Annotated in this window: 46 protein-coding genes (1 of these 46 cut by a window edge); 24 read left to right on the top strand and 22 right to left on the bottom strand. The window is 68.5% G+C overall.

Annotated elements, in window-relative coordinates; genetic code table 11:
• Positions 1-41: 41 nt before the first annotated feature.
• From ACWGE0_RS06290 to ACWGE0_RS06280, 3 genes are all read right to left on the bottom strand, one after another.
• On the bottom strand, positions 42-1247 hold the full coding sequence (locus ACWGE0_RS06290; protein ID WP_452259848.1) for a glycoside hydrolase family 88 protein: 1206 nt from the start codon (positions 1245-1247) through the stop codon (positions 42-44).
• 213 nt (positions 1248-1460) lie between these two features.
• The gene (locus tag ACWGE0_RS06285) at positions 1461-2447 is read right to left on the bottom strand and encodes a GNAT family N-acetyltransferase (protein ID WP_452259847.1); all 987 of its coding nucleotides are present in this window, start codon (positions 2445-2447) and stop codon (positions 1461-1463) included.
• A gap of 4 nt (positions 2448-2451) precedes the next feature.
• Positions 2452-3447 (bottom strand): hypothetical protein, encoded by a 996-nt coding sequence (locus tag ACWGE0_RS06280; protein WP_452259846.1) that lies wholly within the window; start codon positions 3445-3447, stop codon positions 2452-2454.
• Positions 3448-3567: 120 nt separating this feature from the next.
• Here ACWGE0_RS06280 and ACWGE0_RS06275 point away from each other — a divergent pair, with 120 nt between their 5' ends.
• Positions 3568-4449 carry a Ppx/GppA phosphatase family protein gene (locus tag ACWGE0_RS06275; RefSeq protein WP_452259845.1) on the top strand — a complete coding sequence of 294 codons (882 nt, stop codon included), beginning with the start codon at positions 3568-3570 and terminating at the stop codon, positions 4447-4449.
• 21 nt (positions 4450-4470) lie between these two features.
• Here ACWGE0_RS06275 and ACWGE0_RS06270 read toward each other — a convergent pair whose 3' ends face one another.
• Both ACWGE0_RS06270 and ACWGE0_RS06265 read right to left on the bottom strand, forming a co-directional pair.
• Positions 4471-4821 carry an STAS domain-containing protein gene (locus ACWGE0_RS06270; protein ID WP_452259844.1) on the bottom strand — a complete coding sequence of 117 codons (351 nt, stop codon included), beginning with the start codon at positions 4819-4821 and terminating at the stop codon, positions 4471-4473.
• A 70-nt stretch (positions 4822-4891) separates the two neighbouring features.
• Complete coding sequence (locus tag ACWGE0_RS06265) at positions 4892-5287, bottom strand: ATP-binding protein (protein ID WP_452259843.1); 396 nt, start codon at positions 5285-5287, stop codon at positions 4892-4894.
• Between the two features lie 95 nt (positions 5288-5382).
• Here ACWGE0_RS06265 and ACWGE0_RS06260 point away from each other — a divergent pair, with 95 nt between their 5' ends.
• The gene (locus ACWGE0_RS06260; protein WP_452259842.1) at positions 5383-5751 is read left to right on the top strand and encodes an STAS domain-containing protein; all 369 of its coding nucleotides are present in this window, start codon (positions 5383-5385) and stop codon (positions 5749-5751) included.
• On the opposite strand, the gene ACWGE0_RS06255 is transcribed toward ACWGE0_RS06260, so the two are convergent.
• Complete coding sequence (locus ACWGE0_RS06255) at positions 5724-9872, bottom strand: HAMP domain-containing protein (protein WP_452259841.1); 4149 nt, start codon at positions 9870-9872, stop codon at positions 5724-5726. The genes ACWGE0_RS06260 and ACWGE0_RS06255 overlap by 28 nt on opposite strands.
• A 137-nt stretch (positions 9873-10009) precedes the next feature.
• Between ACWGE0_RS06255 and ACWGE0_RS06250 the strand changes: the two genes are divergently transcribed.
• The 4 genes from ACWGE0_RS06250 (at position 10010) to fxsT (ending at position 16210) form a co-directional block, all read left to right on the top strand.
• Positions 10010-11395 carry a PP2C family protein-serine/threonine phosphatase gene (locus tag ACWGE0_RS06250; RefSeq protein ID WP_452259840.1) on the top strand — a complete coding sequence of 462 codons (1386 nt, stop codon included), beginning with the start codon at positions 10010-10012 and terminating at the stop codon, positions 11393-11395.
• An 84-nt stretch (positions 11396-11479) separates the two neighbouring features.
• Positions 11480-13123 carry a PHP domain-containing protein gene (locus ACWGE0_RS06245; protein ID WP_452259839.1) on the top strand — a complete coding sequence of 548 codons (1644 nt, stop codon included), beginning with the start codon at positions 11480-11482 and terminating at the stop codon, positions 13121-13123.
• Positions 13124-13149: 26 nt separating this feature from the next.
• On the top strand, positions 13150-13590 hold the full coding sequence (locus ACWGE0_RS06240; RefSeq protein WP_452259838.1) for a TMEM175 family protein: 441 nt from the start codon (positions 13150-13152) through the stop codon (positions 13588-13590).
• A gap of 55 nt (positions 13591-13645) precedes the next feature.
• Positions 13646-16210: an FxSxx-COOH system tetratricopeptide repeat protein gene (gene fxsT / locus ACWGE0_RS06235; protein ID WP_452259837.1), complete on the top strand. Its 2565-nt coding sequence runs from the start codon at positions 13646-13648 to the stop codon at positions 16208-16210.
• On the opposite strand, the gene ACWGE0_RS06230 is transcribed toward fxsT, so the two are convergent.
• Positions 16203-16811 (bottom strand): alpha-ketoglutarate-dependent dioxygenase AlkB, encoded by a 609-nt coding sequence (locus ACWGE0_RS06230; protein WP_452259836.1) that lies wholly within the window; start codon positions 16809-16811, stop codon positions 16203-16205. The genes fxsT and ACWGE0_RS06230 overlap by 8 nt on opposite strands.
• A 68-nt stretch (positions 16812-16879) precedes the next feature.
• On the opposite strand from ACWGE0_RS06230, the gene ACWGE0_RS06225 reads away from it, so the two are divergent.
• Complete coding sequence (locus tag ACWGE0_RS06225; protein WP_452259835.1) at positions 16880-17050, top strand: hypothetical protein; 171 nt, start codon at positions 16880-16882, stop codon at positions 17048-17050.
• On the opposite strand, the gene ACWGE0_RS06220 is transcribed toward ACWGE0_RS06225, so the two are convergent.
• Positions 17047-17586 (bottom strand): TetR/AcrR family transcriptional regulator, encoded by a 540-nt coding sequence (locus tag ACWGE0_RS06220; RefSeq protein WP_452259834.1) that lies wholly within the window; start codon positions 17584-17586, stop codon positions 17047-17049. The genes ACWGE0_RS06225 and ACWGE0_RS06220 overlap by 4 nt on opposite strands.
• A 49-nt stretch (positions 17587-17635) precedes the next feature.
• On the opposite strand from ACWGE0_RS06220, the gene ACWGE0_RS06215 reads away from it, so the two are divergent.
• Positions 17636-19234: an AMP-dependent synthetase/ligase gene (locus tag ACWGE0_RS06215; RefSeq protein ID WP_452259833.1), complete on the top strand. Its 1599-nt coding sequence runs from the start codon at positions 17636-17638 to the stop codon at positions 19232-19234.
• 66 nt (positions 19235-19300) lie between these two features.
• On the opposite strand, the gene ACWGE0_RS06210 is transcribed toward ACWGE0_RS06215, so the two are convergent.
• Both ACWGE0_RS06210 and ACWGE0_RS06205 read right to left on the bottom strand, forming a co-directional pair.
• On the bottom strand, positions 19301-20056 hold the full coding sequence (locus ACWGE0_RS06210; protein ID WP_452259832.1) for a DUF2382 domain-containing protein: 756 nt from the start codon (positions 20054-20056) through the stop codon (positions 19301-19303).
• A 131-nt stretch (positions 20057-20187) separates the two neighbouring features.
• Positions 20188-20901, bottom strand: coding sequence for an SDR family oxidoreductase (locus tag ACWGE0_RS06205; protein WP_452259831.1), 714 nt, complete (start codon positions 20899-20901; stop codon positions 20188-20190).
• An 82-nt stretch (positions 20902-20983) separates the two neighbouring features.
• Here ACWGE0_RS06205 and ACWGE0_RS06200 point away from each other — a divergent pair, with 82 nt between their 5' ends.
• Positions 20984-21865, top strand: coding sequence for a LysR family transcriptional regulator (locus tag ACWGE0_RS06200; RefSeq protein WP_452259830.1), 882 nt, complete (start codon positions 20984-20986; stop codon positions 21863-21865).
• On the opposite strand, the gene ilvD is transcribed toward ACWGE0_RS06200, so the two are convergent.
• From ilvD to ACWGE0_RS06180, 4 genes are all read right to left on the bottom strand, one after another.
• Positions 21842-23530, bottom strand: coding sequence for a dihydroxy-acid dehydratase (ilvD, locus tag ACWGE0_RS06195; protein ID WP_452259829.1), 1689 nt, complete (start codon positions 23528-23530; stop codon positions 21842-21844). The two genes, ACWGE0_RS06200 and ilvD, sit on opposite strands and share 24 nt — an antisense overlap.
• A 19-nt stretch (positions 23531-23549) precedes the next feature.
• A complete protein-coding gene (locus tag ACWGE0_RS06190; protein WP_452259828.1) occupies positions 23550-24722 on the bottom strand; it encodes an alginate lyase family protein in 1173 nt (390 codons plus the stop codon).
• Positions 24723-24905: 183 nt separating this feature from the next.
• Positions 24906-26378 (bottom strand): DUF1996 domain-containing protein, encoded by a 1473-nt coding sequence (locus ACWGE0_RS06185; RefSeq protein WP_452259827.1) that lies wholly within the window; start codon positions 26376-26378, stop codon positions 24906-24908.
• Positions 26379-26465: 87 nt separating this feature from the next.
• Positions 26466-27371, bottom strand: a complete 906-nt coding sequence (locus ACWGE0_RS06180) for a DUF4142 domain-containing protein (RefSeq protein ID WP_452259826.1) — start codon at positions 27369-27371, stop codon at positions 26466-26468.
• A 142-nt stretch (positions 27372-27513) separates the two neighbouring features.
• Here ACWGE0_RS06180 and ACWGE0_RS06175 point away from each other — a divergent pair, with 142 nt between their 5' ends.
• From ACWGE0_RS06175 to ACWGE0_RS06145, 7 genes are all read left to right on the top strand, one after another.
• Complete coding sequence (locus tag ACWGE0_RS06175; protein ID WP_452259825.1) at positions 27514-28272, top strand: SGNH/GDSL hydrolase family protein; 759 nt, start codon at positions 27514-27516, stop codon at positions 28270-28272.
• A 175-nt stretch (positions 28273-28447) separates the two neighbouring features.
• A complete protein-coding gene (locus ACWGE0_RS06170) occupies positions 28448-29848 on the top strand; it encodes an ABC transporter substrate-binding protein (RefSeq protein WP_452259824.1) in 1401 nt (466 codons plus the stop codon).
• Positions 29849-29897: 49 nt separating this feature from the next.
• The gene (locus ACWGE0_RS06165) at positions 29898-31715 is read left to right on the top strand and encodes a branched-chain amino acid ABC transporter permease (protein ID WP_452259823.1); all 1818 of its coding nucleotides are present in this window, start codon (positions 29898-29900) and stop codon (positions 31713-31715) included.
• Positions 31712-32404, top strand: a complete 693-nt coding sequence (locus ACWGE0_RS06160; protein WP_452259822.1) for an ABC transporter ATP-binding protein — start codon at positions 31712-31714, stop codon at positions 32402-32404. The genes ACWGE0_RS06165 and ACWGE0_RS06160 overlap by 4 nt, the downstream gene beginning before the upstream one ends.
• Positions 32401-33054 carry an ABC transporter ATP-binding protein gene (locus tag ACWGE0_RS06155; RefSeq protein WP_452259821.1) on the top strand — a complete coding sequence of 218 codons (654 nt, stop codon included), beginning with the start codon at positions 32401-32403 and terminating at the stop codon, positions 33052-33054. Before ACWGE0_RS06160 ends, ACWGE0_RS06155 begins: the two co-directional genes overlap by 4 nt.
• Positions 33051-34307: a choice-of-anchor P family protein gene (locus ACWGE0_RS06150; protein ID WP_452259820.1), complete on the top strand. Its 1257-nt coding sequence runs from the start codon at positions 33051-33053 to the stop codon at positions 34305-34307. The genes ACWGE0_RS06155 and ACWGE0_RS06150 overlap by 4 nt, the downstream gene beginning before the upstream one ends.
• A gap of 4 nt (positions 34308-34311) precedes the next feature.
• Entirely contained in the window at positions 34312-34611 is a 300-nt protein-coding gene (locus ACWGE0_RS06145) for a hypothetical protein (RefSeq protein ID WP_452259819.1), read from the top strand.
• A gap of 259 nt (positions 34612-34870) precedes the next feature.
• On the opposite strand, the gene ACWGE0_RS06140 is transcribed toward ACWGE0_RS06145, so the two are convergent.
• The gene (locus ACWGE0_RS06140; protein WP_452259818.1) at positions 34871-35638 is read right to left on the bottom strand and encodes a methyltransferase domain-containing protein; all 768 of its coding nucleotides are present in this window, start codon (positions 35636-35638) and stop codon (positions 34871-34873) included.
• A 186-nt stretch (positions 35639-35824) separates the two neighbouring features.
• Here ACWGE0_RS06140 and ACWGE0_RS06135 point away from each other — a divergent pair, with 186 nt between their 5' ends.
• Entirely contained in the window at positions 35825-37159 is a 1335-nt protein-coding gene (locus ACWGE0_RS06135; protein WP_452259817.1) for a cellulose binding domain-containing protein, read from the top strand.
• A 110-nt stretch (positions 37160-37269) separates the two neighbouring features.
• Positions 37270-38349 carry an MFS transporter gene (locus ACWGE0_RS06130; protein ID WP_452259858.1) on the top strand — a complete coding sequence of 360 codons (1080 nt, stop codon included), beginning with the start codon at positions 37270-37272 and terminating at the stop codon, positions 38347-38349.
• On the opposite strand, the gene ACWGE0_RS06125 is transcribed toward ACWGE0_RS06130, so the two are convergent.
• Genes ACWGE0_RS06125 through ACWGE0_RS06115 form a run of 3 tightly spaced genes read right to left on the bottom strand, consistent with a single transcriptional unit; the run spans position 38268 to position 40898 of the window.
• Positions 38268-38969: an LLM class flavin-dependent oxidoreductase gene (locus tag ACWGE0_RS06125; protein ID WP_452259816.1), complete on the bottom strand. Its 702-nt coding sequence runs from the start codon at positions 38967-38969 to the stop codon at positions 38268-38270. The two genes, ACWGE0_RS06130 and ACWGE0_RS06125, sit on opposite strands and share 82 nt — an antisense overlap.
• 4 nt (positions 38970-38973) lie before the next feature.
• Positions 38974-40086, bottom strand: a complete 1113-nt coding sequence (locus tag ACWGE0_RS06120; RefSeq protein ID WP_452259815.1) for an MFS transporter — start codon at positions 40084-40086, stop codon at positions 38974-38976.
• A gap of 14 nt (positions 40087-40100) precedes the next feature.
• Positions 40101-40898, bottom strand: a complete 798-nt coding sequence (locus tag ACWGE0_RS06115; RefSeq protein WP_452259814.1) for an NmrA family NAD(P)-binding protein — start codon at positions 40896-40898, stop codon at positions 40101-40103.
• 145 nt (positions 40899-41043) lie between these two features.
• On the opposite strand from ACWGE0_RS06115, the gene ACWGE0_RS06110 reads away from it, so the two are divergent.
• Both ACWGE0_RS06110 and ACWGE0_RS06105 read left to right on the top strand, forming a co-directional pair.
• Positions 41044-41913, top strand: coding sequence for a bile acid:sodium symporter family protein (locus ACWGE0_RS06110; protein ID WP_452259813.1), 870 nt, complete (start codon positions 41044-41046; stop codon positions 41911-41913).
• Between the two features lie 33 nt (positions 41914-41946).
• Complete coding sequence (locus ACWGE0_RS06105) at positions 41947-43356, top strand: carboxylesterase/lipase family protein (RefSeq protein WP_452259812.1); 1410 nt, start codon at positions 41947-41949, stop codon at positions 43354-43356.
• A 6-nt stretch (positions 43357-43362) separates the two neighbouring features.
• Here the strand turns inward: ACWGE0_RS06105 and ACWGE0_RS06100 are convergent, their stop codons facing one another.
• Positions 43363-44877: a M28 family peptidase gene (locus ACWGE0_RS06100; RefSeq protein ID WP_452259811.1), complete on the bottom strand. Its 1515-nt coding sequence runs from the start codon at positions 44875-44877 to the stop codon at positions 43363-43365.
• Between the two features lie 105 nt (positions 44878-44982).
• On the opposite strand from ACWGE0_RS06100, the gene ACWGE0_RS06095 reads away from it, so the two are divergent.
• Positions 44983-46299: an RNA-guided endonuclease InsQ/TnpB family protein gene (locus ACWGE0_RS06095; protein WP_452259810.1), complete on the top strand. Its 1317-nt coding sequence runs from the start codon at positions 44983-44985 to the stop codon at positions 46297-46299.
• 30 nt (positions 46300-46329) lie between these two features.
• Positions 46330-47100 (top strand): lipopolysaccharide kinase InaA family protein, encoded by a 771-nt coding sequence (locus tag ACWGE0_RS06090; RefSeq protein ID WP_452259809.1) that lies wholly within the window; start codon positions 46330-46332, stop codon positions 47098-47100.
• Here ACWGE0_RS06090 and ACWGE0_RS06085 read toward each other — a convergent pair.
• Both ACWGE0_RS06085 and ACWGE0_RS06080 read right to left on the bottom strand, forming a co-directional pair.
• Positions 47017-47805: an ABC transporter permease gene (locus tag ACWGE0_RS06085; protein ID WP_452259808.1), complete on the bottom strand. Its 789-nt coding sequence runs from the start codon at positions 47803-47805 to the stop codon at positions 47017-47019. The genes ACWGE0_RS06090 and ACWGE0_RS06085 overlap by 84 nt on opposite strands.
• On the bottom strand, positions 47802-48761 hold the full coding sequence (locus ACWGE0_RS06080; protein ID WP_452259807.1) for an ATP-binding cassette domain-containing protein: 960 nt from the start codon (positions 48759-48761) through the stop codon (positions 47802-47804). Before ACWGE0_RS06080 ends, ACWGE0_RS06085 begins: the two co-directional genes overlap by 4 nt.
• Before the next feature lie 98 nt (positions 48762-48859).
• Here ACWGE0_RS06080 and ACWGE0_RS06075 point away from each other — a divergent pair, with 98 nt between their 5' ends.
• Together ACWGE0_RS06075 and ACWGE0_RS06070 are read left to right on the top strand one after the other, a co-directional pair.
• Positions 48860-49609, top strand: coding sequence for a TetR/AcrR family transcriptional regulator (locus tag ACWGE0_RS06075; protein ID WP_452259806.1), 750 nt, complete (start codon positions 48860-48862; stop codon positions 49607-49609).
• A 205-nt stretch (positions 49610-49814) separates the two neighbouring features.
• Positions 49815-50576 (top strand): anti-sigma factor family protein, encoded by a 762-nt coding sequence (locus ACWGE0_RS06070; RefSeq protein WP_452259805.1) that lies wholly within the window; start codon positions 49815-49817, stop codon positions 50574-50576.
• A gap of 91 nt (positions 50577-50667) precedes the next feature.
• Here the strand turns inward: ACWGE0_RS06070 and ACWGE0_RS06065 are convergent, their stop codons facing one another.
• Positions 50668-50716 carry the final stretch of a nickel/cobalt transporter gene (locus ACWGE0_RS06065; RefSeq protein ID WP_452259804.1) on the bottom strand. 1355 nt of this gene lie beyond the right edge of the window, so 49 of the gene's 1404 nt are visible here — the last part of the coding sequence; its start codon lies off the right edge, out of view — the gene reads right to left on this strand; the stop codon is at positions 50668-50670.

Below are 50716 nucleotides of genomic sequence, written 5' to 3'. Positions count from 1 at the left end.
ACCAACAGGGGTGTTGGTGGTACTTGCAGACGCCAGAAGAGCTACAGGCCGATGGCCTTGGCGATCTGCGCGGGCTTGAGCACCCGCAGGATCGCCTCGTAGAGGTAGTAGTCGCCGTACGGCAGCGAGACCTCGACGCCGTCCTCGGAAGGCCGGTTGCGGGTGCCGCGCGCCATGATCGCCTCGGCCCGCGTCGACTTCGTGGTGAGACACGTGCCGACCAGGCCGTCGAGGATCTTCAGCGCCCGGTCCCGGTAGCGGTCGCTGCCGGTGGCCTTGGCCAGGTCGAGCAGGCCGCACGCCATGATCGCGCCCGCCGACGAGTCCTTGATGTCGTTGACGCCCAACGGCGAGCGGTAGTCCCACACCGGCACGCCGTCCGGGGTGAGCACCGACAGCGCGTAGTCGGACATCTTGCGCGCGGTGTCGCGGAACTCCCGCAGGCCTGTGCGGCGGTACATCGTCGTGAAGCCGTAGATGCCCCACGCCTGGCCGCGCGCCCAGCACGAGGTCGGGCTGTAGCCCTGGACGGTGTTCGGGCCGATCGCCGCGCCGGTGTCCGGGTTGAAGTCGAACACGTGCGGGGTCGAGCCGTCCGCGCGCAGGAAGTGCGTCTGAGTGGTTCTGGCGTGGGCGATCGCGATGTCGATGAACTTGCGGTCGCCGGTCTGCTCGGTGGCGAACGCGAGCAGGTCCAGGTTCATCATCGTGTCGATGATGACGCGGCCCGCGTTGCCCGGGGTGCCGAGGGCGCCCCATGCGCGGATGTACTTGCCGACCGGGTTCCAGCGCTGGATCAGCGTGTTCGCCGCGTCGATGGCGCCGTCACGCCACTTGGCGTTGCCGGTGAGCCGGTACGCGGTGACCCAGGACGGGTAGAAGAGGAACCCCAGGTCGTGGTCGCGGGGCTGGAGCCGGCGGGGTGCCAGCCGGTCGTTCGCGGCCTCGGCCAGCGCGCGGAACTGGGCGTCGCCGCTGTCGAGGTGCGCGAGCCACAGCGTGCCCGGCCAGAAACCGCCGATCCAGCCGCCGTCGGCGACGTAGGTCCACTTCTCGGCACGGGTGATCTCCGGGAACGACGTGATGCCCGGTGCGACCGCTTTCAGCTTGGTGTTGCCGTAGTCGAGCGCCGCGCGGAGCTTGGCAGGGGAGGCAGCCGCTTCCCCCGCACCGAGCGCGACTCCGGCCCCGGTGAGCAGAGGAGTGGCCGCGGCAGATGCCAGAAGGGTGCGTCGAGACAGATTCACGAGACCGTCCAGTCCCTTTCATGTCCTTGCGCCCGGCGTCACCCTGCCAGATCCGATCAAGGTGTGTAAAGAGAAGTCGAAAATTGATTCTTTCGGCTTGTCACAGGCCGCTGACCGGCCTAAAGGCCTGATGCCACGCGAGTCAGATACATGAACTCGCAGGATTCCGACGTTGTAAAAGGAATTGTTCACAAGGGTGAACGAATTCGGTGCTCAGACCTGGAACAGAACGGCGTCGAGGGGGTGCGGGCGCAGGCCGTGCCGCTTCTTGAACACAGCGTTGCCCCTGCCGCCCTCGAGGGTGGTCCTGCCGAGGCTGATCGCGTGCTTGACCGACTCCGCGAACAGCACGCCGTACGGGCTGTAGCTGCCGTCGACGGCGTAGTCGACGCCGCACGTCCAGGTGTGGAAGCGGGTGGCGTCGGTGAGGCAGATGCCGGCCGCGACGAGCTTTCCGCGCTGCCGCACCTCGATCACGTGCGCGAGGTCGCCCAGTGCCTCGACGAACCTCGTGAAGGTGGTGCCGGGGTAGTACCCGTTGTTCTCGAAACGGCTCGCGGTCTTCACGCACAGCAGCGTGATCTCGTCGAGCGCGGCGTGGTCGACGGGGAGAACCTCCGTCGTGACGCCCGCTTCGGTCGATCTTCGCTCGTTGCGCCGCAGGTTCGCTCTCGCGCGCAGGCCCAGTCCCGAGAGGTAGTGCTCGTAGGTGGTGAGGTCGGTGACCCACCTGTCGGTGAGATGGCGCGCGGGCAGACCGGCCGCCCGCAGCTCCTGCGACAGGGCGTTGCCGCGCTGGACGTTCACGAACCCGCACCACCGCGCCCCGATGGCGGACGCGACCTGGGTCATGGCGTCCAGCAGCGTCGGCAGGACCTCGGTCTTGCCCGGCACCTGTGCGTCGTAGCAGTGCCAGGTGTGGCTGAGCAGCGCGGGCTGGCCGAGCGCCTCCGGGTACACCTCGTGCAGGCGGCGCAACGGATTCGCCGCCGACTGGAGGTAGGCCGGGGTCACCGCGATCGGCCTGTCGCCGTCGCGCAGCACGAGGTACACGAACCCATCCGCGTTCGTCAGCGGCGCCTGTTCGTACGCACTGATGTACGCGTGCTGGTAAAAGACCGGCGCACCGCTGTCGGTGACGACGGAATCCCAATCGGCAGCATCGATTTCGCTTATGGAGCTTAGGATCTCGATGCGCACATGTTTACTGTACGGCCTGCCAGACCGCGTAGGGCACGTCGATTTCGTCGCGGCTCATGCCGCCGTGCTCGAACTTCGCGGACGGATCGGGGATCGGGAATCTCGGCGACGCCGCGACCGCGACGACAGGACCGGCCTCCGGCTGCGGCAGACCGAGGTCGGCGGCGTGGTGCACGGTGGCCGTGGAGCCCAGAGTCGTTGCCACGCGGTCGAAAACGGCTTCCAGGCGATCCGCCTTCGGGTACAGCCACCTGGTTCGGCCGGCGCCGCCCGACGGGATCACGCACTCCTCGCGCACGATCGCGTCCCAGGCCTCGACGAGCTCCGGATCGGGATCGACGGCGACCTGACCGTGGTCCGAGTGCGCGACGACGGTCCAACCCTGTGCGGCCCAACGGGAAGCATGCGCGTCGAGGCGCAGCATGGCTTCGTGCACCGATTCGTCGTACCCGTGGCGGTGCACGTGGTCGTCGATGTTGACGTAGGTCCAGAGGAACCTGGCGTCCGGCTGGGTCTTGTCCTGGGCCTTGTCCAGGTCGGCCACGACGTTCGCGACGAGCAGCGGCGGATCCTCCGCCTGGGCGGTGAGTTTGTGCTTCGGGGGCGCGGGTACCCGGTTGCACCCTCGCAGGAGGGCGTGCGCCCACGTGCCTTCGAGCAGGTCCAGCTCCCGGCCGAGGACGGTGGCTCCGTGCCGTTCGAGCACCGTCGGCAGAGCCGGGATCGTGGGCATGCCGTTGATCGCGTGGACGAGGCCGGAACCGTTGCGGTACACCGTTCCCGGCACGCGGTGGACGTCGGCCGGAACGCCGGTCAGCGCGGTCAGCAGGGCCGTGGCGGTCGTCGTCGGCATGGTCGAGGAGAGGGTGGTGATGGAGGCGGAGAGCCACGACTGTTTGGCCACATCCGAGGAGAGGCCGTCCACTGCCAGCACGATCACGCCTCGGTGTGCCTCGCCGAGGGCGTTGTCGAGCAGGGAAGGGATCTCCGCCAGTGACATCGGGCGACTGTAACGCATCTCATCAGGCCCGGATTGCCTGTTCGGAGGCTAAGTTCCGCAGAATGGGTGCCGATGAGGTAAAGAACACTTGGTAAAAAGTCAGGTGAAGGAAGGTGGCGGATGTCGGTCGGGGTTCTGGACGTCGGGTGCTTCAGCGCACACCTGGTGGTCGTGGAACGAGACCTGATGCGTCCGCTGATGTCCCACAAGGTTCGGCTGAGACTGGACCGGGAACTGGATTCCGAGGGGGCCATCAGCCGCGACGGCATCGAGTCGTTGTGCGCCGCCGTGCTCGCCGCGCGCAAGAAGGCCGGCGACGTTCCCTTCCTGCCCTTCGCCACCTCGTCCGTGCGTGACTCCACGAACGTCGACGAGGTCATGCGCAAGGTTCACAGACGCACCGGCGTTGAGCTGAAAGTGTTGTCGGGCAAGGAAGAAGCACGTTATTCGTACACCGCGGCGCGGCACTGGTTCGGCTGGGGCGCCGGTCCGATGGTCGTGCTGGACGTCGGCGGTGGCACCGTGGAACTGGCGGCCGGATCCGGGGCCGAGCCCGAGTTCGCGGTGTCGTTGCCTTTGGGGGCAAGGACTTTGACCCGCGCCGGGCTGACGGTGCAGGACATGAGAACCGAGGTCCAGGACCGGATCTCCAAAGCCTTCCCGCGCGATGAGAGCGCTCGCGCGGTCGGATGCTCCAAGGTGTTCGAGCAACTGGCCCGGCTGGCCGGAGCGCGCACTGACCCGTACGCGCCGCGGCAGTTGAGGCTGAAGGACCTGGAGAAGTGGATTCCGCGGCTGGCGAAGCTGTCGGTTCGCGAACGTGCCGCTCTGCCGGGGATCTCGCGGCACCGGGCCCGGCAGTCACTGGCGGGCGCGGTGGTCGCGGAGGGGTTGATGAGGGTCGCTGGACACGAGGTGGTGGACATCTCGCCCTGGTCCACCAAAGAAGGCCTGCTGCTGGATCTCGTGGAACGGTCGCGCGGTCGTCGTTCGGCCGCCTAGCCCGCTCAGAAGCTGCCCCGCTCAGAAGCTGCGCAGCGCCGTCACGGCGTCGTTCACGTCGCTGAACAACAGCAGCAGCTGGTCGACGGCCGTCATCTCCAGGGGACGCAACACGACTCTGCTGTCGCTGACGACGCCGAACTTGACGCCGAGCTCGTCGGCCTGGTGCTGGGTCTCCACCAGCGTGCGGATGCCCTCGGATCCGAAGAAGCGCACTTCCCGCAGGTCTATGACCAACGCGGGCGGTTTGCGGTCGAGCAGCTCGGCGAGCCTGCTGGTGACCGGCGCGGAGGACATCATGTCGATCTCGCCCGTGAGAGCGACGATCGGGATGGACTGGACGTAGGTAGTTCTCTGTCGAAGCTGGTTCATAAGGACTCCTGTCCGGACCGACCGTACGCGCCTGTGCGTGACGACCACAAGCCGAAGCGATTCAGCCGGGTCATGCCTCCAGCTCGGCCCACACGACTTTCCCGCGCCCGTCCGGAGTGGTGCCCCAGCGCGCGCTCAGCGCCTGAACCAGCTGCATACCGCGCCCTCGGGGGCTGTTGGGGTCCACGGGTCTGAGCTGTGGCTGCTTCGCCGACTCGTCGTGCACCTCGACGAGCATCCCGGAGGGTTTCCTGCTCACGGAGAGTGTGATCGGTCCCTCACCGTGATCGATCCCGTTCGACACGAGTTCGGTCACCACGAGCTGCGCGTCGTCGGTGAGGTCCTCCGAGAGGCCCCACGAGGCGGCCGCGTCGCGAACCACCTGACGTGCACGAGCGCACGACCCGCCCTCGGCGGTCAGGATCACCCGCACCTCTGCCAGTGGGTCGTTCAACACAAAGCGCATCGTCGCACATCCGGCGCGTCGTTCGGATCTTTCAGCCCCCCGGTGGTCGCATGGTCGGACGTCGTGCTGCACGATTTGGGTCGCACGAGTCGGGCGTGGCGGAAGGAACGGCGACGATGGAGCTCAACGTCGGCAGCGAGGTCCAGCGGGGATGGCGAGTGCTCGTCGTCGCCGGTGAGCTGGACATCGACACCGTCCCCGTGCTGGCCGCACGGCTCGATTCGGACGTCACCGGGACGCACGCCGTCCTGGATCTGGCCGGGTTGCAGTTCATGGACTCGACCGGGCTGGCTCTGGTGCTCGAATGGCATCGCAAGCTGGCCGACGGCGGTGGTCAGCTGCGGATCGCCTCGGTGCAGGGGCCGGTCCGCCGGTTGTTCGAACTGGCGGACGTGGCCGGGGTGCTGAGCCTGCACGAGACGGTGGATCAAGCTGTTCAGGCCTCCGCGGAGACGCCCAGGTAGTAGGCGATCAGCCGGATCAGGTGCTCGGTGTCGACCGGCTTGGTCACGTAGTCGGTCGCGCCGGAGGCCAGGGACTTCTCCCGGTCGCCCTTCATCGCCTTGGCTGTGACGGCGATCACGGGTAGGTCGGCGTAGCGCTCCATGGCGCGGATGGCCGAGATCGTGGCGTTGCCGTCCAGCTCCGGCATCATGATGTCCATCAGGACGATGGCCACGTCGTCGTACTGCTCCAGCGCGCGCACGCCCGTGATGCCGTTGTCGGCGAAAATCGCCTCCAGGCCGTGCAGCTCCAGCACGCTCGTCAGGGCGAAGACGTTGCGCAGGTCGTCGTCGACCACCAGCACCTTTTCGCCGTGGAAGCGCATCGAGCCGGTCGAGGCCAGCACCGGCGGCGCCGCCACGATCGGGGTGGGTTCCGGCAGCACGACGGCGTCGGAGACCAGCTTGCCCAGCGGCAGGCACAGCGTGAACGTGGAGCCGATTCCGGGCTCTGAGCGGACCCGCAGGGCGCCGTTGAGCAGCTGGGCCAGTTCACGGCTGATGGACAGGCCCAGGCCCGTGCCGCCGTACTTGCGCGACGTGGTGCCGTCGGCCTGCTGGAACGCCTCGAAGATGACCGCGAGCTTCTCGGCCGGGATGCCGATGCCCGTGTCGTGCACGTCGAACGCCACAGTGGACGGATCGTCCATGCGCACGTGCAGGCGGATACCACCGTCATGGGTGAACTTGACGGCGTTGGACAGCAGGTTGCGCAGGATCTGCTGGAGGCGGTGCTCGTCGGTGCGCAGCGTCTCCGGCACGTTCGGGTCCACCCGGACGGAGAACTCGAGGTTCTTCTCCGCGGTCAGCGGCAGGCAGAGGGTCTCGACGTAGCGGACCAGCTCGTCCAGCTGGACCGGGTCCTCGTGCAGCGTCATGTGGCCTGCCTCGACCTTGGTGAGGTCGAGGATGTCGTTGATGAGCTGCAGCAGGTCGGAGCCGGACGAGTGGATCGTGCGGGCGAACTCGACCTGCTTGGGGTTGAGGTTGCCGTCGAGGTTGTCGGCCAGCAGCTTCGCCAGGATCAGCAGCGAGTTCAGCGGCGTGCGGAGTTCGTGGGACATGTTCGCCATGAACTCGGACTTGTACTTCGACGCGGTCTGCAGCTGGCGGGCGCGGTCCTCGAGCTCCTCGGAACCGGCGCGCAGCTCGGTGGTCAGGCGCTGGGACTCGACCAGCAGCGCGTCGGTGCGGGAGTTGGCGAGCATCGTGTTCACGTTGACGCCGATGGCCTCTTTGAGCTGGTCCAGCAGGTCCAGGTGGACGTCGGTGAACGTGTTGAGCGAGGCCAGCTCGATCGCGCCCAGGGTCTCGCCCTGGAACAGGATCGGCAGGATCACCAGGTTGACCGGCGCGGACTCGCCCAGCGCGGAGGACACCGTCAGGTAGCCGGGGGGCACCTGGGTGACCAGGATCGTCTTCTTCTCCAGCGCGGCCTGGCCGACGAGCGACTCGCCCATCGTGACGCGGGTGGCGCGGGCGCCGTCCAGCCGGAACCCGTACGAGGCGGTCAGCTCCAGGGTCTGCTTGCTGTCGTCGTCCTCCTGGACCTGGAAGAACGCGCCGTGGTGGGCGCTGACCAGCGGCGTCAGCTCGCTCATGATCAACGACGCCAGCGCGCGCAGGTCGCGGTGGCCCTGCATCAGGCCGGACAGGCGGGCCAGGTTGGTCTTGAGCCAGTACTGCTCGCGGTTCGCGCGGGTGGTCTCTTTCAGGTTCGCGATCATCTGGTTGACGTTGTCCTTGAGCTCGGCGAGCTCGCCGGACGCGTCGACGGTGATCTGCCTGGTCAGGTCGCCCGCGGTCACCGCGGTGGCGACGGCCGCGATCGCGCGGACCTGGGTGGTCAGGTTGGACGCCAGCTGGTTCACGTTGTCGGTCAGCTTCGACCAGGTGCCGGCCACGCCGTCGACCTCGGCCTGGCCGCCGAGCTTGCCCTCGGTGCCGACCTCGCGGGCGACGCGGGTGACCTCGTCGGCGAAGCTCGACAGCTGGTCGACCATGGTGTTGATGGTGGTCTTGAGCTCGAGGATCTCGCCGCGGGCCGAGACGTCGATCTTCTTCGTCAGGTCGCCCTGCGCGACGGCGGTGGTGACCTGGGCGATGTTGCGGACCTGGTTGGTCAGGTTGTCCGCCATGAAGTTCACCGAGTCGGTGAGGTCCTTCCAGGTGCCCGCTACGCCGGACACGCGCGCCTGGCCGCCCAGGATGCCCTCGGTGCCGACCTCGCGGGCGACACGGGTGACCTCGTCGCCGAACGCGCGCAGCGTGTCGACCATGCCGTTGAGGGTCTCGGCGAGGGTCGCGACCTCGCCCTTGGCCTCGACGGTGATCTTCTTGGACAGGTCGCCGTTCGCGACGGCGGTGGCCACGGTGGCGATGTTGCGGACCTGGTCGGTGAGGTTGTCCGCCATCAGGTTGACGTTGTCGGTCAGGTCCTTCCAGGTGCCGGCGACGCCCTGCACCCGCGCCTGACCGCCCAGCCGGCCGTCCGTGCCGACCTCACGCGCGACGCGGGTCACTTCCTCCGCGAACGAGCTGAGCTGGTCGACCATCACGTTCAGCGTGGACTTGAGCTCCAGGATCTCGCCGCGCGCGTCGACGGTGATCTTCTGCGACAGGTCGCCGTTGGCCACCGCGGTCGCGACGTGCGCGATGTTGCGGACCTGGTTGGTCAGGTTGTTCGCCATGAAGTTGACGTTGTCGGTCAGGTCTCGCCAGGTGCCGGCGACGCCGGGGACCTGGGCCTGACCGCCGAGGCGGCCGTCGGTGCCGACCTCGCGGGCGACGCGGGTGACCTCCTCGGCGAACGACGAGAGCTGGTCGACCATCGTGTTGATCGTGGTCTTCAGTTCGAGGATCTCGCCGCGGGCGTCGATGCCGATCTTCTGGGTCAGGTCACCACGTGCGATGGCGGTGGTGACCTGGGCGATGTTGCGGACCTGGGTGGTCAGGCTGTTCGCCATGACGTTCACCGACTCGGTCAGGTCGCGCCACGTACCGGCGACGCCCGGCACCTGGGCCTGACCGCCCAGCCGGCCGTCCGAGCCGACCTCGCGGGCGACGCGGGTGACCTCGTCGGCGAACGACGAGAGCTGGTCGACCATCGTGTTGATCGTCGACTTGAGCTCGAGGATCTCGCCGCGGGCGTCGACGGTGACCTTCTGGGTCAGGTCGCCCAGCGCGACGGCGGTGGTGACCTGGGCGATGTTGCGGACCTGGGTGGTCAGGTTCTCCGCCATGTAGTTCACGTTGTCGGTCAGATCGCGCCAGGTGCCGGCGACGCCCGGCACCTTCGCCTGACCGCCGAGCTTGCCGTCCGTGCCGACCTCGCGGGCGACGCGGGTGACCTCGTCCGCGAACGACGACAGCTGGTCGACCATCGTGTTCAGCGTGTTCTTGAGCTCCAGCATCTCGCCGGAGACGTCCACGGTGATCTTCTGGGTCAGGTCGCCGTTCGCCACCGCGGTCGCGACCTGGGCGATGTTGCGGACCTGGTTGGTCAGGTTGTTCGCCATCGAGTTGACGTTGTCGGTGAGGTCGCGCCAGGTGCCGGCCACGCCGGGGACCTTCGCCTGACCACCCAGTCGACCGTCCGTGCCGACCTCGCGGGCGACGCGCGTGACCTCGTCGGCGAAGCTCGACAGCTGGTCCACCAGGCCGTTCACCGTCGAACCGAGCGTGGCGAACTCACCGCGCAGCGTCTGGTCCGACATGCGCTTGGTCAGGTCGCCCTCGGCGACGGCGGCGAGCACGCGGCTCAGCTCGGTCGTCGGCCGCATCAGGTCCTCGACCAGGCCGTTCACCGAGTCCGCGATCAGCGACCAGCCACCGGCGGCGCCGGCGGGTGCCACCCGTTCGGTGAGCTTGCCCTCCTGACCGACCGCCTGCCGGACCCGGCCCAGCTCACCGGCGAGCCACTGGTTGCGCTCCGCGATCTCGTTGAACACGTCCGCGAGGGCCGAGACGGGCCCGTTTCCCGGCACCACGAGCCTGCGGCGGAAGTTGCCGTCACGCAGATCTCTCATGGCGGAGAGAACCCGTTCGAGGGTCGCGTCCGTCTCTTCGTTGGCCGTGGTCACTCCAAGCCTCCGTGCCTCGGTGGTCGCAGCCAAGCCTGCCACGTTAGGTTGGGAGCGAGGTAACTTGATGCCGCGATGCACGCCAACTACCCGCAGGAGGCCGTGATGATTCGGCCGAGCGCGCTGGACAACACCGGATGAGCAGCGTCGTGGGGATCGACCTCGACGGCTGGCAGCGCCTGGTGGACGGGCTGCGCGAAGCCGTCATCGTCGTCGACCCCGCCGGGGTGGTGCGCGTGCGCAACGCCGCGGCCGCCGAGCGGTTCCCCCGCCTGGGTCTCGGCGGGCACTTCGACGTGCACGTGGCGGGCCGTCAGCACGACCTCGGTGAGGGCTGGAGTGCCTGGTACTTCACGGACTCCGCGCTCGATCACGCCCATCTGCGGCTCGCCGGCGGCACGTCGCGCGAGACGACGCTGAAGACCATCGTGCGGCTCGCGGCGGAGTTGCTGGGGGAGCACTGCGTCGCCGTGGTGCCCGCGACCCGCGACCGCCTGGAGTGGTGGCGGTGCGGCGGCGGCGAACCGACGGTCTCGCGGTCGCCGCGCAGGGCGTCCACGATCTCCGACGTGCTGACGGGCACGTCGACGCTGACCAGGATCACCTCTTTGGGTGAAGGCAGCTGGGGAGTACCTGAAGATTTCGGCTGCGCGCTGGCCGTGCCGCTGGGCGTCGGCGGCGCGCTGGTCGTGCTGCGCCAGGGTGACTTCGCGCCGAACGACGTCGAGCGCATCCGGTTGTTCGGCAAGCACGCGGCGGTCGCGCTGGAGTCCGCGTCGAAGCTGACCGAGCAGCAGCGGACGATCGACGTGCTGCGTTCGGCGTTGCTGCCGTTGCCGTTGCCCGAGGTGCGTGGCGTGTCGATGGCCTCGGTGTTCATCCCGGCGCACCAACGAGCGTTGGTCGGCGGCGACTTCTACGACGTGCACCCGCGCACGGACGGCTCGGCGACGTTCGCGCTGGGCGACGTCTGCGGCCACGGCCTGGAAGCCGCGGTCCACAGTGGACGGGTGCGGCAGTCGTTGCAGGCGCTGTCGCTGGTCGAGACGAACCCGGTGCGGCTGCTGCACCTGCTGAACACGTCGCTGCGCGCCACCGGCTCGAAGCTCTTCACCACGATCGTCGTCGGCGAGATGGTGCCGCTGGCGACCGGCGGGATGCGGCTCTCGCTCGCGTCCGGCGGGCATCCCGTGCCGTTGATCCTGCGTGCGGACGGCACCGTGCAGGACGTGAGCGCGCCCGGTGCGATCGTCGGCATCCTGAGCGATGTCCGTTTCTCCGGCGAGCAGATCACGCTGGCGCCGGGGGACACGCTGGTGCTGTATTCCGACGGCTTCACCGAGGCCCGCGCGCACACCGACCGCACCGAGCTGTTCGGTGAGCAGCGGCTGCGGACGGTGCTGAAGGAGTGCAAGGGGCTGTCCGCGGAGGAGATCGCCCGGCACTGCGAGGAGGTCGTGCTCAAGTGGCTCGACCGCGATGACCACGACGACCTTGCGTTGCTGGCCGTACAGGCCCAATGAGCAGGCGCTGTGAATGAAATTCCCGGTACAAGCGTTCATGCGCCGTTCGTTTGCCACGACAGATTGACCGGTTGAGATCTGCGCATGTCCCACTCTCACGATCACTCGCACGGTGATCACACGCACCACCACCACGAGGTAGAGCCGGTTGAGGGCAGCTGGCTCGACCCCGAGGACGACCGACCGGCGTCGGTCGAGCGCCGCAGGTTCCTCGCCGGCCTGGGCATCGCGGCCGGTGCCGTCGGTGCGGTCGGCGCCGGTGTCGCGGCCGGCACCGGCAAGGCGGAGGCCCACGTCCCCGTCAACCCCTGGGGCGGCGGTGAGCGCTGGTACTCGGGCGACCACCACATCCACACCCAGTACTCCGACGACGGCCAGTACACGATCGCGCAGCAGGTCAGGAAGGCCCACGAGTTCGGCCTCGACTGGGTCGTCATCACCGACCACGGCGGCGTCGCGCACCAGAAGTTCTCGATCGACCAGATCACGCCGGACATCGAGCGCGTCCGCCGGTCGCAGCGCGACGTGCTGGTCTACCAGGGCCTCGAGTGGAACATCCCGGGCGCGGAGCACGCCACCGTGTTCATGCCGCCGGGCAAGCACACCGTCGACATCCTGAAGGCGTTCGAGCTGTCCTACGACGGCCGCATCGCCGGTAACGGTGAACCTCTCGCCCTGGCCGCGCTGCGGTACCTGGAGGCGCAGGTCCTCTCCGGACGGACCGAGATCGCCCTGATGTTCGCGAACCACCCGTCCCGGCGCGGCGTGGACAGCCCGCACGAGATCCGCGGCTGGCGCGACGCCGCTCCCGGTGTCGCGGTCGGCATGGAAGGCGCGCCCGGTCACCAGGCAGCCGGCATGCCGAAGTCCGCGGGCGGCCCCGGCCGTGCGCGCGGCTACTACGACACGCCCGCCCCGGGACCGGAGTCGTTCCCCGGCTACCCGTTGGAGTCGTACCGAACACACGGCGGCTTCGACTGGATGACCGCCAAGGTCGGCGGCCTGTGGGACTCCCTGCTCGCCGAGGGACGCCCGTGGTGGATCACCGCGAACTCGGACGTGCACCAGGTCTTCAACGACACCCTGACGCCGGGCAAACAGGACTACGCCACGACCGGCTCGAAGGGCGCGCCGATCGACTCGGGCGTGAAACAGACCAACTACGGCGACTTCTTCCCGGGCCAGTACGGCGCGAACGTCGTCGGCGCGCGGTCGAGGTCCTATGTGGACATCATGCGCGGCCTGCAGTCCGGCAAGGTGCTGACCGTGCACGGCCGTCTGATCGACGGTCTGGAACTGCGCGTGCGCTCCCGCGACGACCTGCGCGGCGTGACGCTGGGCGGGCGGACGTTCGTGCGCCGCGGCGGCGACGTCGAGGTCACCATCGAGATCGACCGCGCCTCCGGCCCGAACTTCGCGGGCGCCAGGCCCGTGCTGGCCAAGGTCGACCTGATCTCGGGCCCGGTGACCGGTCCGTCCGCGGACCGCGACCTGTTCCTGGCGCCGGAGACCGCGGTCGCGAAGACGTTCGAGGTGCCGCGCACCGGCAAGATCCGGTTCACGCACACCTTCAAAGGCGTCGAGCGGTCGTTCTACCTGCGGCTGCGGGGAAGCGACGGCAAGCGGCTCACCTCGTCCGGTGACCCGATGGTCGACGAGATCGCCAACTCGGACCCGTGGGCCGACCTCTGGTTCTACGCCAACCCGGTGTTCGTGGACGTGATCTGAGTTCGCTGGTCCATTGAGGACCAGCGGTGTGGCCCGGCAACGGGCCGGGCCGCACCACTAGGTTGGCCGGGGTCATCGCGCACCTGTGGTTCACCCACCACCGGCTGTTCGAGAACGTGAAGCAGTACAGCTCGCTGCTGGTGTTCCTGAACATGGCCTGGCTGCTGACGATCGTGATCCTGCCGTTCCCGACCGAGCTCGTCGGCAGGCCGGGTCAGGACCACTTCACGCAGTTCTTCTACATCGGCACGATCGCGGTCAGCAGCGTGCTGCTGACCGCGATCACACTGCTCGTGCACGGCAGCCCGGAGCTGGCCGTGGAAGCACGCGGACTCTCGCGGCCGGTGGTGCTGCGAGCCCTCGTCCCGACCGCGGTGCTGCTGCTCGCCCTCGTGCTGTCGCCGTTGATCAGCTACTGGGGCCTGCTGCTGTTGCTGGTGAGCCCGGTGGTCCAGCGGATCCGATGATGCCTTGACGCGTGGAATTGCAACGTTCCCAGGGGTTCAAACGATCTGAGAGGGCATGGCGGACGGCATTCCCCGGCGGGTCTTCATCAGTCACACCTCGGAGCTGCGCAAGTATCCGGCGGGCAAGTCGTTCGTGGCGGCTGTCGAGTCGGCGGTGGCGCGCGCGGGCGACGCCGTTGTGGACATGGCGTACTTCGCCGCGCGCGACCAAGCCCCGGCGGAGGTGTGCCGTGAGGCGGTGGCGGGTGCGGACGCGTACGTGCTCATCGCCGGGTTTCGCTACGGGTCGCCGGTGCGGGACCGGCCCGAGTTGTCCTACACCGAGCTGGAGTTCGAGGCGGCCGGCGAGCTCGGGCTGCCGCGGTTGGTGTTCGTGCTCGGCGATGACACGGACGGGCCTGCCGGGTTGTTCCGCGACCCTGAGCACGGGTCTCTGCAGGAAGGCTTCCGGCGGCGGCTGCAGGACAGCGGCGTGACCACGGCCTTCGTGTCCACACCGGACGGTCTCGAGACAGCGGTGCTGCACGCGTTGACCACGCTGCACCGCCCGCAGGTCGTGGTGGCAGGCAGAGTCGCGACGCGAGTGTGGAACGTGCCCAGCCGCCCGGCCACCTTCACCGGCAGACAGGGCTTGCTGGCCGAGTTGCGGGAGACACTGGCCGGTGACGGTCCCGCGGTGGTCAGGGCACTGCACGCGATGGGTGGAGTCGGCAAGACCACCACCGCCATCGAGTACGCGCACCGGTTCGCCGGCGAGTACGACGTCGGGTGGTGGATCTCCGCGGAGCGTCCCGAGCTGATCCCCGAGCAACTGACCGATCTGGCACAGGCGTTGCGGCTGGCGGTGCCGGGAGAACCGGTCGAGGTGGTTCTCGCGCGACTGCTGGGCCACCTGAAGAACCACTCGCGGTCGCTGCTGGTGTTCGACAACGCCGAGTCTCCCGGCGACCTGGCACGGTTCCTGCCGGGTGGTGCGGCTCGGGTGCTCATCACGTCACGCTGCCCGGACTGGCAGAACCTGGCCACCCAGGTCGAGGTCACGGTGTTCTCGCCGGACGAATCCGCCGCGCTGCTGAGGAAACGGGTCGCGGGCCTCGGTGACGCGGACGCACGGCGGCTCGCAGAGGCGCTCGGCCACCTGCCGCTCGCGCTGGATCAGGCTGCCGCCCTGCTCTCGGACGGCGGGTTGACCCCCGACAGCTACCTGACGCTCCTGGAGACCCGGGCTGTCGAGCTCCTGCGTCACGACTTCGCCGGCAAGAACATCGCAGGTAGCCGGCTGTCGGTGGCGGCGTCGTGGTCGGTCGCCTTCGAGGCGCTCGCCGCCAGCGACCCGGCTGGGCTGCAACTGCTGAACCTGATGGCGTGGCTGGCGCCGGAACCCGTTCCGCTGACGTTGATCACCGATCACCCGGACCTGTTGCCCGAGCCGCTGGCCACCGTCGCCGCCGACCCCCTTGCCGTTGCCTCGACCCTGCACGGCCTCAAGCGCCGGGCGCTGGCTCGGGTCGAACCCGGCAGTGTTCTCCTGCACCGCATTCCCGCCACCCTGCTGCGAGACGCGGTGCGCGACAGTTGGTCCGTGCCCGCGCCAGATGCCGGATGGTCTGCTGTCGCGGTACGCCTTTTGAACAAGGTTGTTCCTCGCGAAGTGTGGAACAACCCGCCTGTGTGGCCCGTCTGGCATCGGCTGCTACCTCATGCTCTGACCGCCGCCGCACCAGACCGCGTCACCCACCTCGCATTGGAGGTTGCGTGGCTTCTCGGTCGCACGTCTGCATATCTGCAAGCTCGCGGTCAGCATCGTCAGGCTCTGGATCTCGCCCAACGGGCGTATGACCTCAGTGGTCCCCACGGCGAGAACGACGATCGCGAACTCCTCTACTACGTCGACAACCTAGCTGTTTTCCTTCGAGATGTCGGGGAGTACCTGAAAGCACGGGCGTTGGATGAGGGACTCGTTCGACGTTATCGTCGCGACTTTGGCGACGACCACCCTTCCACTCTCAGGGCCGTCAACAGCCTTGCTATGGATCTCCGCGGTTTGGGAGAGCACCAGAAGGCGCGGAAGTTGCACACGGACAACCTTCAGCGACGGCGCCAGGTGCTCGGTGATGATCACCGTGACACCCTCCTGTCGGCGGGCCACCTCGCAGGGGTCATGTCGGACATGGGTGAGTATGCGAAGGCGCGGGAGTTGGGCGAGGACACTCTTCGTCGTTGCCGCCGGGTGCTGGGTCATGACCACCCCGACACCCTCCTGTCGGCGAGCAACCTTGCAAGGGTCATGTCGGACATGGGTGAGTATGCGAAGGCGCGGGAGTTGGGCGAGGACACTCTTCGTCGCCGCCGCCGGGTGCTGGGTCATGACCACCCCGACACCCTTGGCTCAGCTATCAACTTTGCCTGCAGTCTCCGAGATCTGGGTGAGTATGCGAGAGCGCGGGAGTTGGACGAGGACGCTCTTCGTCGTTGCCGCCAGGTGTTGGGTGACAACCACCCCGTCACCCTCGTATCCGCCCACAACTTTGCAATCGACTTGCGTCAACTGGGGGAGCACCAGGCGGCGACGGCCCTCAAGCAGTGGATCAAAGACCGCGAGAGCGGTTCTGCTACCTGACGCCGTGTGGGCGGAACTGGACGCTGATCCTCGGCCCGACCACCTTGGCGGTTTTGGGGATCGCGTGCTCCCAGGTGCGTTGGCACGAGCCGCCCATCACGAGCAGGTCGCCGTGGCCCAGCGCGTACTTGTGGGTCTCGCCGCCGGCGCGCGGGCGTAGCAGCAGGGCGCGCGGCGTGCCGACGGACAGGATGGCGACCATCGTGTCCTCGGTCTGGCCGCGGCCGATGGTGTCGCCGTGCCACGCCACGCTGTCGCGGCCGTCGCGGTAGTAGCAGAGGCCTGCGGTGGTGAAGGGCTCGTGCAGCTCGGGCAGGTAGTGGGCCGAGAGCGCGGCGCGGGCGGTGGTCAGGACGTCGAACGGCAGAGCGCCGCTGTAGAAGCAGAGCAGGCGCGGCACGTCCACCACGTTGTCGTACATCTGGCGGCGTTCTGCCCGCCACGGCACCTCGGCGACCAGCTGGTCGAACAGCACGTCGGCGCCGGACAGCCAGCCTGGCTGGACGTCGATCCACGCGCCGTCGCCCAGGAGAGTGCGGCGCGGAGCGAGCGGGGCCAGCTCCGGCTCCGCCTCCAGGTCGAAGAGGGATCCCTGGCGCATGGACCGCAGCATAATCGAACGTGTGTTCTAGTGCTAACGAAAGTGTGGCGGTGCTGGATGATCAGGGCATGACTGGGGAAGAGGAAGACGTGCAGGAGATCGTCCAGGTGCACGAGAACGGCACGAACGTCGTCCGCGGCGAGGTGCACGGGACCGTGATCCAGTTCGATCGCATCGACGCGGACGGTGTCCTGGGCGAAGGCATTGTCATCAGAGCGCGGAAGCCGAAAGAGGACTAGGGCTTCAGGACGGCCCAGACGGCGTCCGCGACGATCTCGCGTGCCTCTGCCAGGTCGAACACCCCGAGCAGGAACCGGCGCACCGACTCGTGCGCCGGACCCATCGCCACGGTTTCCAAAGCCCACGGCGGGATCGCGCGCAGTTCGCCGGACGCCATCCGGTCGAGGAACCAGGCCAGCACCGGTGCGAACTCCGCCATCTTGGCCGCCGGGTCGGCGTGGTCCGGTGCGGCGTAGAGGAAACGGGCCCTGCTGGGGTTCGCCATGACCCAATCGAGGTAGCTCAGGGTCAGGATGCGCACGCCCGCGGCGGCCGTTGGTGCGTCGAGGGCGGGGAGCATCGCGGCGACGCAGCGGGCGTAGCTGTCGGCGTAGAGCTGGGCGAAGACGCCTCCGCGGCTGCCGAAGTGGTGGTAGATGCTGCCGTTCGACATGCCGGACCGCTCGGTCAGCGCCGCGATCGTGACGGCGTCCAGGCCGCCTTCTTCGACGAGCTCGAGCGCCGCGTCGAGGAGAGACTGTCTTCGGTCAGCCATGAGGGTTAGAGTACCGCTCTGGAGCAACGCTCCAGAGAAGGGGAGAGCAATGGCGCTGTCGATTCCCGACCTGCTGCGCGAGCGGGTCACCCGCACGCCCGACGCGGAGGCGATGCGGTACCGCGGCGGGAGCGGCTGGGTCTCGCTCACCTGGGCCGAGCTGCAGGAGCGGGTCGCCGCGGAGGCGTTCGGACTGCGGGACGCGGGTCTGGGCAAGGGTGACCGGGTCGCGTTGATGGGCGGCACCAGCATCGAGTGGATCATCACCGATCTCGCCGTGCTCGCGGCCGGCGGCGCCACAACCACGATCTACCCGAACAGCACGAAGAGCGAGGTCGCGCACATCGTCAGCGACTCCGGCAGCCGCATGGTCGTCGTCGAGACCGACGAGCACGCTGACCTCATGCCCGCGGACGTCGAGGTGCTGCGGTTCGGCGCGATCGCGCGGGGCGACGGCGACTACGACGCGTTGATCGGTGAGATCGCACCTGGCGACCTGGCGACGTTGATCTACACGTCGGGCACCACCGGCACGCCCAAAGGTGTCGAGCTCACTCACGACAACTGGCTGACCACGTCGGAAGCCATTGCGTCCCTTGGCATTCTGCAGCCCACCGACCTGCACTTCCTGTGGCTGCCGCTGTCGCACGCGTTCGGCAAGGTGCTGACGATGGCGATGATCGCCGCCGGTGTGCCGACCGCGATCGACGGCAAGGTCGAGCGGATCGTCGACAACCTCGGCGAGCTCAGGCCGACGATCGTGGCCGCCGCGCCGCGCATCTTCGAGAAGATCCACGGGCGGATCGTCGCGGGTGCGCGGGCGAAGGGCGGGCTGACCGAGAAGATCTTCCGGTGGGCCGACCGCGATCACGGCCCCGCGACGCACTGGCTCGCGGATCGGTTGGTGTACCGCAAGTTGCGCGACCGCGTCGGCGGGCGGATCCGGTACTTCGTGTCGGGTTCGGCACCGCTCGCGGGGGAGATCGCGGAGTTCTTCGAACGGTCCGGGATCACGATCCTCGAGGGCTACGGGCTCACCGAGTCGTCCGCCGGGTCGTTCTTCAACCGGCCGGGCATGATCAAGATCGGCACGGTCGGGCCGCCGATCCCCGGCATGGAGGTCAAGATCGCGGACGACGGCGAGGTCCTGCTCAAGGGGCCTGGCGTCATGCGCGGCTACCACAACCGGCCGGATGCCACCGCCGAGTCGATCGTCGACGGCTGGCTGCACACCGGCGACATCGGCGAGCTGGACGACGCGGGACGGCTGAAGATCACCGACCGCAAGAAGGAACTGATCAAGACCTCGGGCGGCAAGTACGTGGCGCCCACCCGGATCGAGAGCATGATCAACGCGGCGTCGCCGTACATCAGCAACGTGATCGTGCACGGTGACCGCCGCAAGTACTGCGTCGCGCTCGTGACGCTCGACCCCGACACCGCGAAGGGCCTCACCAACGCGGACGACGAGGTCGAGAGCGCCATCAAGTCCGTGAACGCACAGCTCGCGCGGCACGAGACGATCAAGCGGTTCGCCGTGCTGGAGCACGACTTCAGCGTCGAGGACGGGTTGCTGACCGCGTCGCTGAAGCCGCGCCGCCGCGAGATCGAGAAGCGCTACGCGGACGTTCTGGACGGCTTGTACTAGCGAGCCGCCCACCGGCGGAAGTGGTGGGCGGCTCGCTGGTGGTTCCGCACGCGGTCGTCGTCGCGGTCAGCGGCGGCCGCGCGGTTCGTCGTCGCGCTCGACCTCGACGCGTTCCTTGCGGACCTCGCCCCTGATGTCCTTCTGCTCGGTGACCGCGTCCTTCTCCAGCCGGACCCGCTCGACGGCCTCCGTGCGCTTCTGCACCACCGGTTCCTCACGGTGCAGCGTGACCTCGGCCTGCTCGTCGGCGAAGGCCTTGCCCGTGCGACCCGCACGACCCGTACCGCCCTCCACGGGCTCGCGGACCACGCGGACTTCCTCGTGGGTCACGGGCACGGTGACGTTGCGCTGCTCGGTGACCGTGTGCTTGACCAGCCGCACCCGGCCCGTCTCGACGCTGCGGGTGCCGACGTCGAGCTTCTCCTCCGAGAGCGTGACCTCGGCGGCGTCACCGGTGCCGCGGCCCCGGCCGGCGAACCGGTCGTGCTCACCGGTCTTGGCCTGCGGGATCCTCATCCCGTAGTGCCGGTAGAGGGCTTCCTGCTCCTGGTCGGACATGTGGTCGCCCGAGGTGTTCATGCTCGGCGCTTCCTTCACCTGCTCCTTGGTGACGGGCACGGTGATCGCGCCACCGGCCACCTGTCCCTGCTGGATCGGGACGAAGCTCTCCCTCATCCCGAACAGTCCGGTGTGGACCTCGGCCCACATGGGTTTGCCGGTGCCGTCCTCGAGCCACACCCGCTTGACCGAACCGATCTTCTCGCCCCTGTTGTCGATCACGTCGCAGTCGTACAGGGCCTGAACGTGCGTCTGATCGATCATCGCGCTGTCCCTCCGCGTTGGCTGTCGGCTTGCAAACGCGAAGTACCCGCCGCCACGAGCTCAATCGCGGGTGCCCTCCGACCGGGTTACCGCGCCCTCACGAGCAGTTCAGTCGAGTGGGTGACCCAACCTCACCAGGGGACGACGCCCTCGTCGTCGAAGAAGCTGCCGCGCGGCCCGTCGTCCGGCAGGGTGGCGAGCCTGATCGCGATCGCGGCGCCCTGCTCGGGCGTGCGCGCCGGGGCGAAGCCGGTGAAGTCGGTCGCGACGTAACCGGGGCAGCAGGCGTTCACGATGACGTTCGTGCCGTCGAACGCCCGCGCGTACTGGACGGTGATGCTGTTGAGCATCGACTTCGACGGCGCGTACGCGGCCATGACCGGACCGGTCCGCAGCGTCAGCGAACCCATGTTGCTCGACACGTTCACGATGCGCGGCGAGGTGGCGCGGCGCAGCAGCGGCAGCATCGCGTTCGTCACCCGGACGACCCCGAACACGTTCGTGTCGAGGACGGTGCGGACGACGTCGAGGTCGAGCGTCGTCGGATCCTGCGTTCCGCCGTCGGCACGCCCGGCGATACCGGCGTTGTTGACGAGCACGTCGAGTCGTTCGATCGTCGCCGCGGCCTCCGCGACGCTGTCGTCGGAGGTGACGTCCAGGGCGACCCCGAACGCGTCGATTCCGTTGGCGCGCAGGCGTTCGACGGCCTCCTTGCGCCTGACGTCGTCGCGCGCTCCCACCGCGACCGTGAAGCCGATCGCTCCGAGACCCTGGGCGATGGCGTAACCGATTCCCTTGTTCGCGCCGGTGATCAGCGCGGTCTTCGTGTTCTTCACCTGACCCATGCTCGGCCGCCCCGGAGCCCGCTGTCCAAGATCGACTCAGTAACGTCTGATACCCGCCGGGTATCAGGCGTAGGCTCCGGCCGTGGACGATCTCGAGACCCGCGAGCTCAGGTACTTCGTCGCCGTCGCGGAGGAGCTCCACTTCGGACGTGCCGCCGACCGGCTCGGGATCGCCCAGCCGCCGCTCTCCCGGGCGATCCTCCAGCTGGAACGGCGGCTGGGCGTCAAGCTCCTCGACCGGGACCGCCGTGGCGCGGCGCTCACCGCCGCGGGCCGGGTGCTGCTGCGCGAGGCGAGAACGGCCCTCGACGCGGTGGCGGCCGCCGCCCGCCGGACGCGGAGGGCAGGAGATCCGACCCGGCCGCTGGTGCTCGTGACGAAGGCCGGGGCTTCCCACGAACTGCTGCGGGAACTCCTCGGCGCGCTGGCGAGCGAGCCGGACGCGGTGCCGGTCGAGGTTCTGCTGTGCGAGGTGGGGGAGCAGGCGCACCGGCTCCGCGACGGGCAGGCCGACGTGGCGATCATGCACCGCCCGTTCGACGACCTCGCCGGGTTCGAGACCGAGGACCTCCACACCGAAAGCCAGGTCGCGATCGTGCCCGCGGCGCATCCACTCGCGGCACGCGACCGGCTCACGATGGCGGACGTCCGCGACGTGCCGGACCTGCCGATCGCCCGCTGGCCCCGGCTCGACGGGACGTACCCGGACGGGCCGGGACCGGAGGCGCGCACCCAGTCGCAGCTCGCCCAGCTGGTGGCGCTCGGCAGGGCCCTGCTCGTCATCCCCGCCTCCAGCCGCGCCTGGCAGTGGCCGGACCACGTCGCGGTGCCCGTCGTCGACGCGCCGGACGTCACGACGGTGCTCGCCTGGCCGCCGGGCTCGCCGGTCGACTCACTGGTCCGCTCGGCGGCCAGGCTTCGTGACGCTCCAGGACGCGGCCTAGTCGCAGACCGCACCGCGTGAGGCCGAACCGACGAGCTTGGCGTACTTGGCGAGCACGCCGCGTTCGTAGCGCGGAGGCAACGGCGCCCAGCCCTCTTTCCGGCTGTCCAGGTCGGCGTCCACGTCGAGCGTGCCCTTGGCGACGTTCAGCGTGATCTGGTCGCCGTCGCGCACGAACGCGATGGGCCCGCCGTCGACCGCCTCCGGTGCCACGTGCCCGACGCACAATCCCGTGGTGCCACCGGAGAACCGGCCGTCGGTGAGCAGCAGGACGTCCTTGCCGAGGCCCGCGCCCTTGATCGCCGCGGTGATGGCGAGCATCTCGCGCATGCCAGGGCCGCCCTTGGGGCCCTCGTAGCGGATCACCACGACGTCGCCGGCGGTGATCGTGCCGTCCTCCAGGGCGTCCATCGCGGCCCGCTCGCGGTCGAACACCCGCGCGGTGCCGGTGAAGACGTCCGAGTCGAAGCCCGCCGACTTGACCACGGCACCTTCCGGGGCGAGCGAGCCCTTCAGGATCGTGATGCCACCGGTGTGGTGGATGGGCTTGTCGAGCGCGCGCAGCACGAGGCCGTCGGGGTCGGGCGGGTCGATGTCGGCGAGGTTCTCCGCGACCGTGCGGCCGGTGACGGTGAGGCAGTCGCCGTGCAGCAGACCGGCGTCCAGCAGCGCCTTCATCACCACGGGCACGCCGCCGATGCGGTCGACGTCGGTCATCACGTGCCGCCCGAACGGCTTCACGTCGGCCAGGTGCGGCACGCGGGCGCCGATGCGGCTGAAGTCGTCCAGCGTGAGCTCGACGCCGGCCTCGTGCGCGATCGCGAGCAGGTGCAGCACCGCGTTGGTGGAGCCGCCGAACGCCATGACGACGGCGATCGCGTTCTCGAACGCCTCCCGCGTCATGATCTGCCGCGCGGTGATGCCCTTGCGGAGCATCTCGACCACGGCCTGCCCGGATCGGCGCGCGAACCCGTCGCGGCGCCGGTCGGTGGCCGGGGGAGCGGCGCTGCCCGGCAACGACATGCCCAGCGCTTCTGCCGCGCTGGCCATGGTGTTCGCCGTGTACATGCCACCGCACGCGCCCTCACCGGGGCAGATCGCGCGCTCGATCAGGTCGACGTCCTCGCGGCTCATCAGCCCGCGCGCACAGGCGCCGACGGCCTCGAACGCGTCGATGATCGTGACTTCCTTCTCGGTGCCGTCGGTCAGCGTGACCCGGCCCGGCAGGATCGACCCCGCGTAGAGGAACACGCTCGCCAGGTCGAGCCGCGCCGCCGCCATCAGCATGCCCGGCAACGACTTGTCGCAGCCCGCCAGCAGCACCGAGCCGTCGAGCCGCTCGGCCATCATCACCGTCTCGACGCTGTCGGCGATCACCTCGCGCGACACCAGCGAGAAGTGCATGCCCTCGTGGCCCATCGAGATGCCGTCCGACACGGAGATGGTGCCGAACTCCAGCGGATACCCGCCGGCCGCGTGCACGCCGTCCTTCGACGCCTTCGCGAGCCGGTCCAGCGACAGGTTGCACGGCGTGATCTCGTTCCACGACGAGGCGACACCGATCTGCGGCTTCTCCCAGTCCTCGTCGCCCATGCCGACGGCCCGGAGCATGCCGCGCGCGGCGGTGCGCTCCAGGCCGTCGGTCACGTCGCGGCTGCGTGGCTTCACGTCCGGTGTATCGGTCATGAGGGCACGCTAGTACTTCTTACGACGGGTTGGCTGCGTGAGTCAGCGTCTCCCAGGCGATGAACAGGTTGTCGGTCCCGTGTGGACGATGGGACTCGGTGTAGAGCTTGGTGTTCGCCATCGCGATGCCCAGCCTGGTGTTCAGCGCGTTGTAGCTGACCTCCGGGGTCGGGCCGAGCTCACGGCTGTACGAGCCGCCGCACAGCCAGGACGGCACCGGTTCGCCGTTCTGGTACTTGGTGTGCAGGCCCCACGCGTGGCGCATCCGTTCCCGGATCTCGCCCCAGATGTCCTGGCCCTGGTGCCGCGCGGTCTCCGCGAGGTGTGAGGCCGCGGAGAGCCCGTAGGCGGTGTGCGCGAAGTCCCGGCAGGTCTCCTGGGTCAGGCCGTCCACGAACGTGGACTGGTTGTGCCAGTAGGAGATGATCTCCGCGCGGGTGTCGATGCCACTGCCCGGCGGCGTCTTCGGCAGTGCGCCGTCGGTGGTCAGGTAGATGAACGCCTGGATGCGGGTGCGGAAGATGCCGACGGCCTTGTCGTAGGCCGCCCTGTCCTCCAGGAACACCGCGATGCCGATCGAGGCCTCCATCATGCTGAGTTCCCAGTTGCCGTTGGTGTTCGCGCGGCCGTTCTGGATCTCGGGGAGGTAGACGTTGCGGAGCATCGTGCCGAACCTGGCGCTGTTGGGCCAGGTTCCGTAGACGTGCTTGATGATCTCCGCGGCCTTGGGCCAGCTCGACGCGGACCACGCGGTCTGCAGCGGGGCGTTCGAGTTGGTGTGGTCGCGGATCGTGGCCGACCAGGCGTCCATGATCTGGATCGCCTTGGCCGCGTACCTGTTGTCGCGCGTCACGTACCAGGCCAGCGACAGGGTGTAGGCGGCGAGAGCGTCCTCGCGTTCGTCGGTGCAGCCGTAGTTCGGGTTGCTGACAGGGCCGCACTCCACCACGGCTCGCGGTTTCGGCGTGCGGTTCAGGTCGGCGTACTTCGAGGCCATCATGCGGTCGTAGGCGAGCTTCCACGGCTGCGCGCCGGCCTGGACCTTGGCGCGCATGAAGTCCAGCTGTGGCCGGGAAACAACGACTCCCGGATGGACGAACGTCGCCGGCGCCGCCGAAGCGGACTGACCGGTGACCGGTACTACGAGAGAGGCCAGCAGTGCGATCAGCACCGCGCAGGAACGGGTGACCATGGGCTCAGTGTTAGTGGTCTATACCTTTACGTCAATCATCCCGGTACGAGGTTCACGTCGGTGAACAGTTCAGACTCGTGAACAGGGTGGATCTGCTGCCGCGCAACGAAAATCCCCCGGTGCGCGGGAGGTGCACCGGGGGATTTCGGTCGAACGGTCGGACGGGTCAAACGGTCTTCAGCGTCACTCGCGGCACTTCTTGCCGGTGTTCACGCAGTTGACCAGGCGGTTCATGATCTGCTGCGACATCACGTTCGCGAAGTCGTTGTGGTCGGAGGCCGGGTTGTGCTCCTCCTCCGGGAAGGAGTCGACCGCGTACCGGCCGGCCTTCTGCACGTCCAGCGGGATGTTGTAGGTCAGCGAGATCCGCAGCTGAGGAACAGCCTTGAAGCCCTTCTGGCACTTACCGGTCTTGGCGTCCGGGAAGACGATGTGCTCGCGGTGCTTCGCGGAGTCGATGTTCTTGCCGTCCCAGCAGCTCGGGAAGTCGTGGACGCGCTTGACCTTCGAGCCCTGCGGGCAGATCGGGTACTTGTTCATCAGCACCTTGTCCTCGAAGCCGCTGCAGGTCCAGCCTTCCTTGGCGTTCTTGGGGCCGTTGGCCGTGACCTTGGCGTCGCCGTAGAGCACGCGCAGGAACTTCGGCATCGCGACGACCTTGCCGGTGGGCGAGCCGCGGAACTGCAGGTCGACGACCTCGGGGCGCTGGATCTCGCCCTCGTTGCCCTCGAGCTCGTTGTTCGCGTTCTCCTCGGCGTTGTTCTGGTTCTTCTTGTTCTCGACGCCCTCGGCCTGAGCGGCGTCGTTGTTCTCGGCGCCGTTGTCGAGCGCGGCGGCCTCGCCTGCCTCCTTGACCGCACAGGCGGCGGCGGGGTTCAGGTCGGGGGCCTGCTTGCCCTGGCGGCTGAACGCCAGCATCATCCGGTTCAGGATGGCCGCGCGCTTCTCACGCGTCGGGCCGACGATGACGTTGTCGATGTCCTGAGCCTTGGTCTGCTCGAGCTTCTTCTCGGCCTCGTCGGTGACCTTCTCGACGTTCGCGAGTTCCTTGTCGATCTCCGCCTGGGCGGCGTCCGGCACGTCCTCGGGGAGCAGGGACGCGACGTCGGGGCACTCGAGGCGGGCAGCGGCCTTGTCGGCCTTGTCCTTCTCCTGCTGTGCCTTGTCGTCCTTCTTCGGCGGCGCCTGCTCCTCCTCCGGAGCCGCGGCTTCCTCTTCCTCGCCGTCGTTGATGCGGATCACGGGCCAGAAGTAGGCGGACTTGTCGCCGTTCTTGCAGGTCGTGCCGGCCTTCTGCAGCGACTTGTTGTTGGAGTCCGCGTTCGTGGAGAGGTTGCCGACGTAGTCGTGCAGGTGCTGGGCACCGTTGCGGACACCGGGCTGCGCGATGAAGTTGTCCGGGTTGAAGTGGCCGTTCTCGTTGCGGCCGCAGTTGACCGTGAACGTACCTGTGGTGGCGTCGTCCTCCGGCTTTGGTTTCTTGACGTTCGGCTTCACCTTGGTGATGTCGACAAACTGGGACTTGTCCGCACCGTCGGCGAGCGCGGCGCCATCAGAAGAACTGATGGCCACCACCGCGGCACCGCCAGCGACCAGCGCCATCGCCGCTGCGGCGGCGGTCAGCCAGATCGTGGATTTCCTACGGTGAAAAGCCATTTGCCACCTCGTGTAGTCCGATAAAACGGCATGGTGAAGATGACGGCGGTTAGCCGTGTTGTTCGGGTTGAACTTCGGTGTGCGGTTTTAGTACGAGCGAGATTTCCGCCGTGTCTTCTTAGAACGGGATATGAAACGCATCCCAACCAGCGCGAGCGCGAGCACCGCTATCGCTCCGAAGAAGACACCGTTGTTGTCCCCGAACACGCCTTGCTCGGCGGTGCGGGTGAACTTGGTGCCCTCCGGCACGGTCGGGATCACGCCGTCGGTCGGGTTCGCTGAAGCGTCCGCGTTGCTGTCCGCGTTGTCCCCCGTCGGTTCCGGTGCCCCGGAAGCCGCGGTTGGGGGTGCGAGCGGCTGCGGGGACTCCAGTCCGGCGAAGTCGACGCGACCGGTCTCCTCGAGCACCTTCATGTGATCGAAGACGGTGATCATCGCTTGCGTGGAAAGGATGCGGACGAGCTCGTTCTTCGTGCCCGCCCGGATCTGCGCGGCATAGGCGTAGACCTTGCCGTGCGCCGCGCGGAGCCGGTTGGCGAAGACGGCGTCGAACTCGTCGCCGTTCGCCGCGTCCATCTCGGCGAGCCAGCCCTTCTGCTCATCGGTGGCCTCCGTGGGCAACGTGTGGCCGAGCAGTACGCCCGCCCGGTTCACCACGTTGTCCAGCAGCGTGTGGCCCTCGATGAGGTGCTTGCAGGCTTCCTGGATCTTCGGCTGGTCCGCCCGCTTGGCCTTGCCCTTCTCGCCGGCGGGCTTCTCCCACAACCCGGCCTGCTTGACCCGGTTCAGGAAGTCCCTGTCGGCGGGTCCGAGCGGACCCCACTGCGTCTGCACGGTCTCGTCACCCGTTCCGGCGCTGCCGGGAGGCGGGGTGGAGATCGGAGTGGACGGAGTGGTGGTGGGCTGGCCGATCGCACTCCCGGTGTTGAGCAGCACGGCCAGCGCACAGCCGGCCAACGCGACCAGTAGTCGCGTCGGCTTCGCCAAGTCCATGGGGAGTCGCACGAACGGGGATACGGCCAGGAATGGGAGTGCGCCTCAGTTCGAGACACCGCCGTTATCGAACCGTTATCGAGCCTGGCGCAACCCCGCTCCGGCTGCACGGCTGTCACCTGCACGACTTAGGGTCGTGAGCATGAGCAAGCGTTTTGTGGCGTTGGGGGACTCGTTCACCGAGGGAGTGGGCGACGACGACGCCGGCCGTCCGAACGGTGTGCGCGGCTGGGCGGACCGCGTCGCCGATGTCCTGGGGTCCGCCGATCCGGAGTTCGCCTACGCCAACCTGGCCGTTCGCGGCCGGTTGCTGCCGCAGGTGCTCAGTGAACAGCTTGAGCGCGCTCTCGCGATGAAGCCCGACCTGGTCTCGCTGTACGCGGGTGGGAACGATCTCATGCGGCCGAAGGTGGACATCGACGCGTTGATGCGCCGATACCGCGCGGCCGTTGCGCGCGCACACAACGCGGGCGCGCGGGTCATCCTCTTCACCGGTGTGGACGGTGCCGACGACCCGGTGTTCCGCAAGATGCGTGGTCGCGTGGCCATCTACAACGAGCACGTGCGCGCGATCGCCGTCGAGCACTCGTGCGTTCTGGTCGACATGTGGGCGATGCGTCAGCTGCGTGACCGTCGCATGTGGTCGCCGGACCGGTTGCACCTCAACTCGCTCGGGCACGCCGAGATCGCCATCTCGGTTCTCGACGGTCTCGGTGTCCCGCATTCCCTGGAGCGGACGGTGCTCGGGGTCGCCCCGCTGGTCGACCGCCGCGTCCGGCGCGCGGAGGACATGCGGTGGGCGCGCGAGCACGTCGTGCCGTGGGTGATGCGGCGGCTGCGCGGTGAGTCCTCCGGGGACGTGATCCGGCCGCGCCGACCGGAGCTGCTGCCGCCCTCGTGAGTAGAACGTGTTCCTTGGGCCGAGCTGGTCTAACGACGTAACCACGATTTGGTGACGACTTTTCCGCCGATTCTTTGCAGATAGAACGTGTTCTAAAATCAGTGTGCTCCACACGGGTGAAATCGCTGGTGGGAGCCTCGGCCTGGATTGATGCAGAGCCCTAGCGTTCGTCCGCATGCATCGCAGGGCTGCGCTGATCGCTTTGATGGTCTGCGCGTTGATCGCGGGGTGTGGAAGCAGGCTCACCGACGAGCAACGCGCGGCTCTTGTCGTGCCTCAGGGCGGAGGCTCGGGGACCCAGGAAGGCACCGCGCAAACCGAGGACGGCGCGGTGCCCGGCACCGACGGCACCGCGGGTCAGCCGGGTGCGAACAACCCGCAGCAACCCAACAAGCAGCCGAACCCGCCGGGCAGCATCGCGGGCGCCTGCCAGGGCACCGGTGGCGCCACGGACAAGGGCGTCACGGCCGGCGAGATCACGATCGCCAACATCTCCGACATCAGCGGCCCGGTGCCCGGCATCTTCCAGTCGGCGCAGCAGGCCACCAAGGCGTTCGTGGAGTACTTCAACTCCACCCAGGGCGCGGTCTGCGGCCGCAAGCTCAAGCTCGTCTCGTTCGACTCGCGCACCGACAGCGGTGGTGACCAGCAAGCCACCTCGCAGGCCTGTGAGCAGGCGTTCGCGCTGGTCGGGTCGATGTCGGCGTTCGACCAGGGCGGTGGGCCGGCCGCGGCGGGGTGCGGCATCCCGGACCTGCGGGCCTCGACCGTCACCGCACAACGGCAGCGCACGGCCGTGAGCTTCGGCGTCGCGTCCAACGTGGTGAACCTGGTGTCGTCGGCGGGCCCCGACCTGGTCAAGTCGAGCTTTCCCGGCGGCATCAACGCCGCGGCGTACCTCTACCTCAACGCCGACGCGAGCGCGCAGAACGCCAAGAGCATGCAGAAGGCGGCCGAGGCGCGCGGGATCAAGTTCGTCTACTCCCAGGCCATCGACATCACGGACGTCAACTACGCGCCGTACGTGGCCAAGCTGAAGGAGACCGGCACCAAGATCGTCTACTGGATCGGGTCCGCGCAGTACGCGGTGCGGTTGCAGCAGGCCATGCGGCAGCAGGGGTACACACCGGAAGCGTTCATCACCGACCCGACGGCGTACGACCCGCAGTACATCCGGCAGGGCGGCGCGGCGGTCGACGGCACCGTCGTCTACACCAACGGCGCGCTGTTCGAGGAGTCCAACGCCCAGGTGGCGCTGTACAAGCAGTGGCTCGGGCGGGTGGCGCCCGGTGCGGCGCCGTCGTACTTCGGGATGTTCGCGTGGGCCGCGGCGCGGTTGTTCGTCACGACGGCGGCGAAGGTGGGGCCGCAGCTCACCCGCAAGGCGATGCTGGACGCGGTCCGCGGCGTGCACGACTTCACGGCCGAGGGGATGGTCGCGCCGCAGGACGTGGGCGGCAAACGGACCTCGGCCTGCATGACGCTGGTGCGGTTGAAGGGCGGCGCGTGGTCGCGGCTCGCTCCGGCGTCCGGGTACTCGTGCGGTTCGCTGATCGACACGGGGGTGGGCGGATGACAGTGATGTTCGCCCACCTGGCCTCCGGCCTCGTCACCGGGAGCGGCGCATGACCGCCCTGCTCGCTTATACGATCTTCGGCCTGGTCACGGGCGGTGCGTACGCCGTGGTGGCGGGCGGGCTCGTGCTGACCTACAGCACCTCCAAGGTGTTCAACGTCGGGCACGGCGCGATCGGCATGGTCATGGCGTTCCTCTACTGGGAACTGGCCGAGAATCGCGGGCTGCCGCAGTGGCTCGCGTTGCTGATCGTGGTCGGCGGGTGCGCGCCGCTGTTCGGGCTGGTGATCGAACGGTTCGTGATGCGCAGGCTCGCGGGCGCCCCGGTCGGGATCACGCTCGTCGCCGGGGTGGGCGTGCTGGTCGGGTTGATCGGGGTGGCGCAGGTGATCTGGCCGCCGCAGGCACGGCCCGTGCGGCCGTTCCTCGACCAGCTGGGCATCCACGTCGGACAGTCGTTCGTCAGCGGGCACGACCTGGTCACGCTGGCCTGCGCGGTGCTGGTCGCGGGCGGGCTGTACGTGCTGCTGAACCGGACGCGGACCGGGCTCGCGATGCGGGCCTGCGTGGACGCCCCGGAACTGGCCGCCCTGTACGGGACGCGACCGCATCGGCTGTCCGCGATGAGCTGGGCGATCGGGTCGGCGCTGGCCGCGCTGGGCGGCATCCTGCTGACCCCGGTGGTGCAGCTCGACTACGTGACGATGACGCTGCTCGTGATCACCGCGTACACCGCGGCGCTGGTCGGGCGGCTGCGCAGTCTGCCGTGGACGTTCGCGGGCGCGCTGGGGCTCGGGCTGGTGCAGTCCTACGCGGTGGCGTACCTGCCGTCGTCGCCGGCCTGGATCGCGTTCCGGGCGGCGATCCCGGCGTTGCTGCTGTTCGTCGTGCTGCTCGCGATGCCGCAGTCGCCGTTGCGGATCGGTGGCGTGCGGGGATCACGCGGGCTGGCGGTGCCGAACGCTCTGACGACGGGCGTGGGCACGGGGCTGTTCGCGGGTGTGGTCGTCGTGCTGGCGCTGCTGGTGGACTCGGTGGTGGCCGGACAACTCGCGCTGGCGCTGGTGTTCGGGATCGTGCTGTTGTCGATGGTGCTGCTGACCGGGTACGGCGGGGTGGTGTCGCTCGGGCAGTTCACGTTCGTCGGGGTGGGCGCGGTGACGGTGGCGCGCCTCGGTTCGACCTCGGTGTTCTCGTTGCTGCTCGGTGCGTTGGTCGCCGCCGCGGTGGGCGCGTTGATCGCGTTGATCGCGCTGCGGGTCAGCGGGCTGTACCTGGCGTTGGCGACGCTGGGGTTCGCGCAGCTGATGGACAAGCTCGTGCTCCAGTCGCCCATCGCGTTCGGGGTGCGGGGAAGCCTGCAGGTGCCTCGGCTGGTCGAGTCCGCGACCGCGCAGTTGCTGCTGGCCGCCGCGGTGTTCGCGCTGGTCGGGATCGGGGTGCTGGCGGTGCGGCGCGGCCGGCTCGGGCGCCGGATGATCGCGGTGAAGGACAGTTCCGCGGCGTGCGCGACGCTCGGGATGAACGTGCGCTGGATCCGGGTCTGGGTGTTCTCGCTGTCCGCCGCGATCGCCGGACTGGCAGGCGGGCTCTTCGCGCAGCTGCGGGAAACCGTTGCCGCGAGCGACTTCCAGCTGTTCAACAACCTGCCGCTGCTGCTGTTCGCGGTGATCGCCGGCATCACGTCGGTGTCCGGCGCGCTGCTCGGCGGGGTGCTGCTGATGCTGCTTCCGGTGCTGCAGAGTGGTTTCCCGACGTTCGCGGGCGTGGCGGTGGTGCTGCTCGGCGTCGCGGCGGCCGGGCTCGCGCGTGACCCCAACGGGCTGGTCAGCTGGTTCTTCCGGGCCTGGACCTGGCGGCGCGCATGAGCACGCTGCGGGTGGAGGGCGTGACGGTCCGCTTCGGCGAGGTGGTCGCGGTCAACGACGTGACGCTGAAGGTCTCTCCCGGCGTCACCGGACTCATCGGGCCCAACGGCGCGGGCAAGACGACGTTGTTCGACGTGATCAGCGGACTGCGCAAGCCGTCGTCCGGCCAGGTGCTGCTGGACGAGGAGGACATCACCGCGAAGGGGCCGCACCAGCGCTCGCGGCTCGGCGTGGCGCGGACGTTCCAGCGGCTCGAGGTGTTCGGGTCGCTGACCGTGTGGGAGAACGTCGTGGTGGCGCTGGAAAGCCGCCGCCGGCCAGCGCGGCTGGCGATGGGGCTGCTGGAACGGGTCGGGATCGCGGAGTTCGCCTCGAACCAGGCCGACACCGTCCCGACCGGTGCCGCGCGGCTGCTGGAACTGGCCCGCGCGCTGGCCACCGACCCTCGGCTGTTGCTGCTCGACGAGCCGTCGTCCGGGCTGGACCGCGCCGAGACCGACGCGTTCGGCGCGTTGCTGCGCGAACTGTCGGGGGAGGGCCGCGCTGTCGTGCTGGTCGAGCACGACATGGACCTCGTGATGGGTTACTGCGACCGCGTCCACGTGTTGAACCTGGGCAGCCTGCTGACCTCCGGCACGCCTTCCGAGGTTCGCGAGCACGAGGGCGTCCGGGAGGCGTATCTCGGATGATCGACCTGACGAACGTCCACGCCGGGTACGGCCGGATCGAGGTGCTGCGCGGCGTCTCGCTGACCGTGGCGCGCGGCACCGTCACCGCGTTGCTGGGCCCGAACGGAGCCGGCAAGTCGACGCTGGTGAAAGTCCTCAGTGGACAGCTGCGGGCCACCTCCGGGCACGTGCACCTCGGCGGGGTGCACGTGAACGACGCGCCGCCGGACGAACTGGCCCGCGCCGGCCTGTGCACGATCCCGGAAGGCCGCGCGATCTTCCCGAACCTCACCGTGGCGGAGAACCTGCGGCTGATGCGTGGTGACCCTTCGGTGGTCTACGAGCGGTTCCCCCGGTTGAAGGCGCGGCACCGGCAGCTCGCGGGCTCGATGTCCGGCGGTGAGCAGCAGATGCTCGCGTTCTCCCGCGCGCTGATCACCGACCCGGCCGTGCTGGTGATCGACGAGCTGTCCATGGGACTCGCGCCGGTGATCGTCGCCGAGCTGTACGAGGTGGTGGGGGAGCTCGCTTCCAGCGGGGTCACGATGCTGATCGTCGAGCAGTTCGCCGAGACCGCCTCCGCGGTCGCCGATCAGGTCGTCGTGATGACGCACGGCGAGATCTCTTCCGGCAACGACCTGGCCACTGTCTACTTCGGAGGGACATCGTGAGGTACGCGCTCGTTCTGCTGCTTCTCCTGCTGTCCCCGGCGCCCGCCCGGGCCGCCTCCGACATCGGCGGGTTCACGCTGTCCGCCCGCGCGGCGCCCGTGTCCGTGCTGCTGACCACCGATCTGCTCCCGGTGCCCGCGGAACCGCAGGGCGAGGTGCACCTGTCGTACACGCAGACCGAACTGGGATCGGGCCCGATCGGCCGGTCGGTGGCCAGCTCGCTGTGGCCGGGCGCGGCCGTGGGCACGGGGTTGCCGCAGCTGCTCGGGTTCGCCTATCCCGTGCAGGCCAACGCGGCGCATCCCGGCGGCCCGGCCGACGAGTCGAAGTCGGGCATGCGGGCCGGTGCCTCGGCGTCGAAGGCCGAGTCCTACGCGGGTGCGAAGCAGGAGGTGCCGTTCCTGCTCACCGCCGACGGGCTGGCGTCGACCAGCGTGAGCTCGGTGTCCGGTTCCGAGGCGCGTTCTTCGGCGGTGTCGTCCGCGCAAACGATCACGTTGCTCGCCGGGTTGGTCGTGCTGTCCGGGGTGCGCTTCGAATCCGTCGCGGTGAGTGACGGCAGCAAGGGGAGTGGCACGAGCACGTTCTCGGTCGCGGAGTTCACCGTGCTCAAGCAGAAGTTCCCGGTCACGGCGCCGGGCGCGCCGCCGGACGGGCTGCTGAAGGCGTTGGAACCGCTGGGCATCACGCTGACGTGGCCGTCGGCGGCCACGAAACTCGAAGGCACGGCGGCGACCTCCACCAGCCGTGGCCTCAAGCTCACCGTGGACGTGCTGGCGTTGCGGACCAAGCTCGGCCTCGGTGGGATCCTGGACGGCATCGTGGCACCGTTGCTGCCCAAGGAACTGGTGCCGCTGCTCAACCCGTTGCGCAAGATGGAGATCATCGTCGGCGACACCGAGGCGGTCGCAAACGCTTCCGCCACTTCGCCGTTGACCCCACCGGACGTTCCCGCGCCACAAGCACCTCTCGTGCCACCACCGCCGGCTGACGGCGCACAGGCTCCGTCGCCCGATTCGCCGCCGGTGGCCGGAGTCGCGCCACCTCGGGCCGTGACGCCGGTGGCCTCTGCCCGCGCCAAACCCCGCTCGCTGCTCGACTTCCCCGGCGTACCGGCACTTCTGGTGCTCACCGGGCTGGGCGTGGCCGCGGCGGGAGCGTTCGGCATGAAGTCGTTCGGCACGTTCCTGCTGGGCGGCGCCCCTTGTCCCTCCGGACACCCCACCGGTGTCCCAGACCTGCGCAACGGGTGAAGCCATGACCATGCAGGACAGGCGTCGGGCGCGGATGCGCAGTGGGATCGGCCTGGTCGGCACGATGCTCATGACGGCGGGCATCGCGGCGATCCTCTTCGCCTGGTGGGGCGTCGCGCACACCGGGTACGTGTTCGAGCAGATCCCTTACGTGGTCTCGGGAGGGATCCTCGGCGTCGGGTTGATCGGGGTCGGCGGGTTCCTCTACTTCGGGTCGTGGCTGACGAAGCTGGTGGAGGAGCAGCGGCAGACCACCTACGCGTTGTTGCAGCTGCTGGAGGAACGCGACTCGGAACGCGTCTAGGCAGGGTGCCGAAAGTCGTGTCCGTTACCCACCCGGCTGACCTGCGCGCATCCCCGATGGCGTCTGCAAGTACCACCAACTCAACATCGACAGGCACTTTCCTACTACCAACAGGGCCGTCCTGGCCTGCGAAGGTTCGGCGGATGACGAACTGATTGGCTGTAGTTGGCGGCGATTCGATCAAGAGTTGGCGGTACTTGCAGACGTCACTTGCCGCCAACGAGGCTAGAGGTTTCGGACAAGGTTTCTGGCCGGATGCTTAGCGCGCGGTGAGGGCGTAGGCGGGCAGCGGCACGTTGCCGCTGGTGCGCGCGGTCTGACGGAGCAGGTCCTTCGCCAGGCCGTCCGGTGCCTCCTGCAGTGCGATGGAGATCTCCCAGTCCGCGTCCTGCAACGCGCTGGTGTCCACGTCTACGATCTCGTCGACCTGCCAGCCGGCGCGGCCGAGCGCGGCGAGCAGGGTGGCGCGGGTGAGCGGGGCGCGGACGTTGCCGTCGGTCTCGGCCATGCGGTCCTGGGCCAGCACGGCCAGCAGGTGCGGGATCTGGTCGGGGCGAGCGGGTTCCGGGTTCCATTCGGCGAAGCAGAGCCTCGTGCCGAGTTCGCGGGCCTTCTTCAGGGTCCGTTCGAGCAGGTCGCCGGACGCGAAGTACCAGGAGCAGTGCGCGAGCACGACCAGGTCGTAACCGGTACCCGCCTCATCGGTCAGCACGTCCGTCTCGTAGCGCATGTCGACGCGGTCGCCGAGCGGGCCGTCGAGCAGGTGCCGCGCGGACTCGCCGACGGTGACCGGTGCGCCGTAGTCAGGTGGCGCGACGTCGGTGCCCACGACGCGGCCGCCAGGGCCGACCCGGTCGGCGAGCACGGCGGTCATGTCGCCCTGTCCGCAGCCGATCTCCAGCACCCGCGCTCCCTCGGGGATCTGCCAGGTGCGGGCCAGGTCGATGCGGTAGCGGGTCTGCACGACCTGGATGTCGGGGCTCACGGTCCAGGTCGCCATCAGGCGGGCGATCTCTTCGGCGTTCATCGGGGCGGACGTTAGGGCACGAAAGTGAGTTCCGCACCCCTTCATCCCAGGTGGACAGTCTGTGGGAGCGCTCCCATATTGCCTTATCGGACAAGGCGGACAGACCGTGTTCACACCCTTGAACCATTGGTCCAGACCAGTTAACGTGCTCGGCATCACGTTCCCCCTGCACGTGAATGGAGCAGCATGAAGAAGTTCCGCTGGCAATTCCTGACCATCGGCCTGGCTGTGGCCGCGGTGGTCGGAGGCGTCGTCGCCGCTCCCGCGAGTGGCGCGACCGGCGTGACGGCGGCGTTCACCAAGACGTCGGACTGGGGCAGCGGCTACGAGGCCAAGTACACGATCTCCAACAGCGGCGGGTCCGCGCTCACGTCGTGGACCGTCGAGTTCACGCTGCCGAGCGGGCAGTCGATCGCGTCGCTTTGGGACGGTTCGTACGCCGCCAACGGGCAGAACATCACTGTCCGCAACACCTGGAACGGCAACGTGCCGGTCGGTGGCAGCACGAGCTTCGGCTTCACCGTCCGCGGTTCCGGCGGCACCCCGTCGGACTGCAAGATCAACGGTGCGTCGTGCGACGGCAACGGCAACCCGCCGACGACCACGACCACCACGACGACGACGACCACGTCGAACCCGCCACTGCCCGGCACCGGCCGCGGCGCGCCCTACCTGTACCTGGGCTGGGGCAACCCGCAGAGTGCTACGGACGTCATGAGCCAGACCGGCGTCAAGTGGTTCACGCTCGCGTTCGTGCTGTCCAGCGGCGGGTGCACCCCGGCGTGGGACGGCCAGCGCCCGCTGACCGGTGGTGCCGACCAGCAGGCGATCAACGCCATCCGCGCGGCCGGTGGTGACATCGTGCCGTCGTTCGGCGGCTGGAGCGGCAACAAGCTGGGCCCGAACTGCTCGACCCCCGAGGCACTGGCCGGCGCCTACCAGCAGGTCATCAACGCCTACGGGTTGAAGGCGATCGACATCGACATCGAGAACTCCGACGAGTTCGAGAACACCGTCGTGCAGGACCGGATCATCACCGCCCTGCGGATCGTCAAGCAGAACAACCCCGGCATCCAGACGATCGTCACCTTCGGCACCTCGACCACCGGCCCGAACTTCTACGGCAACCGGCTGATCGACCAGGCCAAGGCTCTGAACGCGAACATCGACGTGTTCACGCTCATGCCGTTCGACTTCGGCAGCTCGAACATCCGCACCGACACCATCGGCGCGGCCACCGGGCTGAAGAACAAGCTCAAGTCGACCTTCGGCTGGAGCGACGCCGAGGCGTTCAAGCACGTGGGCATCTCGGGCATGAACGGCCTGTCCGACCAGCGCGAGCTGACCACGGTCGACGACTGGACCGCGATCCGCGACTGGTCGAAGGCCAACGGCCTCGGGCGACTGGCCTTCTGGTCGGTCAACCGCGACCGCGGCGGCTGCGACGGCCAGGTGGCCGCGCACTGCTCGGGCATCGGGCAGTCCGAGCTGGCGTTCACGAAGATCACCGCTGGTTTCTAGAAGGGTCACCGCTGGTTCCTGAGTGACCACGAGCCGTCAGCGCCATTTAATCGATGGCGCTGGCGGCTTACTCTTGGGCCATGCGACGACGACATTGATCTTCAACTGATCTGACCCGAACCGCGACGGCGTATGCGTGGTGTTCGCACCTCATCCCCATCTACGCGCTGTACGCGTTGCTCTTCGCCGACAACGGGCTGTCCGACGCCCAGATCTCGGTGCTGCTCGCCATCTGGTCGCTGACCGCGGTGGTCTTCGAGGTGCCGTCCGGTGCGCTCGCCGACCGGTTCTCGCGGCGCGGCTCTCTGGTGGTCGCCGGTGCGCTTCAGGCCGCCGGATACGCGACCTGGGTGGTGTTCCCGTCGTTCTGGGGTTTCGCGGCCGGTTTCGTGCTGTGGGGTCTCGGCGGGACGCTCACCTCGGGCGCGTTCGAAGCCCTGCTGTACGACGGGCTGGCGGCCAACGGTGACGAGGACCAGTACGGACGGCTCAACGCCAGGGTCGACACCATCGAGCTGATCGCTCAGGTGCCGGTCGCGGTCGTCGCCACCGCGCTGTTCTCCTTCGGTGGCTACGAGTTGGCGGGCTGGGTGTCCGTTGCGATGTGCCTCGGGTCGTCCGTGATCGCGCTCCGGTTCCCCGAACCCGAACGCGACTCCGAGGATGAGGAGCCTGGCTACTTCGCGACGTTGAAGGCCGGCCTGCGTGCGTCGGTCCCGATCAAACGTGCCGTGCTGGCAGTGGCTCTGGTGTACGCGCTCGACGCGTTCGAGGAGTACTTCACGCTGCTGGCCCAGGACTGGGACGTGCCGACGGTGTGGGTGCCGCTGGCGACCATAGGCGTGCCGTTGATGGGTGCGGCCGGTGCCTCACTGGGTGGACGACTGCCGTTCCGCGGCTGGGTGTTGTTCGCCTCGGGTGCTCTGCTGATCGTGGCCGCGTGGCTGGCGGTTCCGCCGGCGATCGTCCTGCTGGGACTGTTCTACGGGCTGTACCGGTTCGTGCTGGTGCACGTGGAAACTGAGCTCCAGCACCGGATCGAGTCCGATGCCAGGGCGACGGTCACTTCGGTTGCCGCCATTGGGTCGGAGTTCGTGGCGTTCGCGATCTACGGGTTGTGGGTGCTGGGATCCGCGGTGGCGGTCGGCGTGATGATCCTGGTGGTGGCACTGGTGATCTGGCGGAGGTGATCGAGGCTCCTGGCGTGGATCAGCACCCGGTCCGGGTGCAGCCGCAGAGCGTCGTCGAGGGTGTCCTCGGTGGCCAGCACGCCGAGCCTCGGGTTCGCGGCCTGCTCGCGGTATCGGGCGACGTGGCCGGTCTGATCGGCGAACACGAACAGGCCGTCGTCGTGCTCCGCCGCGAGGTCGGCGATCTCGGGGGAGCGGGTGCAGGCGTGCCAGATGTAGGGCCTGTTGGGCCACAGAGCTTTGAGGGTTGCGTAGTGCTCGATCGTGAGGGGCAGGCCGTACTCGATCTCTTTGCCGAACCAGCCGAACACCTTCGCCGTGTTGCCTCTGCCGAGCACCAGGTCTGTTCGACGAGGGGCCAGGAGGTCGAGGGTGGCGTACTCGGCGGCGATGCGGGCCGGGTCGTTCGTGGTGATCAGCGTGGTGGCGGTGGACAGCCGCAGGCGGGTCGTCCTCGCCGCGATGTGCGCGAGCAGCGTGGTGGGGGAGGACGAGTTGTAGGGCGGGTTGTGGTGCTCGCCGACCGCGAAGACGTCCAGGCCCGCGTGCCCGGCGTGTACGGCGAGTTCCACGATCTCGTGGGGTTTGAGGTCGCCTGGGGTGAACACGCCGATCTGCACGGTTTCAGTGTGCTCGGCGCAGGACCAGTGTCCACACGCCACCGGCGGCCGCGAGTGCTCCCGCCGTCACGAGGGCTGCCGGGATGCTGACGTTCGCGACCAGGCCGAGTGCGATGGGGCCGCCGCCGAGACCGATGTCGATGAACGCGCTGGCGGTGCCGGCCGCGGCGCCTCGCTGGTGCGGTTCGGCCGTGGCGAACACGGCGGCGAAGAAAGCGGGCGTGCTGAACGTGACGCCGGTGGCGAGCACGACACTGCCCGCGATGAGGCCGTGCGGCGTGGCGGACAGGACGAGACCGATCGCGATGACGCCCAGTGCGATGGCGCCGAGCGTCAGGGGTGGCACGCGGTCCGGGACGCGGGCGAACACCGTTCTGGACACGACGACGGTGGCGCCGTAGAGGAAGAGCGGGAGGCTGGTGTTCTCCAAGCCGGTCTCCTGGGCTCTCAGCGCGGCGAACGCGAGGAAACCGCCGGTGGCCGCCAGCGACGCGCACAGTCCGATGGCGGGCGGGATGGCGGCGCGGTGGATCAGGTTCGGTTTCGCGGTCGGGGACGGCGTTCCGGTTTCGCCCAGGAACGCGACCGCGACCGCGCTCGCCGCACAGAGTGCCGCGGCGGTGAGCCAGGCCGTGGGGAACGACCGTTCGGCGAGGAGCTCGCCCAGTGGCGGGCCGAAGGCGAGGCCCAGGAAGAGACCGAGGGAGTTGAGGCTGAGGGCTTCGCCGAAGCGGTTCGGCGGTGCGACGTCGGCCAGCGCGGCGAACCCGGCCACGGCGAACGCGGCTTCGGCGACGCCCAGCAGGAGCCGCAGGGCGAGGATCGTGGGCAGGTCGGTGGCGAGCGCGGTCAGGGCGAGGCTGATGGCGGCGAGAGCGGTGCCGGCGAGGAGCAGCGGCCTGCGGCCGATGCGGTCGGTGAGGCGGCCGGCGTACGGGCGGAGCAGAAGCGCGGAGACGGCGAAGGTTCCGAACGCGAGGCCTGCCGCGGCCTTGGTGCTCTCCAGCGGACCGGTGACGTAGAGCGGCAGGGTGTAGACCGCGATGCCCATCGCGGTGAAGTAGCCCAGGTCAGCGGCGGTGAGCAGGGCGAAGCGCGGGGTCAGCAGGCGCTCCATCGCATCAGGGTGCGCTAGGCGGTGCCGTTGCGCATCTCGGCCAGGAACGTGGCGAAGGTGCGCAGGCCGGGATGCAGGGCACGCAGGGTCTCGATGTCGACGGGCGGTTCCGCACGGTCACCGAACACCTTGCGCAGTTCCGGATCGTCCACCTGGATCTGCTCGTACGGCACGCCGATCAGCCGGGCGATCTCCAGCGGTGTCAGCAGGTCGCCGGCCAGGGTCAGCGACGAGCCGATGAACCGTCCGGGGTCGGCGAAGACCTGAGCGGCGACAGCGCCGATGTCGTCCACCGCGATCAGGTGGTAGCGGACCTCCGGGTGCAGCAGGTGGGTCAGCCGCGTCATGCCGGGCGAGTGGAGGCCGTCCATGAACGTCGTCGGCCGCAACACCGTTGTGGGCAGGCCGATGTCCGCGATGTGCTGCTCCACCTCCCACTTGCTGTCGAACGACGCGACGCCGGACTGGGAGGTAGAGGCCACGAGTGAGGCGTACACGAGGTGTGGGACGTCCGCGGCCAGGGCGGCGTCGGCGACGTTGCGGCCCCACCTGGTCTCCACGGCGGGGGAGTAGCCCTGCGGGGATCGGGGGTCGTGCGGCGCGGGCTGGACGCTGAACACCGCGTCGGCACCGGAGAACGCGCGCTGGAGCGAGTCCGGGGAGTCCTGGTCGGCCACGACGACGGCCGCGCCGACGATCTGCGCCGACGGGTTGCGGGTCAGCGCGCGGACGTCCCAGCCTGCCGCGACGAGGTGCCGCACGACCGCCCCGCCCTGCTTGCCGGTCGCCCCGGTCACCACGGCGGTCTTCATCATCTTCCCCCAGAAGGTTTTCTACAGAACTATCACGGATCTGGGGGTTGGTGCCGCCACCTGGCCGATTCCATCAGGCCCGGCGTAACGCCAGGATCTTCCGAACAGATCAAACTGCACAAGCTGGACAATCGCGGAGGCCGCCGTGCTCGTCGTACAGATCTTCCTGCCACTGGCGCTGGCCTTGGTGATGTTCGGCCTCGGTCTCACACTCACCACAGAGGACTTCGCCAGGGTCGCGAAGTACCCCAAGGCCGCGGTCATCGCGCTCGTCTGCCAGGTGATCGTCCTGCCGGCGATCTGCCTCGGGCTGGTGCTCGCGTTCGGGCTCAAAGGCGTGCTGGCGGTCGGCATGATGCTGCTGGTCGCGTCGCCGGGCGGCACGTCGGCGAACCTCTTCAGCCACCTCGCGGGCGGGGACGTGGCGCTCAACATCACGCTCACCGCGATCAACTCGGTGCTCGCGGTCTTCACGTTGCCGCTGGTGGTCGGGCTGAGCATGGCGCACTTCATGGCGGACAGCGCCGAGGTCGGGTTGCAGCCGGCGAAGTTCGTGCAGGTGTTCGCGATCGTGCTGGTGCCGGTCGCGATCGGCATGGTGGTGCGCCGCAAGTTCGAGGCGTGGGCGCTCAAGATGAACGACCCGGTGCGGATCGCGTCGGTCGTGGTGCTCGTGCTGGTCATCATCGCGGCGATCGCGCAGGCCTACCAGCAGCTGATCGACAACATCGCGACGCTCGGCCCGGTGGCGTTGCTGCTGAGCGTCTTCAGCCTGCTGATCGGCTACTTCGTGCCCAAGGCGTTCAACGTCGAGCGCAAGCAGGCGATCGCGTCCGCGATGGAGATCGGGATCCACAACGCCACGATCGCGATCACGCTGGCGTTGACGGTGTTGAACGACGAGACGATGGCGATCCCGCCCGCTGTCTACGGCGTGCTGATGTACGTGCCGGCGGCGGTGGCGGCACGGTTGTTGTCCCGCAACAGGACTGTGGCGCCCAATCCCGGGGTCTAAAGCGTTTGCCGGCGCCGCTAAGTTGATCGGTACATGCGATCAACAACCATCATCTTCGCAGCGGCGCTCGCCGCAACCACTTTCACGGCCCCGGCGCAAGCCGCAGGCGACATCATTCGCACCGACACGGGTCTCGTGTCGGGTGCCATCGTCGAGAACCAGCGCTCGTTCCAGGGCATTCCGTTCGCCGCGCCGCCGACCGGCGAGAACCGCTGGCGCGATCCGCAGCCCGCGAAACCCTGGCAGGGCGTCCTCAAGGCGGACAAGCCCGGTCCTCGTTGCGAGACCGACGAAGACTGCCTGCACCTCAACGTCACCGCGCCGCTGAAAGCCGCGAACCGGCCGGTCCTGGTCTGGATCCACGGCGGCAGCTTCACCAGCGGCGCCGGCTCCGACTACGGCGTGGACCAGTTGGTGCGCAACGGTTCTGTCGTCGTCACGATCAACTACCGGCTCGGCGCCTTCGGGTACTTCGGTTTTCCCGGGCTCGACGGATCGGGCGCATTCGGCCTGCGCGACCAGCAGGCCGCGCTCGACTGGGTGCGGCGCAACATCAGGCAGTTCGGCGGCAACCCGCACAACGTCACGCTGTTCGGCGCGTCGGCGGGTGCGCTGTCGACGTGCGCACAGCTGACCTCGCCGAAGACCAGCGGCCTGTTCCACCGGGCGATCATCCAAAGTGGACCGTGCCAGTTCGGTGTGCCGGCGGGCGAGAACAACGTCCAGCACACCTGGGTCAAGCGCGAAGACGTCGAACGAGTCGGCGCCCAGGCCTCGGGCTGTGCGGACATCGCGTGCCTGCGCCGGCTCACGGTCGAGCAGGTCCGAGCGCTGACACCGCAGTTCTCGTCGCCCGCGTACGGCACGGAAGCCCTGCCGGAGAACCCGATCACGGCACTTCGCGAAGGCCGCTTCCACCGGATCCCGGTACTCGCGGGCACGGCGCGCGACGAGTTCTCGGTGTTCGCCGCGATGTTCTACCCACCGCTGGACGCCGCCGGATACGAACAGGTGCTGACCGAAGGCTTCGGTGCGGCCAAAGCGAAACGGATCCTGGCCGCCTACCCGCCGCGTGGTGGCGACGAACGGGTGCCGCTCTCCGCGGCGCTCTCGGCCATGACCTCGGCCTGCCCCACCGCCGAGCTGCGCGCGCAGACGCACGCGTTCGGCTACGAGTTCGCCGAACCCGAGCCGCCGATGATCTTCCAGGGCATGCCGGACTTCCCGTACGGCGCCTACCACGGCTCGGAGCTGCCGTTCCTCATGCGGTACGCCGGTGTGGAACTCGCCGGGAAGCAGCAGAAGCTCTCCGACGAGATGGTGCGGGCGTGGACCCGGTTCGCGCGGACCGGACATCCCGGCTGGTCACGCCAGGACGTCCGGCTCTTCGCGACCGAGCAGGTCGCACCGGTGGACCACCGGTGCGACCTCTGGGCCAGCTAGCGTGGACTAGCTGGCGGAACCCCGTGGCGCGCGTCCGTGCGATTTGCCGGGCGCGCGCACGCTGTTCACCGTCGAGGTGTCGAAGGCGAACGTGATCACCGCGGTGGCGATCGCGTCGGCGTTGACGTCCAGCGCGGTCAGGTTCAGGTTCGACCTGTTGTCGCACGGCTGGTGGTAGCACGGGTCGAACGCGATACCCGCGGTCCCGCCGTACCTCGCCGCCTGCTCGGCGGTCTTCACGCCCTCGGCGCCGGTGAACAGGCCACCGGCCGGGATGTTGACCGCGATGAACGGGCCGTAGTCCGACCGCCCGGAGAATTCCGTGTCCTCCGAGGGCAGTCCTCGGTCGGCGTAGAACTTCTCGAAGACGTCCTCGATCTGCGCCGACCCCGGCGGGATCGGCACCGGGGCGGTGCCGCTCGAGTCGTCACCGTCGTAGATGCCGTAGAAGTGGTTCGGCGAGCCGACCATGTCGAAGTTCAGGTACAGCGCGATCTTGTCCTGCTCGGCCTGGGGCAGCGTGGCGACGTAGTGATCGGACCCGAGCAGGCCGGACTCCTCCGCACCCCACCACGCGAAGCGGACCTTGGCGTTGGTCTTGACCTTCGACATCTGGATCGCGGTCTCCAGCAGTGCGGCCGAGCCGCTGCCGTTGTCGTTGATGCCGGGCCCGTTCTGGACGCTGTCGAGGTGCGCGCCCGCCATGACGACGTTGTTCGCGTTGCCGTACTGGGATTCGGCGAACACGTTCCACGCGGTGCGCGTGTCGGTGATGACCTCGACCTTCACCCGGATCGTGGCGGGGGACAGGCTGACGAGCTGCCGGCCGACGTCGAACGTCGCGGAGACGACCGGAATCGTGAGACCGGTGGCGTCGCCGGTCGGGATCACGAGCCCGGTGCGGCCCGGCTGGCCCTCGTTGAACAGCACGACCGCCGAGGCGCCCGCCGCCTGCGCGTTGAGTGCCTTGACGGTGAAGTTGCACGTGCCGCGCTGGATCAGCGCGATCCTGCCGGGCACGAACCCGGCGAAGTCGCCGGACTCGCAACCACTGGAGCTGCTGGGCGCCGGCGTGGGCGGGAGCACCACGTCCACCGCCTGCGTGACGCCGGTGACGTCACCCTCCGCCCTGGGCACGAAATCGGTGTAGGTGAAGTCCAGGTCCTTGCGGTAACGGATGACGGTCGGTGCCAGCACGTCCAGCACGGAGTTGTCTTCCAGGTAGGTGAAGTCGAACGCCTGCACGGTCGGTGTGTAGCCGGCTGCGTTCAGTTGTCCCACCACGTAGTTCACCGAGGCCTGGTAGCCGGGCCGGCCCGCCGCGCGGTCGCCGTGCGTGTTCGCGATGGCCTGCAACGCGTCGAGGTGGCGCAGCACGCCGTTCAGCGTCACGGCCTTGCTGAGCTTGGCCGGCGAGTTGTTGTTGGGATCGGCGAGTACGGGGCCGGTCACGGCGAGTGGCAACACCAGTGCCAGAGCCGAGACCAGCGCGAGCCGTGTGCGCCGTGAACGTTGGGTCATCGGTATGCCTCCATGCGTACATCGCCGCCGAATGCATCCCCCCGGGTTCCTTATCTGTCCGATGTGTCGTGTGTTACACCGTTGCTACAGGAGGTGGGCCTGAAGATGTCGGCGTTGGACGTCGACCAACTCCTTGCGCTGGTGTGGATACCGTCTGGTTCGGCGCTAAACCGTTGGTACGGTGCCGGTGTGCAGCTTCGGTACAACTACCGTGTGTATCCGACGCAGGGTCAGCAGACCTGTCTGGCCAAGGCGTTCGGGTGTGCGCGGGTGGTGTTCAACGATGGGCTGCGAGCGCGCTTGACCGCACGGGAGCAGAGTTTGCCCCGCATCTCGGACGGCGAGCTGTCGAAGCGGGTCATCACCCTGGCCAAATCGAGGCCCGAGCGGGCATGGCTGGGAGAAGTCTCAGCGGTGGTGTTGCAGCAGGCCCTGGCGGATCTGAACACCGCCTACCGCAACTTCTTCGCCTCGACCTCAGGCAAGCGCAAGGGCCGGATGGTGGCGCCGCCGCGGTTCCGGTCCCGCAAGGACAATCGGCAGGCGATCCGGTTCACCGCCAACGCCCGGTTCAAGGTGCTGGGCAACGGACGGCTGCGCTTGCCGAAGATCGGCGATCTGGACGTGCGCTGGTCACGCGAATTGCCTGCCGAGCCCAGCTCGGTCACGATCGTGAAGGATGCGGCTGGGCGGTATTTCGCCTCGTTCGTCGTACAGACCGTCGGCCAGCCAATGACTGATGCTGGCTCGGAGGTCGGCATCGACCTGGGGTTGACCCATTTCGCGGTGCTTTCGGACGGCACGAAAGTGGCCGCGCCGAAGTTCCTGCGCCGGGCAGCCCGCAAGCTGCGTCGACTTCAGAAGTCCTTGAGCCGCAAGGTGAAGGGGTCGAACAATCGCAAGAAGGCCGTCGTCAAGGTCGCCCGGGCACACGCCCGAGTGGCCGATACCCGGCGGGACTGGCAACACAAACTGTCCACGGCGATCATCCGCGACAACCAAGCGGTGTACGTCGAGGACCTGTGCGTCGTCGGTCTTGGTCGCACCCGGCTGGCCAAGAGCGTCCACGACGCGGGGTGGGCCAGCTTCACCGCCATGCTGGAGTACAAAGCCGCCCGGTACGGGCGCACCTTCGCGCGGGTGGACCGGTACCACCCGTCCACTCGGATGTGCTCCGATTGTGGCCGCGTCACCGACAGGATGGCGTTGACGGTCCGATCGTGGAGCTGCTGCTGCGGAGCATCCCACGACCGGGATGTGAATGCCGCCATCAATGTGCTCGCCGCCGGACGGGCGGAGAGCTTAAACGACCGTGGAGCGCACGTAAGACCGGCACCTGTGCCGGCAGCGCGCCGGGAAGCGGTAATCCACCCAGGCGCTGCGCGTTTCAAGGGCAGCACGGAGGGAGTCCCCGCCCACTAGGGCGGAGAGAACGTCAATGGAGGTGGGTGTTTGTTCCGATTGCTGCAGACCGCTGTCCGCGTCGAACCTCTGGAAGGAGAGGGGCTCACCAACGTCCTGCACCTGGTGACGCTGGCTGACGGGCGCAAAGCCGTGCTGCGCCAGCCGAAGGTCGCGCGCGATCTGCCGAAGTTCGTGGTGCCCGGCGCTCCGGAGATCCTCGCGCACAACGGCCGCGGGGACGTGCTGGTCGAGTACGTCGAGGGCCGGACGCTCGCCGACGCGCTGCCGGTGTCCGACGAGGTCTGGCGCAGCATCGGCCTGGCGTTCCGCAAGATCCACCGGATCGGCCTGCTGCACAACGACGTGAACCTCTACAACATCATCGTCGGCGACGACCGCGCCACGCTGATCGACTGGGACAACCCAGGACAGGGCAACCCGCTCGACGAGCTGGCGGCGTTCGAGGAACACCTCTACCTGCACGGAACCGTTTTGCCCCAAGCGTTCTGGGTCGGCTACGGGCACACGCCCGACCTGAACCTGCTCAGGACCCACCGCATCGCCGGCTGCATCGGCTGGCTCGCGAGCGAGGACTGGCAGGAGTGGGAGCAGGACAGGACGCTCAAACCGGAGATGCTGGCCAGGGTCCGGAACTGGCGGCGGCTGCTCGCGCGGTGGCTCGCCGACCAGTTCCGGACGGCCATCCTGGAAAGTGACGGTCCAGCGGCTCAGGGCTCAGCGGCTGAGGTTGCGGTACTTCAGCACCGACAGCGGCCAGAAGATCGCCACGAACACCGCAGGCCACAGCACAGCCAGTAGCAACGAGTGCTGCGCTGCCCACGAGTCGCCGCCGACGCCGGGGTTGCCGAACAGCTCACGCGCCGCCGCCACGGTGGACGACAGCGGGTTCCACTCCGACACCAGCCGCAGCCAGCCCGGCATCAGCTCCGGCGAGACGAACGTGTTCGCGAACATCGTCAGCGGGAACAGGAACATCCACGACGCCTGCGCGGCCTCCGGCTTCACCAGCAGGCCGAGGTAGATGCCGACCCAGACCAGGGCGAACCGCAGCCAGAGGAACAGCGCGAACGCCACCAGCGCGTTGAGCAGCCCGTCGTGGAACGCCCAGCCCATCACCAGCCCGCACAGCGCCAGCACCAGCAGCTCCAGCGAGGAGTTGACCAGGTCGGCGATGCTGCGCCCGGCCACCACACCGGTCTGCGACATCGGCGAGGCGCGGAACCGGTCCGTCACGCCCCGGTCGGCGTCCATCGACACCATCATCATGGTGGTGCCGACGCCGAACGCGATGGTCTGGCCGAACATGCCGGGCAGCAGGAACTCGATGTAGTTCCCGCCGCCGAACACGTTCATCGCGCTGCCGAACACCAACCCGAAGATCAGCACCGAGATGATCGGGTAGGCCAGGTTCGCGAACACCCTGACCGGCTCGCGCAGCCAGTGGATCAGGTCCCGCTTGGCGACGATCCACGAATCGACCGCCGCAAACTTGATCGCGTTCACGCCCGGACCTCCGCAACCGAGTCGTCCGACACGGCCTTGTGCCCGGTGATGGCCAGGAAGACCTCGTCGAGCGTGGGCCGCCGCAACGCGATGTCCTCGGCTTCCACGCCCTGCGCCGCGAGCGCCGACGTCACCCGCGTCAGCGCCGCCACCCGGTCGGCCACCGCCGCGCTCACCCGGAACCCGTCGGGGTCCACCTCCGCGTCCGGTCCGAGCACGTCCCGCACGACCGGCAGCTCCTCGGCCGTGCGGACCACGACCTCGATCCGGTCGCCGCCGAGCTTGGACTTGAGCTGGTCCGGCGTGCCCTGCGCGGCGACCCGGCCGGTGTCCATCACGACGATCTGGTCCGCGAGCTGGTCGGCCTCGTCCAGGTACTGCGTGGTGAGCAGCACCGTCGTCCCCTCCGCGACGACCCGCTTCACCTCCCGCCAGACCTCGCCGCGGTTGCGCGGGTCGAGGCCGGTCGTCGGCTCGTCCAGGAACAGCACCGACGGCCGCTGGATGAAGCTCGACGCCAGGTCCAGGCGCCGCCGCATGCCGCCCGAGTACTGCTTGGCGCGCTTGTCCGCCGCGTCGGTGAGCCCGAACTGCTCCAGCAGCTCATCGGCCCGAACCGACGCCTGGCGCTTGGTCAGGTGGTAGAGCCGCCCCCACATCACCAGGTTCTCCTTGCCGGTCAGCACGTCGTCGACCGTCGACTGCTGGCCGTTCAACGCCACCTGCCGGCGCACCTGGGGCGCCTCGCGCGCCACGTCGAAGCCCGCCACCTCCGCGCGGCCGCCGTCCAGGCGCAGCAACGTGGCCAGGATGCGCACCGCCGTCGTCTTGCCCGCGCCGTTCGGGCCGAGCAGCCCGCACACCGTTCCCGCTGGTACGGCGAGGTCGAACCCGTCCAGCGCCGCCTTCTTGTCGAACACCTTCCGCAGGCCTTCCGCGAGCACCGCGTGTCCCACGCCTTCACCCCCGTGATCTAACTGCTTACGTTGTACACCGGGTGTACGTTGTACACGGTTCTAGGATTCACATGCAAGCTGGTTGTGAAGGGGGCTGGGTGAAGAGCGATCGGAACCGGAGCGTGCGGTTGTTGTGGGAGCCGCCGGCCGAGCCGACCAGGGGGCCGAAGGCGGCGCTGAGCCAGTCGCGGGTGGTCGAGGCGGCCATCAAGGTGGCGGACGCCGAGGGTGTCGACGCGCTCACCATGCGCCGGGTCGCCGAGACGCTGGGCTTCACCACCATGTCCCTGTACCGGCACGTGCCGGGCAAGTCCGAGCTGCTCGACCTGATGGTCGACGCGGTGTGGGGCGAGACCGAGAGCACGCCGAAGGGGCCGTGGCGCGACGGGCTCGACTTCTTCGCGCGGCAGATGTGGGCGATGTACTGCGCGCACCCGTGGATGCTGCAGCTGACCACCTCGCGGCGGATGCCCGGCCCGCACGCCATGGCCCGCCAGGACGCGGCGTACGCGGCCGTCTCCGAGCTCGGCCTGCGGTCGGAGGAGATCGTCGCGGTGGTGACGGCGGTCGCCCAGTTCGTCGACGGCGTCGGCCGGACGATGGCGGACCGCGTGCAGGCCGAACGGGAGACCGGCGTGTCCGAGGAGGACTGGTGGAACGGCCGTGAGTCGCTCTGGGAGCACTTCACGCCGGACCGGCTGCCGATGATGACCCACATCTGGAACACGGGCGGCTTCGAGCGGCCGCTGAACGAGTTCGAGTTCGGCCTCGCACGCGTACTGGACGGCCTCTCGGTGTTCATCGAGGCCGAGGAACGACCGCAGGTTCGTCGAGAGACGTGCCTGTAGCCATTCGAGACACTTGAGTCGTCCGATCGAGTGAAAAGCGCTGCTCAGGTAGGCTCTGAACGGTAGCCGCGCGGTTACGTAATGCCATTGTTATGAGCAATCAGAATGAACTCGTTCGCAAACTGAACCAACCCCTCCTATCTGCCCGTTTTCCTTGTGACACCGTTTCGCCGCGGGGGTCGAATCGGGACGACGAGGAGGTCGTATGACAGCTGGCGCGCACGACGCGGTCACCCTTGGCTGCTACGCGCTCGGCGTTCTGGACGCGCACGAGAGTCTTGGCGTGGAGCAGCATCTGAGGGACTGTCCGTCCTGCCGTGCGCAGGTCGCCGACTTCCATCGGATCCGCAGGGTGCTCGACGAGATACCTCGGGAAGCATTCCTGCACGAGCTCGAACTCGAAGCCGACCTGCCCAAGCCTTCGGATCTGGTGCTGCAGCGCACGCTGCGACAGATCCGGAACGAGTCCGTCATCCCGCAGCCGCGGGTGGCAGATCTTCGTCCTAGAGCCAGTCCAGTGCCGGTGGAGGACCTTCCCGAACCGCAGCACGCCAAGGCCCGGCGCTGGCCGGGCTACCTCGCCGCCGCGGCTGTCGCCGCGGTGGTGGCGTTCGGTGGTGCCGCGGTGCTGATGCAGAACCAGGCACCGGGGACCAGTGTCGCGTCGACTCGCACGGGCGAGGCGACGGCGGGCGGGATCAAGATGGTGGCGGAGATCGCGCCGTCGTCGCAGGACCGCTACCTGGTCACGGCCAACATTGACGGTCTACCGGTCGCGCAGAAGTGCAAGCTGATCGTGGTCGGGATGGACGGCACGAAGACCGAGGCCTTCGTGTGGACCACGACCGAGAAGCAGCGGGTCGACGGCTCCAAGGTGCGGGGCGTGGTCAGCGTGTCACCGGACAAGGTGAAGTCGATCTCGGTGGAGAACGCGGAAGGCAAAGCGTTCGTGGTGGCGAACCTGTGAGCACGTAAACGCTGTAAGGACAGAAACGAGCAAGGGCCCGGATTCGAACCGAATCCGGGCCCTTCTCACACTCTTCTTACATTGGTGTAATTCAGACAGCCTGCAATGTGAGCCATGCTCCCACCACGATCACCATCGCG

The organism is Lentzea sp. NPDC054927, from assembly GCF_053610285.1.
This window is presented reverse-complemented; position numbering and strand designations above follow the sequence as displayed.

Coding starts and splice junctions, on each gene's coding strand:
- ACWGE0_RS06280 (WP_452259846.1), bottom strand. CDS start 3,447: ATGTCACTGGCGGAGATCCCTTCCCTGCTCGACAACGCCCTCGGCGAG.
- ACWGE0_RS06275 (WP_452259845.1), top strand. CDS start 3,568: ATGTCGGTCGGGGTTCTGGACGTCGGGTGCTTCAGCGCACACCTGGTG.
- ACWGE0_RS06270 (WP_452259844.1), bottom strand. CDS start 4,821: ATGAACCAGCTTCGACAGAGAACTACCTACGTCCAGTCCATCCCGATC.
- ACWGE0_RS06265 (WP_452259843.1), bottom strand. CDS start 5,287: ATGCGCTTTGTGTTGAACGACCCACTGGCAGAGGTGCGGGTGATCCTG.
- ACWGE0_RS06250 (WP_452259840.1), top strand. CDS start 10,010: ATGAGCAGCGTCGTGGGGATCGACCTCGACGGCTGGCAGCGCCTGGTG.
- ACWGE0_RS06245 (WP_452259839.1), top strand. CDS start 11,480: ATGTCCCACTCTCACGATCACTCGCACGGTGATCACACGCACCACCAC.
- fxsT (WP_452259837.1), top strand. CDS start 13,646: ATGGCGGACGGCATTCCCCGGCGGGTCTTCATCAGTCACACCTCGGAG.
- ACWGE0_RS06230 (WP_452259836.1), bottom strand. CDS start 16,811: ATGCGCCAGGGATCCCTCTTCGACCTGGAGGCGGAGCCGGAGCTGGCC.
- ACWGE0_RS06225 (WP_452259835.1), top strand. CDS start 16,880: ATGACTGGGGAAGAGGAAGACGTGCAGGAGATCGTCCAGGTGCACGAG.
- ACWGE0_RS06220 (WP_452259834.1), bottom strand. CDS start 17,586: ATGGCTGACCGAAGACAGTCTCTCCTCGACGCGGCGCTCGAGCTCGTC.
- ACWGE0_RS06215 (WP_452259833.1), top strand. CDS start 17,636: ATGGCGCTGTCGATTCCCGACCTGCTGCGCGAGCGGGTCACCCGCACG.
- ACWGE0_RS06210 (WP_452259832.1), bottom strand. CDS start 20,056: ATGATCGATCAGACGCACGTTCAGGCCCTGTACGACTGCGACGTGATC.
- ACWGE0_RS06205 (WP_452259831.1), bottom strand. CDS start 20,901: ATGGGTCAGGTGAAGAACACGAAGACCGCGCTGATCACCGGCGCGAAC.
- ilvD (WP_452259829.1), bottom strand. CDS start 23,530: ATGACCGATACACCGGACGTGAAGCCACGCAGCCGCGACGTGACCGAC.
- ACWGE0_RS06190 (WP_452259828.1), bottom strand. CDS start 24,722: ATGGTCACCCGTTCCTGCGCGGTGCTGATCGCACTGCTGGCCTCTCTC.
- ACWGE0_RS06185 (WP_452259827.1), bottom strand. CDS start 26,378: ATGGCTTTTCACCGTAGGAAATCCACGATCTGGCTGACCGCCGCCGCA.
- ACWGE0_RS06180 (WP_452259826.1), bottom strand. CDS start 27,371: ATGGACTTGGCGAAGCCGACGCGACTACTGGTCGCGTTGGCCGGCTGT.
- ACWGE0_RS06175 (WP_452259825.1), top strand. CDS start 27,514: ATGAGCAAGCGTTTTGTGGCGTTGGGGGACTCGTTCACCGAGGGAGTG.
- ACWGE0_RS06170 (WP_452259824.1), top strand. CDS start 28,448: ATGCATCGCAGGGCTGCGCTGATCGCTTTGATGGTCTGCGCGTTGATC.
- ACWGE0_RS06165 (WP_452259823.1), top strand. CDS start 29,898: ATGACCGCCCTGCTCGCTTATACGATCTTCGGCCTGGTCACGGGCGGT.
- ACWGE0_RS06160 (WP_452259822.1), top strand. CDS start 31,712: ATGAGCACGCTGCGGGTGGAGGGCGTGACGGTCCGCTTCGGCGAGGTG.
- ACWGE0_RS06155 (WP_452259821.1), top strand. CDS start 32,401: ATGATCGACCTGACGAACGTCCACGCCGGGTACGGCCGGATCGAGGTG.
- ACWGE0_RS06145 (WP_452259819.1), top strand. CDS start 34,312: ATGACCATGCAGGACAGGCGTCGGGCGCGGATGCGCAGTGGGATCGGC.
- ACWGE0_RS06140 (WP_452259818.1), bottom strand. CDS start 35,638: ATGAACGCCGAAGAGATCGCCCGCCTGATGGCGACCTGGACCGTGAGC.
- ACWGE0_RS06135 (WP_452259817.1), top strand. CDS start 35,825: ATGAAGAAGTTCCGCTGGCAATTCCTGACCATCGGCCTGGCTGTGGCC.
- ACWGE0_RS06120 (WP_452259815.1), bottom strand. CDS start 40,086: ATGGAGCGCCTGCTGACCCCGCGCTTCGCCCTGCTCACCGCCGCTGAC.
- ACWGE0_RS06115 (WP_452259814.1), bottom strand. CDS start 40,898: ATGAAGACCGCCGTGGTGACCGGGGCGACCGGCAAGCAGGGCGGGGCG.
- ACWGE0_RS06105 (WP_452259812.1), top strand. CDS start 41,947: ATGCGATCAACAACCATCATCTTCGCAGCGGCGCTCGCCGCAACCACT.
- ACWGE0_RS06100 (WP_452259811.1), bottom strand. CDS start 44,877: ATGACCCAACGTTCACGGCGCACACGGCTCGCGCTGGTCTCGGCTCTG.
- ACWGE0_RS06095 (WP_452259810.1), top strand. CDS start 44,983: ATGTCGGCGTTGGACGTCGACCAACTCCTTGCGCTGGTGTGGATACCG.
- ACWGE0_RS06070 (WP_452259805.1), top strand. CDS start 49,815: ATGACAGCTGGCGCGCACGACGCGGTCACCCTTGGCTGCTACGCGCTC.